General features: G+C 61.6%; 55 protein-coding genes (1 of these 55 only partly in view). 30 read left to right on the plus strand and 25 right to left on the minus strand.

Annotated features, from left to right (window positions below; translation table 11 throughout):
- Positions 1–114 (minus strand): CoA-transferase (locus tag PAF17_RS00005; protein WP_334223651.1); only part of this gene is annotated, 114 nt, incomplete at its 3' end.
- A gap of 282 nt (positions 115–396) precedes the next feature.
- Here PAF17_RS00005 and PAF17_RS00010 point away from each other — a divergent pair.
- Complete coding sequence (locus tag PAF17_RS00010) at positions 397–1,110, plus strand: prephenate dehydrogenase (protein WP_271887026.1); 714 nt, start codon at positions 397–399, stop codon at positions 1,108–1,110.
- On the opposite strand, the gene topA is transcribed toward PAF17_RS00010, so the two are convergent.
- The 3 genes from topA to tldD all read right to left on the minus strand — a co-directional run bounded on the left by topA (position 1,107) and on the right by tldD (position 6,607).
- Positions 1,107–3,809: a type I DNA topoisomerase gene (gene topA / locus PAF17_RS00015; RefSeq protein ID WP_271887027.1), complete on the minus strand. Its 2,703-nt coding sequence runs from the start codon at positions 3,807–3,809 to the stop codon at positions 1,107–1,109. The genes PAF17_RS00010 and topA overlap by 4 nt on opposite strands.
- Before the next feature lie 128 nt (positions 3,810–3,937).
- A complete protein-coding gene (gene dprA / locus PAF17_RS00020) occupies positions 3,938–5,119 on the minus strand; it encodes a DNA-processing protein DprA (RefSeq protein WP_271887028.1) in 1,182 nt (393 codons plus the stop codon).
- Between the two features lie 66 nt (positions 5,120–5,185).
- Entirely contained in the window at positions 5,186–6,607 is a 1,422-nt protein-coding gene (tldD, locus tag PAF17_RS00025; RefSeq protein ID WP_271887029.1) for a metalloprotease TldD, read from the minus strand.
- 195 nt (positions 6,608–6,802) lie between these two features.
- Here tldD and coxB point away from each other — a divergent pair, with 195 nt between their 5' ends.
- The 11 genes from coxB to PAF17_RS00080 all read left to right on the plus strand — a co-directional run bounded on the left by coxB (position 6,803) and on the right by PAF17_RS00080 (position 17,417).
- A complete protein-coding gene (gene coxB, locus PAF17_RS00030) occupies positions 6,803–7,708 on the plus strand; it encodes a cytochrome c oxidase subunit II (RefSeq protein ID WP_271887030.1) in 906 nt (301 codons plus the stop codon).
- A 25-nt stretch (positions 7,709–7,733) separates the two neighbouring features.
- Positions 7,734–8,651 carry a heme o synthase gene (gene cyoE, locus PAF17_RS00035; protein WP_271887031.1) on the plus strand — a complete coding sequence of 306 codons (918 nt, stop codon included), beginning with the start codon at positions 7,734–7,736 and terminating at the stop codon, positions 8,649–8,651.
- A complete protein-coding gene (locus PAF17_RS00040; protein WP_271887032.1) occupies positions 8,651–8,860 on the plus strand; it encodes a hypothetical protein in 210 nt (69 codons plus the stop codon). Before cyoE ends, PAF17_RS00040 begins: the two co-directional genes overlap by 1 nt.
- Positions 8,857–9,420: a cytochrome c oxidase assembly protein gene (locus PAF17_RS00045; RefSeq protein ID WP_271887033.1), complete on the plus strand. Its 564-nt coding sequence runs from the start codon at positions 8,857–8,859 to the stop codon at positions 9,418–9,420. Before PAF17_RS00040 ends, PAF17_RS00045 begins: the two co-directional genes overlap by 4 nt.
- A gap of 26 nt (positions 9,421–9,446) precedes the next feature.
- Positions 9,447–10,277: a cytochrome c oxidase subunit 3 gene (locus PAF17_RS00050; protein ID WP_271887034.1), complete on the plus strand. Its 831-nt coding sequence runs from the start codon at positions 9,447–9,449 to the stop codon at positions 10,275–10,277.
- 87 nt (positions 10,278–10,364) lie between these two features.
- Positions 10,365–11,036 (plus strand): SURF1 family protein, encoded by a 672-nt coding sequence (locus PAF17_RS00055; protein ID WP_271887035.1) that lies wholly within the window; start codon positions 10,365–10,367, stop codon positions 11,034–11,036.
- 10 nt (positions 11,037–11,046) lie between these two features.
- Positions 11,047–12,420 carry a threonine synthase gene (gene thrC, locus PAF17_RS00060; RefSeq protein ID WP_271887036.1) on the plus strand — a complete coding sequence of 458 codons (1,374 nt, stop codon included), beginning with the start codon at positions 11,047–11,049 and terminating at the stop codon, positions 12,418–12,420.
- Positions 12,421–13,695 (plus strand): M16 family metallopeptidase, encoded by a 1,275-nt coding sequence (locus PAF17_RS00065; RefSeq protein WP_271887037.1) that lies wholly within the window; start codon positions 12,421–12,423, stop codon positions 13,693–13,695.
- The gene (locus tag PAF17_RS00070; RefSeq protein WP_271887038.1) at positions 13,695–14,276 is read left to right on the plus strand and encodes a GNAT family N-acetyltransferase; all 582 of its coding nucleotides are present in this window, start codon (positions 13,695–13,697) and stop codon (positions 14,274–14,276) included. Before PAF17_RS00065 ends, PAF17_RS00070 begins: the two co-directional genes overlap by 1 nt.
- Positions 14,277–14,305: 29 nt before the next feature.
- Positions 14,306–15,709 (plus strand): FAD-binding oxidoreductase, encoded by a 1,404-nt coding sequence (locus tag PAF17_RS00075; RefSeq protein ID WP_271887039.1) that lies wholly within the window; start codon positions 14,306–14,308, stop codon positions 15,707–15,709.
- A gap of 46 nt (positions 15,710–15,755) precedes the next feature.
- Entirely contained in the window at positions 15,756–17,417 is a 1,662-nt protein-coding gene (locus PAF17_RS00080; RefSeq protein WP_271887040.1) for an FMN-binding glutamate synthase family protein, read from the plus strand.
- A 2-nt stretch (positions 17,418–17,419) separates the two neighbouring features.
- On the opposite strand, the gene PAF17_RS00085 is transcribed toward PAF17_RS00080, so the two are convergent.
- Together PAF17_RS00085 and PAF17_RS00090 are read right to left on the minus strand one after the other, a co-directional pair.
- The gene (locus PAF17_RS00085; RefSeq protein WP_271887305.1) at positions 17,420–17,950 is read right to left on the minus strand and encodes an adenine phosphoribosyltransferase; all 531 of its coding nucleotides are present in this window, start codon (positions 17,948–17,950) and stop codon (positions 17,420–17,422) included.
- On the minus strand, positions 17,950–18,552 hold the full coding sequence (locus PAF17_RS00090) for a flavin reductase family protein (RefSeq protein ID WP_271887041.1): 603 nt from the start codon (positions 18,550–18,552) through the stop codon (positions 17,950–17,952). Before PAF17_RS00090 ends, PAF17_RS00085 begins: the two co-directional genes overlap by 1 nt.
- 110 nt (positions 18,553–18,662) lie before the next feature.
- Between PAF17_RS00090 and PAF17_RS00095 the strand changes: the two genes are divergently transcribed.
- Both PAF17_RS00095 and PAF17_RS00100 read left to right on the plus strand, forming a co-directional pair.
- Positions 18,663–19,148 (plus strand): GNAT family N-acetyltransferase, encoded by a 486-nt coding sequence (locus PAF17_RS00095; protein WP_271887042.1) that lies wholly within the window; start codon positions 18,663–18,665, stop codon positions 19,146–19,148.
- 74 nt (positions 19,149–19,222) lie between these two features.
- Positions 19,223–20,017: an EcsC family protein gene (locus tag PAF17_RS00100; protein WP_271887043.1), complete on the plus strand. Its 795-nt coding sequence runs from the start codon at positions 19,223–19,225 to the stop codon at positions 20,015–20,017.
- A 4-nt stretch (positions 20,018–20,021) separates the two neighbouring features.
- Here PAF17_RS00100 and PAF17_RS00105 read toward each other — a convergent pair whose 3' ends face one another.
- Both PAF17_RS00105 and ccrA read right to left on the minus strand, forming a co-directional pair.
- The gene (locus tag PAF17_RS00105) at positions 20,022–21,569 is read right to left on the minus strand and encodes an ATP-dependent DNA helicase (RefSeq protein ID WP_271887044.1); all 1,548 of its coding nucleotides are present in this window, start codon (positions 21,567–21,569) and stop codon (positions 20,022–20,024) included.
- Between the two features lie 340 nt (positions 21,570–21,909).
- On the minus strand, positions 21,910–23,199 hold the full coding sequence (ccrA, locus tag PAF17_RS00110; protein ID WP_271887045.1) for a crotonyl-CoA carboxylase/reductase: 1,290 nt from the start codon (positions 23,197–23,199) through the stop codon (positions 21,910–21,912).
- A 207-nt stretch (positions 23,200–23,406) separates the two neighbouring features.
- On the opposite strand from ccrA, the gene PAF17_RS00115 reads away from it, so the two are divergent.
- Complete coding sequence (locus PAF17_RS00115; protein ID WP_271887046.1) at positions 23,407–25,365, plus strand: protein meaA; 1,959 nt, start codon at positions 23,407–23,409, stop codon at positions 25,363–25,365.
- 67 nt (positions 25,366–25,432) lie between these two features.
- Here the strand turns inward: PAF17_RS00115 and rpmE are convergent, their stop codons facing one another.
- From rpmE to PAF17_RS00165, 10 genes are all read right to left on the minus strand, one after another.
- Positions 25,433–25,654, minus strand: a complete 222-nt coding sequence (gene rpmE, locus PAF17_RS00120; protein WP_271887048.1) for a 50S ribosomal protein L31 — start codon at positions 25,652–25,654, stop codon at positions 25,433–25,435.
- A 14-nt stretch (positions 25,655–25,668) separates the two neighbouring features.
- Positions 25,669–26,052 (minus strand): 50S ribosomal protein L19, encoded by a 384-nt coding sequence (rplS, locus tag PAF17_RS00125; RefSeq protein WP_271887049.1) that lies wholly within the window; start codon positions 26,050–26,052, stop codon positions 25,669–25,671.
- Positions 26,049–26,924, minus strand: a complete 876-nt coding sequence (gene trmD, locus PAF17_RS00130) for a tRNA (guanosine(37)-N1)-methyltransferase TrmD (RefSeq protein ID WP_271887050.1) — start codon at positions 26,922–26,924, stop codon at positions 26,049–26,051. Before trmD ends, rplS begins: the two co-directional genes overlap by 4 nt.
- Positions 26,921–27,415 (minus strand): ribosome maturation factor RimM, encoded by a 495-nt coding sequence (gene rimM, locus PAF17_RS00135; protein WP_271887051.1) that lies wholly within the window; start codon positions 27,413–27,415, stop codon positions 26,921–26,923. The genes trmD and rimM overlap by 4 nt, the downstream gene beginning before the upstream one ends.
- Positions 27,416–27,606: 191 nt before the next feature.
- Positions 27,607–27,972 (minus strand): 30S ribosomal protein S16, encoded by a 366-nt coding sequence (gene rpsP / locus PAF17_RS00140; RefSeq protein WP_271887052.1) that lies wholly within the window; start codon positions 27,970–27,972, stop codon positions 27,607–27,609.
- A 48-nt stretch (positions 27,973–28,020) separates the two neighbouring features.
- Complete coding sequence (locus PAF17_RS00145; protein WP_090737819.1) at positions 28,021–28,317, minus strand: chorismate mutase; 297 nt, start codon at positions 28,315–28,317, stop codon at positions 28,021–28,023.
- Complete coding sequence (locus PAF17_RS00150) at positions 28,314–28,865, minus strand: GNAT family N-acetyltransferase (protein WP_271887053.1); 552 nt, start codon at positions 28,863–28,865, stop codon at positions 28,314–28,316. Before PAF17_RS00150 ends, PAF17_RS00145 begins: the two co-directional genes overlap by 4 nt.
- Positions 28,862–29,389: a GNAT family N-acetyltransferase gene (locus PAF17_RS00155; RefSeq protein WP_271887054.1), complete on the minus strand. Its 528-nt coding sequence runs from the start codon at positions 29,387–29,389 to the stop codon at positions 28,862–28,864. Before PAF17_RS00155 ends, PAF17_RS00150 begins: the two co-directional genes overlap by 4 nt.
- Positions 29,389–30,876: a signal recognition particle protein gene (gene ffh / locus PAF17_RS00160; protein ID WP_271887055.1), complete on the minus strand. Its 1,488-nt coding sequence runs from the start codon at positions 30,874–30,876 to the stop codon at positions 29,389–29,391. The genes PAF17_RS00155 and ffh overlap by 1 nt, the downstream gene beginning before the upstream one ends.
- Before the next feature lie 179 nt (positions 30,877–31,055).
- Positions 31,056–31,643, minus strand: coding sequence for an FMN-dependent NADH-azoreductase (locus PAF17_RS00165; RefSeq protein ID WP_271887056.1), 588 nt, complete (start codon positions 31,641–31,643; stop codon positions 31,056–31,058).
- A gap of 98 nt (positions 31,644–31,741) precedes the next feature.
- On the opposite strand from PAF17_RS00165, the gene PAF17_RS00170 reads away from it, so the two are divergent.
- From PAF17_RS00170 to PAF17_RS00195, 6 genes are all read left to right on the plus strand, one after another.
- Positions 31,742–32,581 (plus strand): LysR family transcriptional regulator, encoded by an 840-nt coding sequence (locus PAF17_RS00170; protein WP_271887057.1) that lies wholly within the window; start codon positions 31,742–31,744, stop codon positions 32,579–32,581.
- Between the two features lie 134 nt (positions 32,582–32,715).
- A complete protein-coding gene (locus PAF17_RS00175; RefSeq protein ID WP_271887058.1) occupies positions 32,716–33,291 on the plus strand; it encodes a peroxidase-related enzyme in 576 nt (191 codons plus the stop codon).
- 37 nt (positions 33,292–33,328) lie between these two features.
- Positions 33,329–34,216, plus strand: a complete 888-nt coding sequence (locus PAF17_RS00180; protein ID WP_271887059.1) for a DMT family transporter — start codon at positions 33,329–33,331, stop codon at positions 34,214–34,216.
- A gap of 106 nt (positions 34,217–34,322) precedes the next feature.
- Positions 34,323–35,093: a division plane positioning ATPase MipZ gene (locus PAF17_RS00185; protein ID WP_271887060.1), complete on the plus strand. Its 771-nt coding sequence runs from the start codon at positions 34,323–34,325 to the stop codon at positions 35,091–35,093.
- A 119-nt stretch (positions 35,094–35,212) separates the two neighbouring features.
- Positions 35,213–36,466, plus strand: coding sequence for an efflux RND transporter periplasmic adaptor subunit (locus tag PAF17_RS00190; RefSeq protein ID WP_271887061.1), 1,254 nt, complete (start codon positions 35,213–35,215; stop codon positions 36,464–36,466).
- Positions 36,463–39,519: an efflux RND transporter permease subunit gene (locus tag PAF17_RS00195; RefSeq protein ID WP_271887062.1), complete on the plus strand. Its 3,057-nt coding sequence runs from the start codon at positions 36,463–36,465 to the stop codon at positions 39,517–39,519. Before PAF17_RS00190 ends, PAF17_RS00195 begins: the two co-directional genes overlap by 4 nt.
- 70 nt (positions 39,520–39,589) lie before the next feature.
- On the opposite strand, the gene PAF17_RS00200 is transcribed toward PAF17_RS00195, so the two are convergent.
- The 6 genes from PAF17_RS00200 to PAF17_RS00225 form a co-directional block, all read right to left on the minus strand.
- The gene (locus PAF17_RS00200; RefSeq protein WP_271887063.1) at positions 39,590–40,903 is read right to left on the minus strand and encodes a pyruvate dehydrogenase complex dihydrolipoamide acetyltransferase; all 1,314 of its coding nucleotides are present in this window, start codon (positions 40,901–40,903) and stop codon (positions 39,590–39,592) included.
- Positions 40,904–40,916: 13 nt separating this feature from the next.
- Positions 40,917–42,281, minus strand: coding sequence for a pyruvate dehydrogenase complex E1 component subunit beta (locus PAF17_RS00205; RefSeq protein WP_271887064.1), 1,365 nt, complete (start codon positions 42,279–42,281; stop codon positions 40,917–40,919).
- 16 nt (positions 42,282–42,297) lie between these two features.
- Positions 42,298–43,332, minus strand: coding sequence for a pyruvate dehydrogenase (acetyl-transferring) E1 component subunit alpha (pdhA, locus tag PAF17_RS00210; RefSeq protein ID WP_271887065.1), 1,035 nt, complete (start codon positions 43,330–43,332; stop codon positions 42,298–42,300).
- Positions 43,333–43,436: 104 nt separating this feature from the next.
- Positions 43,437–43,730 (minus strand): FtsB family cell division protein, encoded by a 294-nt coding sequence (locus tag PAF17_RS00215; RefSeq protein ID WP_271887066.1) that lies wholly within the window; start codon positions 43,728–43,730, stop codon positions 43,437–43,439.
- Between the two features lie 64 nt (positions 43,731–43,794).
- Positions 43,795–44,574, minus strand: a complete 780-nt coding sequence (locus PAF17_RS00220; protein WP_271887306.1) for a 23S rRNA (adenine(2030)-N(6))-methyltransferase RlmJ — start codon at positions 44,572–44,574, stop codon at positions 43,795–43,797.
- A gap of 558 nt (positions 44,575–45,132) precedes the next feature.
- Positions 45,133–45,360, minus strand: coding sequence for a DUF1127 domain-containing protein (locus tag PAF17_RS00225; protein ID WP_271887067.1), 228 nt, complete (start codon positions 45,358–45,360; stop codon positions 45,133–45,135).
- Positions 45,361–45,698: 338 nt separating this feature from the next.
- Between PAF17_RS00225 and PAF17_RS00230 the strand changes: the two genes are divergently transcribed.
- The 9 genes from PAF17_RS00230 to murD all read left to right on the plus strand — a co-directional run bounded on the left by PAF17_RS00230 (position 45,699) and on the right by murD (position 56,450).
- The gene (locus PAF17_RS00230) at positions 45,699–46,778 is read left to right on the plus strand and encodes an Mrp/NBP35 family ATP-binding protein (RefSeq protein ID WP_271887068.1); all 1,080 of its coding nucleotides are present in this window, start codon (positions 45,699–45,701) and stop codon (positions 46,776–46,778) included.
- A gap of 609 nt (positions 46,779–47,387) precedes the next feature.
- Positions 47,388–47,903, plus strand: coding sequence for a division/cell wall cluster transcriptional repressor MraZ (locus tag PAF17_RS00235; RefSeq protein ID WP_271887069.1), 516 nt, complete (start codon positions 47,388–47,390; stop codon positions 47,901–47,903).
- A gap of 3 nt (positions 47,904–47,906) precedes the next feature.
- Entirely contained in the window at positions 47,907–48,875 is a 969-nt protein-coding gene (gene rsmH / locus PAF17_RS00240) for a 16S rRNA (cytosine(1402)-N(4))-methyltransferase RsmH (protein WP_271887070.1), read from the plus strand.
- Positions 48,875–49,225: a cell division protein FtsL gene (gene ftsL, locus PAF17_RS00245; RefSeq protein WP_271887071.1), complete on the plus strand. Its 351-nt coding sequence runs from the start codon at positions 48,875–48,877 to the stop codon at positions 49,223–49,225. The genes rsmH and ftsL overlap by 1 nt, the downstream gene beginning before the upstream one ends.
- Entirely contained in the window at positions 49,222–51,054 is a 1,833-nt protein-coding gene (locus tag PAF17_RS00250) for a peptidoglycan D,D-transpeptidase FtsI family protein (RefSeq protein ID WP_271887072.1), read from the plus strand. The genes ftsL and PAF17_RS00250 overlap by 4 nt, the downstream gene beginning before the upstream one ends.
- Before the next feature lie 11 nt (positions 51,055–51,065).
- Complete coding sequence (locus PAF17_RS00255; RefSeq protein WP_271887073.1) at positions 51,066–52,550, plus strand: UDP-N-acetylmuramoyl-L-alanyl-D-glutamate--2,6-diaminopimelate ligase; 1,485 nt, start codon at positions 51,066–51,068, stop codon at positions 52,548–52,550.
- On the plus strand, positions 52,547–53,947 hold the full coding sequence (locus tag PAF17_RS00260; protein ID WP_271887074.1) for a UDP-N-acetylmuramoyl-tripeptide--D-alanyl-D-alanine ligase: 1,401 nt from the start codon (positions 52,547–52,549) through the stop codon (positions 53,945–53,947). The genes PAF17_RS00255 and PAF17_RS00260 overlap by 4 nt, the downstream gene beginning before the upstream one ends.
- Positions 53,932–55,014 (plus strand): phospho-N-acetylmuramoyl-pentapeptide-transferase, encoded by a 1,083-nt coding sequence (mraY, locus tag PAF17_RS00265; protein WP_271887075.1) that lies wholly within the window; start codon positions 53,932–53,934, stop codon positions 55,012–55,014. Before PAF17_RS00260 ends, mraY begins: the two co-directional genes overlap by 16 nt.
- 32 nt (positions 55,015–55,046) lie before the next feature.
- Positions 55,047–56,450, plus strand: coding sequence for a UDP-N-acetylmuramoyl-L-alanine--D-glutamate ligase (gene murD, locus PAF17_RS00270; RefSeq protein ID WP_271887076.1), 1,404 nt, complete (start codon positions 55,047–55,049; stop codon positions 56,448–56,450).
- On the opposite strand, the gene PAF17_RS00275 is transcribed toward murD, so the two are convergent.
- Positions 56,447–56,511, minus strand: partial view of a hybrid-cluster NAD(P)-dependent oxidoreductase gene (locus tag PAF17_RS00275; protein WP_271887077.1) — the end only. The gene runs 1,027 nt beyond the window's last position; the window shows 65 of its 1,092 coding nt (coding positions 1,028–1,092); its start codon lies off the right edge, out of view; its stop codon occupies positions 56,447–56,449. The two genes, murD and PAF17_RS00275, sit on opposite strands and share 4 nt — an antisense overlap.

Genomic DNA, 56,511 nt, shown 5'->3' on the forward strand with positions numbered 1-56,511 from the left:
ATCGATCAGCAGCTCGGGTATCCCGCAAAGACCGAACCCCCCGGCCGAGATCGTCATCCCGTCCTGCAAGAGACCGTCCAAAGCCTCGCTCGCGCTGGCATAGACCTTCTTCATCAGCCGTCCCCCTCGTGACATCCGTTATCGGCGCAAGTTGTGGCCTGACAGCCCTGCAGTGTCAATCTCGGGCACGGCCATCCGCCTCAGGGTCCGACCTTGCATGAGGGCTTGACTTTGCACGGCTGGGGCGGTCTTTATGCTTCGATGAACAACAGCTTTTCGATCTTTGTCACCTATTATCGCCCGCTGACATAGCGGGGGCAAAGTGATGTCAACCGCGCGGGCACGGCGGTTGACACGACAATGGACCACGGGCTTGCGCCAGTTTCGGGTCTTGTCATGAAGTTTCAACCACGTCTGGCCATCATCGGGTTCGGGGCCTTTGGGCAGTTGATTGCGCGTCATTTGCGGCCGCATCTTCCGGTTTTTGTCTGCGATCCGCGGCATCGCGCCAATGATTTGCCGCACATAAGCCTGACCGAGGCGGCGGCATGCGACATCATCGTGTTGGCCGTTCCTTTGCCGCAATTCGAGCCGGTTCTGCGCCAGATCGCGCCACATTTGCGGCCGGGTGCAACCGTGATGGATGTCGCCTCGGTCAAGATAGGTCCGGCCGAAGCGATGGAACGGATACTGCCCGGACATGTCGAGATCATCGCGACCCATCCGCTGTTCGGCCCGGAAAGTGCCCGGGATGGTATTGCCGGGCATCGTATCGCGTGGTGCCCGTTGCGCGGCGCGGGGCATCGCCGGATCGGTGCGTTGCTACGGGTGATGGGGCTGGATCTGGTGCGCACGACGCCGGATCAGCATGACCGTGACATGGCCGTGGTGCAGGGATTGACACATCTGATTGCGCGCAGCCTTGATCGGTTGGAGCCGCAAACGACCCGCCTGACCACCGCCAGCTTTCGCCGCCTCAGCGAGGCCGTCGCAATGGTGCGTGCGGATTCGCCAGAGTTGCTGCATACGATACTGGCGGAAAATCCCCATGCGGGTCCGGTGCGGCAACAATTTCTGGCTGCCGCAATCCATCTGGACAAGGCTGGTTAAGATGAACCGCCTTCCTCATCTGTCGCGGCCGAAGCCTTCTTGGTGGCTGCTTTCTTGGCCGCAGGTTTCTTTGCCGCGGTTTTTTTGGCTGCAGTTTTTTTGGCAGCGGGTTTTCTGGTTGCCTTCTTCGGCGATTTGGCTGCCTTCGCGGCAATCAGCTCCAGCGCCTGCTCGACCGTGATGTCTTCGGGCGTGACATCGCGGGGCAGGGTGGCGTTGATTTTTTCCCATTTGACATAGGGGCCATAGCGGCCATTCATCACCTGGATCGCGCCGCCGTCCGGGTGATCGCCCAGTTCCTTCAGTGGCGCGGCAGCCGTGCGACCGCGCGTCTGCTTCGCCGCCAAAACCTCGACCGCGCGATTCATGCCGATGGTGAAGACTTCGTCGACATCTGGCAGGTTCGCGTATTTACGATCATGTTTGACATAGGGGCCATAGCGGCCGATTCCCGCCTCGATCATGACGCCGTCATCGGGGTGTGGCCCCACGGGACGGGGCAGTGACAGCAATTGCAGTGCCTGTTCCAATTCGATCGTGGCGGCATCCCAGCCTTTCGGAATCGAGGCGCGGGGCGGTTTGGGTTGATCTTCGGTGGGTTCGCCACGCTGGACATAGGGGCCGAACCGGCCGGTTTTCAGGCTGATCTCGTCCCCGTCATCATGGCCCAGGACGCGATCGCCCACCGGCGCCTCGCCATCGGGCACGGACAGGGGGCGTGTATAGCGGCATTCGGGATAATTGGTGCATCCGATGAACGCGCCACCAGAGCGCGCGGTCTTGAGGTTCAGCCGGCCCTTGCCGCAAAGCGGACAGACGCGCGGATCGCCCCCGTCAGCCCGGGGCGGATAGAGATGCGGCGCAAGTACATCGTCAATCGCGTCCAGAACCTCGGTGATGCGCAGCTCGGACGTGCCTTCCAATGCTTTTGAAAAATCTTTCCAGAATCGTCCCAGAACGTCACGCCAGACCAGATCGCCCGCGCTGATTTCATCCAGTTCGTTTTCCAGGTTCGCCGTAAAGTCATGGCTGACATAGCGCGGGAAATACTTGACCAGAAAGATCGTGACCAACCGGCCCTTGTCCTCGGGGATCAGACGGTTCTTGTCCTTGCGGACATAGTCGCGATCCTGAATCGTCGTGACGATGCTGGCATAGGTGGATGGGCGTCCGATGCCCAGTTCTTCCATGCGCTTGACCAGCGTCGCCTCGGTATAGCGGGGCGGGGGCTGGGTGAAATGCTGGCGGGCCGCGGTCGAGGCAGCGTCGTTCATCAGAAGGCCGTGCGCGGCGCGCTGACCTGCCGGGGCGGCGGGCGCATCATCACCCTTGTCACGGGCCTTGGTGAATTCACCCTCGAACGAGGTGGCGACCAATGCGGCGGTTTCGCCCTGCGTGATGGCGGGCAGCCGGGCGCTGTCTTCGCCTTCGTCATCGTCGCGGCCTTGATCATAGACCTTCAGGAACCCGTCAAACAGCATAACCTGACCGGTGGCGCGCAGCCCGACCTGAGCGTCTTCGCTGCCGATTTCGACGGTTGTACGCTCCATCCGGGCGGCTTCCATCTGGCTGGCGATGGTCCGCTTCCAGATCAGATCATACAGCTTGCGCTGTTCCTCGGCCGTGACCTTCAGCTTGTCGGGTGACAGCATCATTTCGGTCGGGCGAATACATTCGTGGGCTTCCTGCGCGTTCTTGGCCTTGTTCTTGTACATGCGCGGGCTTTTCGGCAGGTATTTTTCGCCGAATTTCGACTTGATCGCATCGCGCGCGGCCATCACGGCCTCGGGGGCCATGTCGATGCCGTCGGTTCGCATATAGGTGATCAGCCCGGCTTCATACAGGCGCTGCGCCGCCGACATGCAGGCCTTGGCGCCCATGCCCATCTTGCGGCTGGCTTCCTGTTGCAGGGTCGATGTCATGAACGGGGGCCAGGGATTGCGGCTTGCAGGCTTGGCGGCGACCGAGGTCACGGCAAGGTTGCGGCTGGTCACGGCGCTGATGGCCATGGCCGCCTTTTCCGTATCGCTCAGATCGAACCGGTCCAGCTTGGAGCCCGCCAAAGAAACCAGTTGTGCGTCGTATTGCGCCCCCGAAGGTGTGGCAAGACGTGCATGGATGGACCAGTATTCGCGCGGCTTGAAGGCCTCGATCTCCATCTCGCGGTCAACGATCAGGCGCAGACAGACCGATTGCACGCGACCAGCGGATTTCGCGCCCGGCAACTTGCGCCACAACACCGGCGACAGGTTGAACCCGACCAGATAGTCCAGCGCACGACGGGCCAGATAGGCATCCACCAGCGCCTGGTCGATGTCGCGGGGCTGTTGCATCGCCTCGGTGACGGCGGCCTTGGTGATGGCGTTAAAGGTGACGCGGTTGACCTCGCTTCCTTTTTTCAAGGATGTGCGCAGCGCTTCCAGCAAGTGCCAGCTGATTGCTTCGCCTTCGCGATCGGGGTCGGTGGCCAGAATCAGGTTCTGATCATCCTTGAGGGCGTCCTTGATCGCCTTCAGGTGTTTCTTGCTGTCGCTGGCGACCTCCCATTTCATGTCGAAGTCATGTTCCGGATCGACACTGCCATCCTTGGGCGGCAGGTCGCGAACATGGCCGAAACTGGCCAGCACACGGTAATCAGCACCGAGATATTTCTCGATGGTTTTGGCCTTGGCCGGAGATTCGACGACAACGACGGGCATATTCACCTCGGGGGACCGCTCAATGGGGCGGCAACATGGGTCGGTGCAGGGGCGCTGTCAACGGGCTGCGGATCAACTTGATGCGCAGACACGGTTCGTTGCGGGTTCCGGCGACCCGTTTTCCGGTCTTAGGTCAGCGCGATTCGTCCCCCCGCCAGCCGGGTCAGCCGGCCTTGCAGCTCAAGCGACAGGATCGCTGCGTTTGCGCTGGCGGCGGGGATGCCCAGCTCTCGGATCAGGTCGTTTTCCTCGGTCGGGCTGGGAGACAGACGAGAGAGGATTCGCGTCTCAAGCTGAACTGCCCCATCGGTATCCGATGTCGATTTCCGTGTCGGCGCCGGGGTGTTGATCGAAACAGCGGAGAGTTCCGACCGGTCGGGGGCAACCGGCGCCAGAGGCCGGGAGGCGCTGGCCGTATCGGGGCCGATCGCCTCGACGACATCTGCCGCCCCGCGCACCAGTAACGCCCCGTCACGGATCAGGATATTGCACCCGGCGGCGCGGGCATCCATTGGATGCCCCGGCACTGCCATCACCTCACGCCCTTGATCCAGCGCATTTTTTGCTGTGATCAGGCTGCCAGAGCGATGAGCGGCCTCGATCACGACCACCGCGCGCGACAATCCGGAAATGATTCGGTTGCGAGTCGGAAAATGCCGGGCAGCTGGTTCGGTGCCGGGAGGTTGTTCTGAAACCAGTGCGCCCCGCTCGGCGATCTGCGCGGCCAGGACCGCGTTTTCCGGCGGGTAGATGACATCGACACCACCCGCCATCACTGCAACGGTGCCGGTCGGCAATGCGGCGTTATGCGCGGCGGTATCGACCCCGCGGGCCAGCCCGGCCACGACCGTGCAGCCCGCCTCGCCCAGCCCCGCCGCCATCGCACGCGCCATGCGCAACCCCAACGAGGATGAATTGCGCGCCCCGATCACCGCCACCGGGTTCTGGGCCAGCCATCGCGGGTCGCCCCGAACCCACAAGACCGGCGGGGCACCGTCAATGTCACGCAGTGCTGGCGGATATTCGGGCGAATCAAAGCGGATCAGCCGCGCACCGGCCTTGCGCCCGGCATTCAGCTCGGCCGCTGCGATTGATTCGGGGCAGGCTTGATAATCCTTTACCCCCGCCGCAGCGGCGATTTCGGGCAGGGCGAGCAGGGCCTGCTGGATGCTGCCATGCTCGCGGTGCAGCCTGTAGAACGTGGCGGGGCCAACGCGGCGGGACCTGATCAGCCGCAGCACGTTCAGGTCGCTGTCCGACACGTCATGCGCATGCGTCTTTGCGCCAAGGGGGAAATGCCCGGTATCCATGCTGCCTCCGCAATCCATGCCATCAGGCATAGCGCGAAAGGGGTTAATGCAAGGTTACCGCAGGACTCATGCCGCCGAACCGCCGACGGTCAGGCCGCCAATCATCAAAGTCGGCTGCCCGACACCAACCGGCACCCATTGCCCCTGTTTGCCACAGTTTCCGATGCCCGGATCCAGCGCCATGTCGTTTCCGATCGCGCGAATATGTTGCAAGGCCGTGGCACCATCGCCGATCAGGGTCGCGCCGCGGATCGGATCGGTGACCTTGCCGTTTTTGACGCGATAGGCCTCCGTACATGAAAACACGAACTTGCCGTTGGTGATATCCACCTGCCCGCCGCCAAAACCCACCGCGTAAATACCATCATCCAGATCGGCCAGGATTTCCGTAGGATCTGCATTGCCGCCGGGCATGTAGGTATTGGTCATGCGGGGCATGGGCGCATGGGCAAATCCTTCGCGCCTGCCATTTCCGGTCGGTTCCACACCCATCAGGCGTGCGTTCTGACGATCTTGCATGTAGCCGACCAGAATTCCGTCCTCGATCAGCACGTTCCGGGCAGGAGGGGTGCCTTCGTCATCAACGGTAATGCTGCCACGGCGATCGGGGATCGTGCCGTCATCGACAACCGTGACTCCGGGTGCGGCGACGCGCTGCCCCATCAGCCCGGCGAAGGCGCTGGCCTTCTTGCGGTTGAAATCGCCCTCCAGCCCGTGCCCGACGGCCTCGTGCAGCAGAATGCCGGGCCACCCAGCGCCCAGAACCACATCCATCACCCCCGCCGGGGCTGCGACCGAACGCAGGTTGACCAACGCGATTCGCAGTGCCTCGTCGACCGCCGCGCGCCAGTGGTCAGGGTGCATCAGCCCGTCGAGCGACACCCGGCCACCGCCGCCATGGCTGCCGGATTCACGCCGGTCATTGTTTTCGACGATCACCGCGACATTCAGGCGGGCCATCGGTCGGATATCGGTGGCCAGTCCGCCTTCGGGGCGCAGGATCGCGACCTCTTGCAGAGAGGACGCGATCGATGCCGTCACCTGCACGACGCGGGGGTCGAGGCTGCGCGCATAATCATCGATCTGGCGCAGCAAATCGATCCGCCGGGCAATCGGAATCCCTGCGGCGGGGTCGGCAGCACCGTAAAGGGGAACGCCCTGCATCGCCGGCGGGGTGGCAAGTTTGCCACCCCCGGCACCAACTGCCAGGCGGGCGGTTTCCGCCGCACGTTTTAGCGATTCTTCGCTGATTTCGGTCGAATGGGCATAGCCGGTGACCTCGCCACGCACCGCACGAAGCCCGAATCCCTGTTCGGCGGTATAGCCCGAATTGCGCAGACGCCCGTCATCGAACACCAGCGTTTCCGCAACCGAACGTTCCAGAAACAGCTCACCATCATCGGCACCGGCCACCGCCTGTTGCAGGATTGCCAATGCCCGGTCGCGGTCAAGGAAACGTTCGAAAGGGTCGAAACGGTCACTGCTCATAAGTTAAATCTCCTTGTTTGCGACCCGATCCGGCGCTTGATCTGTGTGGCAAGGCCCGAAAAAACGCGTCTTGTTCCGATGTATGACTTGCCCGACCGGACGAGATATGGTCATAGAACGGGCCATGTGAAAGGGAAAGGGGCGGCCTCGGCGGCCCCTACGGCCATTGCGGCCGTGCCAACGCAACGGGATGGAATGATGGCAAAAGCGATGATTCGCCGTGCAGTCGCGGCAGCAATGGGGTTCGCTACGGCGGGCATGGTTGCTGGCACTGTGATGGCGCAGGATGTTCTGGGTGATCTGCCGGCAATCGGTAAACCCCATGCAAAAGGAACGGGCTTTCAGCCAGCCGCCACCGAATTGGCGCGCGACCAGCAATGGCTCGATCATTTTGTTCTGATCATCATCGCTGTGGTGACGGTGGTGGTGTGCCTGCTGCTGCTGACGGTGATTTTCCGTTTTAACAGCCGTTCCAATCCTGTTCCCGCGAAATTCACCCACAACACCCCGCTCGAGGTCGCGTGGACGCTTGTGCCGGTGCTGATTCTGGTCGCTATCGGCGCGTTCTCGTTGCCCGCATTGTTCCGCAGTCAGGAAATGCCCGCAAACCCCGATGTCGTCATCAAGGCGATCGGCAACCAGTGGTACTGGTCTTACGAATATCCCGACAATGATCTGAGCTTTGATTCGATCATGTTGGCCAAGGACGAGCTGGCCGAATACGGCTATAGCGAGGACGAGCATCTGCTGGCGACCGACACGGCTGTTGTCGTGCCGGTGGGCAAGACCGTCCTGCTGCAGGTGACCGCCAATGACGTGATCCACAGCTGGACCATCCCCGCCTTCGCCGTGAAGCAGGACGCCGTTCCCGGCCGTATCGCGCAAGCCTGGTTCAACGTCGAACAGGAAGGCGTCTATTTCGGCCAGTGCAGTGAATTGTGTGGTATCAACCACGCCTACATGCCGATCGTGGTCAAGGCGGTCAGCCCTGAAACCTATGCGGCATGGGTCGAAGACCAGGGCGGCGTGATCGGCGAAGAACAGCAGGCCGCGCTTGATCTGCCGGCCGAAAACCGGATCCAGTTGGCCAAGGCCGACTGATTTTTCCAGGCAGACCGGACACAGAATGGCAGAGACCCAGATATATGAAGGCGCCCCCGAGGCCGAGTTTCGCGACTATGTTGCGTTGCTCAAGCCGCGGGTGATGTCTCTGGTCGTGTTTACGGCCTTTGTCGGGCTGTTTGTCGCGCCGGTCGATGTGCATCCGTTCATCGCATTCTGTGCGGTGCTGTTCATTGCCCTTGGCGGCGGTGCGTCGGGTGCGTTGAACATGTGGTATGACGCCGATATCGACGCGGTGATGAAACGCACCCAGAGTCGGCCAATTCCGGCTGGGCGCGTTCAGGGCAACGAAGCGTTGGCCGTGGGACTGACGCTTTCGGGTTTTGCCGTCATGATGCTGGGGCTTGCCGCGAACTGGTTCGCGGCGGGTTTCCTGGCCTTCACGATCTTTTTCTACGCTGTCGTTTACACGATGTGGCTCAAACGCTGGACGCCGCAAAACATCGTCATCGGCGGGGCTGCGGGTGCCTTTCCTCCGATGATCGGCTGGGCCTGCGCCACTGGCGGCATCAGCATTGAATCGCTGCTGATGTTTGCGGTCATCTTCTTTTGGACTCCGCCGCATTTCTGGGCGCTGGCCCTGTTCATGAAGGAAGATTACCACAAGGCTGGTGTGCCGATGCTGACGGTGACGCATGGACGTGCGGCGACACGCCGCCATATCTTTGCTTATACGCTGGTTCTTGCGCCGTTTTCGATCTGGCTGGGGCTGACATCGATCGGTGGGCCGATCTATCTTGCTGTTTCCGTCGTGTTGAACCTGCTTTTCATCATGGGCGGCTGGAATGTGCTGCGCCGTGATGAGGACGTGGCCGTTGCGGATGGGTACGCAGTTGAGCGGCGCGTCTTCAAGCTGTCTCTCTATTACCTGTTCCTGCATTTCATGGCGCTTTTGGTGCAGCATTGGGCGGGCGCGTGGTAATGCCGATGCGGACCGAACATGAACTGCATGGACGCCGCCGTTCGCGCAATGTGGGCCTGGGGCTGGTGCTGATCGGTTTTGTCGCATTGGTTTTCGGCCTGACGGTCGTCAAGGTGCGACAGGGGGACCTGATGGAAGCTTTCGACCATCAGCCGCGCATCTCGGAAACCCCGCTGACACCCGCCCAGCCAGAGGAGGCCGCCGAATGAACCGCGATACCCGTACCGTAGCCGCTCTTCTCGGTGTCGTTGTCACGATGGGGGCGCTGGCCTGGGCCGCCGTGCCGTTCTATAACTGGTTTTGCCGCGTCACGGGATTTGCCGGAACGACGCAGATCGCCGAACAGGCCTCGGATGTTGTTCTGGACGAAGAGATCAGGGTTCGTTTCGACGCCAATGTGGACAAGGATCTGGAATGGACCTTCCGTCCGATGCAGACCAAGATGGACATCAAGATCGGTGAAACCGGTTTGGCCTTTTATGAGGCCGTGAACAATTCGGACCATCCCATCACTGGGACCGCCAGCTATAATGTTGCGCCTGATGTTTCGGGCTATTACTTCGACAAGATCGAATGTTTCTGCTTTACCGAACAGACCCTGCAACCGGGCGAGCGTGTCGAGATGCCGGTGACGTTCTATGTGGACCCCGATCTGGTCAATGATCGTGACGCAAGCTGGGTTCGCGATATCACGCTGTCTTACACTTTCCATCTGACCGAGCCGAAACAGGCGGCGCTTGACGCCCCCTCGGTCACCAATATCAACTGATCTGAAGAGCCGACGGGGACTCGCACATGGCGCACGCAAAGAACCACGACTATCATATTCTTCCGCCGTCGATCTGGCCCTTTATTGCCGCGATCGCTGCCTTCCTGATGCTGTTTGGTGCCGTCGGCTGGATGCATGCGGAAGAAGTGCATCTGCTGTGGATCCCGGTGTCGGGGCCGTGGCTGTTCCTGATCGGTTTCGTCGGAGTGCTGTATGTCATGTATAGCTGGTGGGCCGATGTCATCCGCGAGGGTGAGGAAGGCGATCACACGCCCGTCGTGCGGATCGGCCTGCAATACGGCTTCATCCTGTTCATCATTTCGGAAGTGATGTTCTTCGTTGCCTGGTTCTGGAACTGGTTCAAGAACGTGATGTATCCGATGGGGCCCGAAAGCCCGATCAAGGATGGCGTCTGGCCACCGGAAGGTATCGTCACCTTCGATCCCTGGCATCTGCCGCTGATCAATACGCTGATCCTGTTGCTGTCGGGCGTCGCCGTGACTTGGGCGCACCATGCCTTCGTGCACGAAGGTGATCGCAAGACCACCATCAACGGCCTGATCGTCGCGATTATCCTGGGTGTCGCGTTCTCGATCCTGCAAGCCTATGAATACAGCCACGCCGCCTTTGGTCTGGCCGATACCTCTTATGCCAGCGCCTTCTATCTGGCGACGGGTTTCCACGGCTTTCACGTCATCGTTGGAACCATCTTCCTGGCGGTCTGTCTGATCCGTTTCATGCGCGGGCAGATGTCTCAGGAACAGCATGTCGGGTTCGAGGCCGCAGCCTGGTATTGGCACTTTGTCGATGTCGTCTGGCTGTTCCTGTTCGCTGCCGTATATATCTGGGGGCGGTAACGCGCCAGACCACCACGATTTGCGCGCGGAGCCTGCTCCGCGCGTTTTCTTTGAGGGCGTTGATCGCCCACCCAAGTGAACCGAACCATGCGCCGCATCCTGTTTCCCGCAATCCTCGGCATTGTCGGCTGTACGATCCTGATCAGTCTTGGCCTCTGGCAGCTGCGGCGGCTGGAATGGAAGGAAAGCATGCTGGCTGAAATCCAGGCCAGTATCGATGCGCCTGCCGTGCCGCTGCCGGAAAATATCGACCCGTCGATGAAATATATGCGCGTTACCGTCAGCGGGACGACGACCGGCGCCGAAATCGATGTGCTGTCCGGCAGCAAGGAACAGGGTGGCGGTTATCAGATTGTGTCGCGTTTCGTGACCGATTCAGGCCGCGTCATCCTGGTGGATCGCGGATTTGTTCCCCAGGAACTGCGTCACGAGAAGCGTGGCCCCACACGGCTGGTCGTTCGTGGCAACCTGCATTGGCCTGCCGAGATCAGCAGTTCGACGCCAAAGCCGAACCTTGACGAGAATATCTGGTTCGCGCGCGATGTCCCCGCGATGGCGGAACTGCTGGATACCGAACCGGTGCTGGTCGTTGCCAGCTTCGTTCAGGGGGACGCGCAGGGCGTTCAACCAATTCCGGTTGCCATAGATGGCATCCCCAACAACCATCTGTCATATGCATTGCAATGGTTCATGATTGCGGCCACCTGGGCAGGGATGACAGTTGCCCTGATCTGGCGTATCAGGCAGTCGAAATACTGAAGGAACACCTATGCGTTACGTGTCAACGCGGGGACAGGCCCCGGTTCTGAATTTCGAACAGGCGATGCTTTCCGGGCTGGCCCGTGATGGCGGGTTGTATCTGCCTGAAACCGTGCCTGCATTTTCGGGGCTTGGGGAACTGGACGGGCTGTCCTATCAAGACGTCGCCTTTCGTGTCGTGCGCCCGTTTACCGGTGACAGTTTCACCGATGACGAATTGCGGGGCGCGATCGACCGCGCCTATGACCGTATCAGCCACGCTGCCAAGGCCCCGCTGGTTCAACTGGCGCCCGGACATCACCTGCTAGAGCTTTTTCACGGGCCGACGCTGGCGTTCAAGGATTTCGCGATGCAGCTGATCGCGCAGCTGTTCGAAATCGCGCTGAAGCGCAGCGGCCAGCGGATCACCATTGTCGGCGCGACGTCGGGTGATACGGGCAGCGCCGCGATCGAGGCGTTTCGCGGCATCGACAATGTCGATGTGTTCATCATGTTCCCCCATGGTCGTGTGTCCGAGGTTCAGCGCCGCCAGATGACCACCCCTGACGCCGAAAACGTTCACGCTCTGGCCGTGACCGGGCATTTCGACGATTGTCAGGCGCGCCTGAAGGATCTGTTCAACGATCACGTATTCCGCGACCAGGTCGGGCTTGCAGGGGTGAACAGCATCAATTGGGCACGCGTCGTGGCCCAGATCGTCTATTACTTCACCGCTGCCGCCAGCCTTGGCATGCGCCCGATGGATTTCACCGTGCCGACCGGGAATTTCGGCGATATTTTTGCCGGAAGCATCGCGCGGGCGATGGGGGTGCCCATCCGGCGCCTGATCGTCGCCACCAACCAGAACGACATCCTGCATCGCGCGCTGAGCAGCGGTGAATATCGCGTTGGAACGGTCGAACCCTCGATCAGCCCGTCGATGGATATTCAGGTCAGCTCGAACTTCGAACGTGCCCTCTACTGGGCCTATGGCGGGGACGCCGCGGCCATCACGCAGCTGATGGATGAACTGAAAGCCGGTGGGTTCTCGATAAGCCAAGGGGCGCTGGAAGCGCTGCGGGAACAATATCTTTCGGGTCGGGTCAGCGAAGAGGAAACCATCGCGATGATCCGTACCGTCCGCGAGGAAACCGGGCAGGTCCTTTGCCCCCATAGCGCCGTCGGGGTGGCTGTGGCGCGCAAGCATCTTGAACCCGGCATTCCGATGGTGACACTGGCCACCGCACATGCCGCGAAATTTCCTGACGCGGTTGAACGGGCCGTCGGCCTGCGCCCCGCATTGCCGCCGCATATGGACGGGCTGTTCGATCTGCCCGAGCGTGTCACGCGGGTTGAAAACGATGCCGAGGCACTTAAATCGCTGATCCTTGAACGGAGAACATAATTGACGACTGATCCTCATCTGCGCCTGACAACCCTGCCCAATGGCCTGCGTATCGCAACGCGGAACATGCCGGGGCTGCATTCCGCCTCGCTTGGGGTCTGGGTCAGTGCTGGCGGGCGCAACGAGCGGGTCGATCAGAACGGCATTGCGCATTTTCTTGAGCATATGGCGTTCAAGGGCACGACGACACGCACCGCCCTGCAGATCGCAGAATCGATCGAGGATGTCGGGGGTTTCATCAACGCCTATACCTCGCGGGATGCGACGGCCTATTATGTGCGGGTGCTGGAAAACGATGTCGATCTTGCCTTTGACGTGATTTCCGACATCGTGCTGAACCCGATCTTCGATCCCCGCGAAATCGAGGTTGAACGTGGCGTGATCCTGCAGGAAATCGGGCAGTCGCTGGACACGCCGGACGACATCATTTTCGACTGGCTGCAAGAAGCCGCCTATCCCGATCAGGCCATCGGCCGGCCGATTCTGGGCCCCGCAGAGCGCGTCGGCAGCTTTGGGCGCGCGGATCTCGCCGGATTTGTGTCCGAAAATTACGGTCCCGGTCAGATGATTGTCGCCGCCGCAGGGGCGGTGGATCACGACCGTATCGTCAGGCTGGCGCAACAGGCTTTCGGACAGATGCGCCCGGTTGTCCAGCAGCCGCGCGAAGCTGCGGTCTGGCAGGGCCGCGAGGTGCGTAATGTCAAGAAACTGGAACAAGCGCATTTTGCGCTGGCGCTGGAGGGGCCGGGCTATCTGTCCGAAGATTTCTACGCCGCCCAGATTTTTTCGGCCGCACTGGGTGGGGGGATGTCGTCCCGTCTGTTTCAGAAGATCCGCGAAGAACGCGGTTTGTGCTATACGATCTTTGCCCAGTCCGGTTTCCATGACGATACCGGCATGTTGACGATCTATGCCGGAACCGGGGGTGACGATGTCGCGGGGCTGGCTGATCTGACCGTGGATGAAATCAAGCGCGCCGCCGAGGATCTGACAGGGGTCGAGGTCGAACGCGCCAAGGCCCAGCTGCGCGCCGGCTTGTTGATGGGGCTGGAAAGCCCTTCTGCGCAAGCGGAACGGATCGCGCGGGTTCTGGCGATATGGGGCAGGGTTCTCGACCCCGCCGAGGTCGCCGAGCGGATTGCCGCGGTGAACCTGACCGAAGTTCGCGCTCATGCCGAACGGCTGATCGCGCAGGCGCGCCCCGCCTTGGCGCTATACGGTCCAGTGGCAGGTGCACCGTCGCGTGATCGCCTTGCCGAAAGGCTTGCCGCCTGATGTTTCCGATACGGCGCCCCGTCCGGCTGGAAACCGAGCGGATCGTCCTGCGTCTGCCGGCGCATTCGGATTACAACGCCTGGACCGCGCTGCGAATCGAAAGCCGAGAGTTTCTGACGCCTTGGGAACCGGTCTGGTCGCCGGACCACCTGTCGCGAAAAAGCTTTACGAACCGTGTCTATTGGGCCGCCCGGGCCAGCAAGGGCGGCACCGCCTTTCCGTTGTTTCTGTTGCGCCGCGATGGCGTGCTGGTCGGTGCGATCACGCTGGACAATATCCGGCGTGGTCCGGCGGAAACGGGCACGATCGGCTATTGGATCGGCAAGCCCTTTGCCCGTCATGGATATATGGGCGAAGCGATCGGAGCGCTTGTCCATCATGCCTTTACCACGCTTGACCTGTCGCGGATCGAGGCTGCCTGCTTGCCCGAGAACGCCGCGTCGCGTGGGGTGCTGGAAAAATCCGGCTTCAAATATGAAGGTGTTGCGCAAAGTTATCTGCAGATCAACGGGCGGTGGCGCAACCATGTGCTCTATGCCAATTTGCGCAACGACCGGCGCGGCAAGGCGGATGCGCGCTAGGGATATATCCGCAACGAGGGAGCAGGAACATGGGTTTGAACGCGGCAGATGCGGCTTTGGCGTCGAAATTGCCTCAGGGGGTGCTGCGCGAAGTCACGCCTGCATATCTCGAAGAACCTCGTGGCCGCTATCAAGGGCATGCCGGCCTGATCGCAGCGCCCCGCGATCTTGAAGAGGCGGCTGCAATCGTTCGGGCCTGTTCGGCCGCCCATGTGGCCATTGTTCCGCATGGTGGCGGCACCGGGCTGGTTGGTGGGCAATTGATGCCGGACGGCCCAGCCCCGCTTGTGCTGTCGCTGGAACGGATGAATGCCGTGCGTCGTGTCTACGATGACGAAAGCGTCATGGTTGCCGAAAGCGGTGTCACGCTGCAACAGGCCCGTGATGCCGCGTCCGAGGCGGGGCGACAGTTTCCCTTGTCGCTGGCCTCGCAGGGGACGGCGCAGATCGGCGGGATACTGTCGACCAATGCCGGTGGGGTCAATGTGCTGCGCTATGGCAATGCGCGGGCGTTGTGTCTGGGAATCGAGGCGGTGCTGCCCTCGGGGGAAATCCTGCGTGACCTCAAACGACTGCGCAAGGACAATACCGGCTATGATCTGCGTGATCTGCTGATCGGTGCCGAGGGTACGCTTGGGGTGATCACCGCCGCGTCGCTGGCGCTGGCGCCGATACCGGCTGAAACCGGGGTTGCGATGATGGTGGTCGAAGATCCCGCAGCGGCACTGCGTCTGCTGGCAATGGCACAGTCGCGGATGGCCGGCAGCGTGACGGCCTTTGAGTTGATCGCGGGGCAGGGGCTGGAATTTCTGGCCGAACATTTCCCGCAAATGCGTCAGCCGTTCGACCCCATTCCCCAATGGCAGGTGCTGATCGAGGTCGGGCTGCCGGCGGGATTGGGGGCGCAGGATGCGCTTGAAGGGTTGTTCGTGGCAGGTGCCGAGGCCGGTCTTGTCAGTGATGGCGTGATCGCGCAATCGGGTCAGCAGGTCACGGATTTCTGGAATCTGCGCGAACATATCCCGCTTGCAAACCGCGCGGTTGGTGCGATCGCCAGCCATGACATCAGCCTGCCGCTGTCAGAGATCCCGGCGTTTATCAATGATTCCCGCGCCATGCTGGCCGAACAGGGCGACATGCGGATCAACTGTTTCGGGCATCTTGGGGATGGCAACCTGCACTACAATCTGTATCCCGCCGCCGGGCGCCAGCGTGGGGATTATGACGATCAACGTCATGCCCTGTCGCGGATGGTGCATGAGATGGTCGTTGAACGGGGCGGGTCGTTTTCCGCCGAACATGGTGTTGGACGGCTCAAGGTCGAGGATCTGGCCCGTTGGGGGGATCCCGGACGCCTGTCTGCGATCCGCTCCATCAAGGCCGCGCTGGACCCGAAAGGGATCATGAATCCCGGGGTCATTCTGCCGCGCTAGGTCCTGCCGGCTATGTTTTTCCTTAATGTTTCGATGATACCAAGGCATGATCGTCGAAACACGGGAGGAGACGATGCGGTTGCGCTTTACCCGCGCCAAGGAACGCGCGCGCTATTATGAACGCTATGTGCCCTTTGCGCTTGCGGTGCTGTTTGTGCCGGCGGGGGCGTTGTTGTTCGGGTCCATGCCGGTGCTGGGCTCTATCATGGTGGTCCTTGGTCTGGCCGGTACGCTGACTGGCTTGCATGACCTGACACAAACGCAACATGCGCTGATGCGCAACTATCCGTTATCGTCGCGTATGCGATACCTGCTGGAGCATTTTCGCCCCGAGATCCGGCAATATTTCGTCGAGAATGATCACGACGAGACACCGTTTTCGCGTGAACAGCGGGCCGTTGTCTATCGTCGGGCCAAGGGTATCGAAGGGGTCCGTCCGTTCGGAACCCTGCTGAACGTGTATAGCGATGGCTATGAATGGCTCAATCATTCATTGGCGACGACGCATCTGCCTGATTCGGATTTCCGGATCACGATTGGTGGGCCGGATTGCACGCAACCGTATAAAAGTTCGGTCGTGAATATCTCGGGCATGTCCTATGGGGCGCTTTCGCCCAATGCGATCGAGGCGCTGAACAAGGCCGCCAAGTCCGGCGGATTTGCGCATACAACCGGCGAAGGCTCTATTTCGCGCTATCATCGCATGGGGGGCGATCTGGTCTGGCAGATCGGATCGGGTTACTTCGGGTGCCGCAACGACGATGGCAGTTTCAGCGCCGAACGTTTTGCCGATAACGCGGCCGGTGATGCCGTCAAGATGATCGAGATCAAGCTGAGTCAGGGCGCCAAGCCCGGTCATGGCGGTATTCTGCCCGGCCCAAAGGTGACCGAAGCCATCGCCGAGGCGCGCGGTGTCAAGGAAGGTGTTGCCTGTGTCAGCCCATCATCGCATTCCGCGTTCTCTACGCCGCGCGAGTTATGCGATTTCATCAAGAGGTTGCGGGAACTTTCCAACGGGAAACCTGTCGGAATAAAGATGTGCGTGGGGCATCCGTGGGAATGGTTCGCGATGGCCAAGGCGTTTCACGCGACCGGAACTGCCCCGGATTTCATCGTCGTTGATGGCGGCGAGGGCGGGACCGGCGCTGCGCCGGTGGAATTCGCCGATCACAAGGGTGCGCCGCTGCGCGATGGGCTGATGTTGGTTCACAACACATTGGTGGGGCTGGGGCTGCGCGACCAGATCAAGCTGATCGCGTCGGCCAAGATTATCACGGCCTTTGATATCTGCCGCATTTCCGCCCTGGGGGCGGATGGCGTGAACATGGCGCGTGGGTTCATGTTCGCTATCGGCTGCATTCAGGCGCAGGCCTGCCATACCGGCAAATGCCCGACCGGCATTACCACTCAGGACGCCGATCGGTATCGTGCGCTGGTCGTTCCCGACAAGGCGGTGCGGGCCGCGCGTTTTCACGAAGCGACGATGTTTGCGTTGAAAGAGGCCTGCGAAAGTTCGGGATTGGATCATCCGGATGCGTTTACCCCGCATCACTTGATGATCCGCACCAGTCCGCGCGAGGTTCGCTCGGCGGCCAGCCTGTATGACTGGCTGGCGCCAGGTGAATTGCTGACCGAGAAGGTGTCCCATCCTGCGTTCAGGAAGTACTGGGATCACGCGCGACCAGACAGCTTCGCCCTGACCGCCTAGCGTCAGGTTCCGTCGAAACTGGTCAGGGCATGGACGGGCATTTCCATCTGTTCCAGCTTGGTCCGGCCGCCCAGTTCCGGCAGGTCGATGACGAACGCGCAGCCAATGACCTGTGCGCCCAACCGCCGGCACAGCTTGATACCTGCCTCGGCCGTGCCTCCGGTGGCCAGCAGGTCATCGATGATCAACACCCGTTCACCCGGTTTCAGCGCGTCGTCATGCACCTCCATGACGGCTTCGCCATATTCCAGCTGATAAGCTTCCGAAATGACGGTTCCTGGCAGCTTGCCCTTTTTGCGGATCGGGACGAAGCCGGTCGACAATTGATGGGCCAATGCGCCACCAAGGATAAAACCGCGCGCTTCCAGCCCGACAACCTTGTCGATGGGGATCCCCGCATAGGGGTGCAGCAACTGATCGATCGCCATGCGAAACCCGCGGGCATCGGCAAACAGCGTCGTGACATCGCGGAACATGATGCCTTCATGGGGAAAATCCGCGATGGTGCGGATGTAATCTCGGACGTTATTCATCATTCGGGCCGTTCCATTTCAAACAGATCGCTGACGGCGGCGTAATCCTTGTATCCCATGCGTGCAATCCAGCCGCCTGCGGCACGTGGGTCGAAGCGGCCGTCGACGATACAATCATCGCGGATATGCACCCCGGTCACGACGCCGAGGACGACGAAATTCGCCTGACCGGCAAGCGGCACGATCTGTGTCATGCGGCATTCAAGCGCGGCCGCCGCATTCGCGACCCGCGGGCAATCGATGCTGTGACATTCCTCGGCGGCGATGCCTGTGGCGTCGAATTCATTCCGACCCGCCGCCAGCGGTGCCGAGCTGGCGTTTATCTGGTCGCGCAGGTCGCCGGTGCCGATATTGACGCAGAAGGTTCCGCTTTCGATGATCTGCGAGACACTGTCCTTGGTGCCGTGTCGGTCGGGCTTGGTGCCTGTCGATGCAAACATCACCTGTGGCGGCACATAGGCGACGGCATTGAAGAATGAATAGGGCGCCAGATTGTCCCCTTGCGCGCCGCGGGTCGATATCCAGCCGATCGGTCGTGGTGCAATCAGCGCGTTAAAGGGGTTGTGTGGCAGGCCGTGACCGGCTTCGGGGCGGTAGAACATGATCGGCCTCTTTTCCAGGAAGCTTACAACCTGCCACCGCTTTTTGCCGGCTGCAATGTTCCGCATGGCGCAAGGCCATGATAATGGGCCGCCTGAGACGAGGAGGGCCGATGTATTCGATCAGCACCGAGACGCCTGCGGACGAATATGAAGTCGAGGCGCTATATGACCTTTGCTTTGCTCCGGGACGAACGGCGCTGTCGTCATATCGTTTGCGCGATGGTGTCCCGCGCGTTGCGGATCTGTGTCTGTCCCTGCGGGACGAACACCGGATTTTGCTGGCGGCGATTCGCTATTGGCCGGTGCGCATCCAAGAACATCAGGCGCTGCTTCTGGGGCCGATCGCGGTTCACCCGACGGCACAGGGCGAAGGTTTCGGCGCGATGCTGATGCGCGACAGCCTGGCGCGCGCAAGGGATTCAGGTTGGTCGCGGGTGCTGCTTGTCGGGGATGCCCCATATTATTCGCGGTTCGGCTTCTTTCGGCTGCAAGGGGTCGACATGCCGCCACCCACGAATCCGGACCGCATTCTGGGCTTGGAACTTGGCGAAGATTCATGGGTTGGGATCACAGGAACTGTATGTCGGGCCGCGTGATCTGGCGAAACCGGGCCGGGTCTCCCATATTCTGAACATGTGCCGGCAGGGTTGAAAACCGAAAGATGGATATGATGGATCGAAAGCCGCAGGTCGTTCTTCCGCCGATCACGGATGATGCAGTGCATCAACAGATCAACCGTCTTGCCCGACGTTACGTCGATGCGGGGGGGCTGGGGATGGAGTTGCTGTCCATCGTGGGAACCAGCGCCGAAACCCTGATCGAGCGGCTGCCCGGCTTTGTCCGTTCACGCATGGACGGGTTGACGCGGATGGCATTGCGGCGCGCCTTCAGCGTGGCCTGTTCGTCGCGCCGGGTGCTGCGCGACCGGGGTGACTGGTTCAACCGTATGACCTCGACCGTCAGTGGCGCTGCCGGGGGCGCCGGCGGGATCGCCGGTGCAATGGTCGAGCTGCCGGTTACCGTGACACTGCTGCTGCGCTCGATGCTGGACATTGCGGCGGAACACGGTCTGGATCCCGACAGCGAAGAGGTGCAGCTTGAATGCCTGCGCATATTCGCGTCCGCCGGTCCGATGGAAGATGACGATGACGTGGATCTTGGTCTGTTGGCGGCACGCCTTTCGATCACCGGTCAGACCGTGCAGGGCGTTATTGCACGTGTAGCGCCCCGTCTGTCGGTGTCGCTGGCGCAAAAGCTTGCGGCGCAGGCCGCGCCGATATTCGGTGCCGTCGCTGGGGCGTCGATCAACTATACCTTTGCCAGATACTATCAAGAGGTGGCGCGGGTTCACTTCGGGCTGCTGCGATTGGGCCGGGAAACAGGAATCCCGCCCGAGGCCCTGACCGAGGCGCTGCGCTTGGCAATCGGACGTATCGAACATCGACAGCCCCTGCGGTCCGCATAACCGGTTATTGTGATTGCTGTTCCAGCGTCAGCGGTGCGGCGGGCAGGTCCAGATCGGCGGTTGACAGCGGCCCTGATGGGCGTGCCAGTCGCGGGCGCGTTACCCAGTGCAACCGTTCCTGTGCGCGGGTGATCGCCACATAGGCCAGCCGCTTCCACAGCGGGATTCCCGCTTCGCTGCGGTTTGACCAGGCGGCGGCCGAGATGTCCGGTCCAAAGACCTGTACATCTGGCCATTGGCTGCCTTGTGATTTGTGGATCGTAACGGCGGCACCATGCAGGAACGCCGCGCCCATGCCGGCGGCGAAGGGGATGAAAGGCTCTTCCTGATCGGGCATCTCGATCTTGACGATGCTGGCGGCCGACAGCCGGGGATCCTCGGCCCCGATTACATGCAGCCGCGAAAATCCCGGTTTGCGCCCCGGCCCAAGATAGACGACCTGTGCCCCCTTGATCAGCCCCCGCGCTTCCAGATCGATGCGTTTCTTGCGGTATTTCAGCGGCAGTTCCAACCCGTCGCAGATCAGCGGTTCACCCGGCAGCAGGGCGTCACCCGGCGCGCCGAAGGCGGCGCGAAAAGCATGGATCAGCCGGATCCGCGTCGCATTGCGCCAGACCAGCACCGGGCTGCGCGACATCAGGTCCGATTCGACCCGTTCCGACCAGATCACGCGATCATCGCGGCGGGCCGCAGCGCGGATCATGCTTTCGAAATCCTCAAACAGTAATTTGTCATCCGCCAGTGCATGAGCCAGATCGAGGATGGGGCTGTCATCGGCCTGTCGGTGGATGCGGCTCAGGATCAGGCGTTGGCTTTCGGCAAGGCGATCGAACACCATCTCACCGGACAGGCCAACCGGTGCCAGCTGCGCCGGATCGCCAAACAGCACCAGCAAGGGAAAAATTTCCCGCAGATCTTCGAATTGACGTTCATCCAGCATCGAGGCTTCGTCGATCAGGCCGATATCGAGGCCATCTTCCCGACGCTTCCAGCCAGTGATGAAATCCGATCCCCGCAACCCCGCAGCGGCCAATGCCCCCGGAATCGATGCCTGTTGATCGTAGAACGCCTTTGCGCGGTCCAATGCCTCATCGCCAAGCCCTTCGATCTTGGGGCGCTCTGCCTCGCCAGTCAGCCATTCGGCGATTTTCTCGTATTCCGGATCATAGACCGGGGTATACAGGATGCGGTGGATCGTGGTGGCCGGCACCCCTCGGGTTCGCAGGACGAAGGCGGCCTTGTTGGTGGGCGCCAGAATGGCCACCGTGCGGCGATCTTTGCGGCGGCGGCCTTCGTAATCGGCACTGATCAGGTCAACGCCGGCCTCGCGCAATGCGCGGGTCATTTCCGACAGCAACAGCGTCTTGCCCGAGCCGGCTTTGCCGATCACGGCCATCACCCGGCCCTTTCCGGGCTTGGGGGGGCTGATCTCTTCGGCGACAAGATCGATTCCCGCCGTCAGAAAGGTCTCGGTCAGCGAATCCCACGCCGATGCCTGATCCGGCGACAGGGTAGGGGCGGCAGCTACTGGCGTGGGCGATGGTTCAGTCATGAGGAAAGGCATAGTCACTGCGCAAGGAAAAGCGAAGTGCCCGGTAACGTTTTTCGTCTACATATCCCAGTGCGGTTGTCATCCATCTCTGCGAAAGACCGGGCCATCAGGTCAGGATGACCGAAGCAGGACGGTACGCTTGGGGATGGGGTGGGTTTGCCGACCTGCATGTTCGGCGGGCAAGGCGAACTGGCCCGTTGTGCCGAAACGCATTTGCATCATGCCATTCCCGAAGGGAAATGTCACAGCGCTCGGGACATGGAAAAGCAGGTATGATTGCTTCTTCGGTGATCGTCACCCGCGCCACCATATGCGGCGGCGCAGGTGTTTTCATGGAAGATCAGTTGCGGCCCGCTTCGAGCGCGTCTTCGAATGTGCGCAACCCGGTGGTCGGGGCCTGCACCAGAACCGACATGTTTCCGGGCTTATGTTCGTTGCGGAACATTTTCATATGCGCTTCGGGGATTTCGGCCCAAGGGAACACTTCGGACATGCAGGGATCAAGCCGGCGCTCGATCATCAGCTTGTTCGCCGCACTTGCCTGTTTCAGATGCGCGAAATGGCTGCCCTGAACGCGTTTTTGATGCATCCACAGATAGCGCACGTCAAAGGTGCAGTTGAACCCCGTCGTGCCGGCGCAGATCACGACCATACCACCCTTTTTGCAGACCAGTGTCGACACCGGGAACGTGGCTTCGCCAGGATGTTCGAACACGATATCGACATTGTTGCCCTTGCCGGTGATGTCCCAGATCGCCTTGCCGAATTTGCGCGCCTCGGCGAACCATTCCTTGTATTCAGGTGTGTTGACCTTGGGCAGTTGCCCCCAGCAATTGAATTCCTTGCGGTTTATGACACCTTTGGCACCCAGCGACATGACGAAGTCGCGCTTGTCCTCTTCGCTGATGACACCGATCGCGTTGCCACCGGCTGCGTTGATCAGCTGGATCGCATATGATCCCAGCCCGCCCGAGGCCCCCCAGACCAGCACATTCATGCCGGGTTTAAGTTCATGCGGTTCATGGCCGAACAACATACGATAGGCGGTCGCCAGCGTCAGCGTGTAGCAGGCTGATTCTTCCCATGTCAGATGGCGTGGGCGCGGCATGAGCTGCTGGGCCTGAACGCGGGTGAACTGGGCGAAACTGCCGTCGGGGGTTTCATATCCCCAGATTCGTTGGGTCGGGGAATACATCGGATCGCCGCCATTGCATTCCTCGTCGTCCCCGTCGTCCTGATTGCAATGGATGACGACCTCATCGCCGACTTTCCATCGCTTGACCTTGTCGCCAACCGCCCAGACGATGCCGGACGCATCCGAACCTGCGATGTGATAATCGGCCCCGTGTCCATCAAACGGGCTGATCGGCTGGCCGAGACCGGCCCAGATCCCGTTGTAATTGACCCCCGCGGCCATCACCAGAACCAGCACTTCGTGGCTGTCGATGGCAGGGGTGTCAACCACCTCCAGCTGCATCGCGCTATCGGGTTCGCCGTGGCGTTCGCGACGTATCGCCCAGGCATGCATCTGCGCGGGAACATGGCCCAAGGGGGGCATTTCGCCCACCGCATAAAGATCTTTCACAGGCGCATCATAGGGTGCGATCGGGGTCGGGGAATCCAAAGCCATGAGCATCTCCTTGTTCGTGCCGCAGTGCAGAATCGTCGCGGGGTTTTTAGCAGTCCTAGATGTCACGTTGAAACAATGCAACAAAGAATATCAAGTTTAGGTAATTATATGTCGCAAAACTTTGCCGTATGCCGCGATGCGGCGAATTGACTGCGCAGTTTTATTTCGATAGCAATCTCTCAACCGTTATTTTGTTGCGAGGATATGATGTCCGAGAAAGACAAGCCCTGGCTGTTCCGCACCTATGCCGGTCATTCGACGGCGCAAAAGTCGAACGCTCTTTATCGCAGCAATCTGGCCAAGGGGCAGACGGGTCTGTCGGTGGCCTTCGATCTGCCGACGCAAACCGGGTATGACAGCGATCATATCCTGGCGCGCGGCGAGGTCGGGAAGGTCGGGGTGCCGGTCTGCCATCTGGGCGATATGCGGGCGCTGTTCGACCAGATCCCGCTGGAGCAGATGAACACATCGATGACGATCAACGCGACCGCGCCGTGGTTGCTGTCGTTGTATATCGCCGTCGCGGAAGAGCAGGGGGCGGATATCGCCGCGTTGCAGGGGACGGTGCAGAACGATCTGATCAAGGAATACCTGTCGCGGGGCACCTATATCTGCCCGCCAAAGCCCAGCCTTGCGATGATCACCGATGTCGCGGCCTATACGCGTGAATATCTGCCCAAATGGAACCCGATGAATGTCTGTTCCTATCATCTGCAAGAGGCCGGGGCGACGCCGCAGCAGGAACTGGCCTATGCATTGGCCACGGCGATCGCGGTTCTGGATGATCTGAAGACCAAGGTCCCTGATGACAAGTTTCCCGCGATGGTGGGGCGTATATCGTTTTTTGTGAACGCGGGGATCCGTTTCGTGACCGAGATGTGCAAGATGCGCGCATTTACCGAATTATGGGACGAGATCACGCGCGAACGCTATGGGATCGAAGAGCCCAAGTTTCGCCGTTTTCGCTATGGGGTGCAGGTCAACAGCCTTGGCCTGACCGAGCAGCAGCCCGAAAACAACGTCTATCGCATCCTGCTGGAGATGCTGGCCGTGACCCTGTCGAAGAACGCGCGGGCGCGGGCGGTGCAGTTGCCGGCTTGGAACGAGGCGCTTGGTTTGCCGCGTCCCTGGGATCAGCAATGGTCGCTGAGGATGCAGCAGATCCTGGCCTATGAAACCGACCTTCTGGAATATGGCGATCTGTTCGACGGCAACCCTGCCATCGCGGCCAAGGTCGATGATCTTAAACAGGGCGCGCGGGACGAACTGCGTTTGCTGGATGAGATGGGCGGAGCGATCTCGGCCATCGATTACATGAAATCACGGTTGGTCGAGGCAAATGCCGAACGCCTGAACCGGATCGAGGCGAATGAAACCGTGGTGGTAGGCGTCAACCGCTGGGAGCAGGGTGAGGCCTCGCCATTGACGGCGGGAGACGGCGGAATCATGGTGGTCGATCCGGCGGTTGAGCAGGATCAGATCGAACGTCTGCGCGCGTGGAAAGGGGCGCGCGACGAGGGGGCCGTCGAGGCCGCCCTCGCCGCGCTGCGCGATGCCGCGCAGAGTGGCGCGAATGTCATGCCGGCCTCTGTTCAAGCGGCGAAAGCCGGGGTGACGACCGGGGAATGGGCTGGCGTCATGCGTCAGGTGCATGGAGAATATCGTGGTCCGACCGGGGTGGCACCCAGCCCGTCGAACCGGACCGAGGGGCTGGACGACATTCGCGAAGCGGTCGATGCCGTCAGCGCCCGCCTGGGCCGCAGGTTGAAATTCGTGGTCGGCAAGCCGGGGCTGGACGGGCATTCGAACGGCGCCGAACAGATCGCGTTTCGTGCCCGTGATTGCGGCATGGACATCACCTATGAGGGCATTCGCCTGACGCCCGAACAGATCGTGACCCGCGCCGCCGAGCAAGATGCCCATGTCGTCGGGCTGTCGATCCTGTCGGGCAGCCATTTGCCGCTGATCGAGGATCTGATGCAGAGGATGCGCGAGGCCGGTTTGGGGGATGTGCCTGTGATCGTGGGGGGGATCATTCCCGACGAGGATGCGCAACGGCTGTTGGGCATGGGCGTGACCCGGGTCTATACGCCCAAGGATTTCCAGCTGAACCGGATCATGATGGATATTGTCGCCCTGGCGGATCCGGCCGCGGCCGCAGCGTAAGCCGGTTCCGATATGAAAAACGCCGCCCGTAGGGGCGGCGTCTTGTCGATCATGCGTTCTGAATGGATCAGAAGCCCAGACCGGCATATTTGTTTTTGAACTTGGATACGCGACCGCCCGCATCCATCAGGCGCGCCGAGCCGCCAGTCCATGCGGGATGCACGCTCGGGTCGATGTCGAGGGTCATGGAATCGCCTTCGGCACCCCAGGTCGAACGGGTCTGATAGGTCGTCCCGTCGGTCATCTTGACTTCGATCATGTGATAGTCGGGATGGATATCTTTTTTCATCGTGACAACCTTCCTCAGGCTTTCGCGTCGGATTTGGGACGGTAGTTGGTTTTCTCGGCGATACGTGCGGATTTGCCGCGGCGATCGCGCAGATAGTACAGCTTGGCGCGACGCACCTTGCCGCGGCGCACGACCGTGATCGATTCGACATTGGTCGAATACAGCGGGAACACACGTTCCACGCCTTCGCCAAAGCTGATCTTGCGCACGGTGAAGCTTGCACCGATACCTTCGCCGCCTTTGCGCGAAATGCAGACGCCTTCATAGTTCTGCACCCGCGTGCGCGTGCCTTCGGTCACTTTGTAGCCGACGCGAATGGTGTCGCCGGCCTTGAAGTCCGGAATTTCCTTGCCGAGCGAGGCGATTTGCTCGGCTTCGAGTTCTGCGATCAGGTTCATCGCTTGGGTTCCTTGTCATGCTCGCGGTGATTCCGCGATTGGTCTGATGCGCCCGAGAGCTGTTGGTCCTTTGCCGGGTCCACCTGCGTTTCCGCATGTGCCCGCCACAGGTCGGGGCGGCGTTCCTTGGTCAGCCTTTCGGCCTCACTTTTCCGCCAAGCAGCAATGGCCGCGTGATGCCCCGAAAGCAGAACATCCGGGATCTCGCGACCTTCCCACAAGGCAGGCTTCGTGTACTGGGGGGCCTCAAGCAGGCCCCGATTGCCGATGGAAAAGGATTCCTCGGCCAAGGACTCCTGATTCCCCAGCACGCGCGGTATAAGGCGAACCGTCGCGTCGATCAAGACCTGAGCGGCGATCTCTCCTCCGGTCAGGACATAATCGCCGATGCTGATTTCCTGAACCTCATGGGCGTCCAGAACCCGCTGGTCGACCCCCTCGAACCGGCCGCAGATCAGCGTGATGCCGGGCCCTTCGGCCAGGGCGCGGGCGCGGGCCTGGGTCAGTTGCGGGCCGCGCGGCGACATGTAGACGACGGGCCCGGGATTGCCGCGCTGTGCCTCGCGCAGCGCCGCATCCATGACATCGGCGCGGATCACCATGCCGGCACCACCGCCCGCGGGCGTGTCATCGACATTGCGATGCTTGCCGACGCCGAAATCGCGCAACGGCACGGTGTTCAGGTTCCACAACCCACGTTGCAAAGCCTTGCCGGTCAGTGACAGGCCAAGAATGCCGGGAAACGCTTCGGGGAACAGGGTCACGACGCTGGCGGTCCAGACGTCCCTGACGCGCGGTTCGGCCATCAGGTCGCGCGGGCGCAGACTGGGCTTGACCGAAAGACGGCCATGGGATTTCGGGGCGTCGTTCATTCGTCGCTGCCGGGGGGATCGGCGATGATGCGTCCCGCTGTCAGGTCGACCGTGGGCACGACCGCGCGGGTAAAGGGCAGCAGAAGCTGTTCCTTGCCAATCACTTCCAGAATATCGCCTGCGCCGTGATCAAAGATCGCGCGGACCCGACCCAGAGGCACGCCGCCGGTGTCAAAGACCTCGAGTCCGATCAGATCGGCATGATAGAATTCGTCATCGGGCAGCGAAGGCAAGGCATTGCGTGGTGCCCAAAGCGTGGCGCCTTTCAGGGCCTCGGCGTCCTCGCGGGTGGCCACGCCCGAAAGCCGCGCACCAAGCCCGCCGGTCACCGGACGGGTCAGCTTGACGGTGAAGCTGCGCTTGCCGTCTTCGGTGGTCAGTTCGCCATAGCTGGCGATGTCGCGGGGTTCGCTGCAAAAGCTTTTCAGCCGGACTTCGCCCCGGACGCCGAACGCTCCGGCGATGGCGCCGACACAGATTTTATCGGACATGGTTCACCTTACCCCGCAAACGCCCGCGCGCAGCCAGTCGCCGCCAGAGGCGTGGCATAGATCGCGCTGATGGGCGCGTTCAAACATGATTCCGCCGACGAATGCCAGCATCATCATGAAGCAGAATCGAAACAGACGCAGCATGGATCACAAACGGAAGCGGGCCCGGAAATCCGGGCCCGTCGATCCGCTTATTCCGCGGCTGCGTCCTCGGCCGGAGCAGCTGCCTTTTCGGCTTTCTCTTCGGCGCGTTGCTTGGCTTTTGCGCCCGGCTCGGCCTTTTTCATGTTCTGGCGGGTGGCCTTTTCGCGAACGCCCGCAGCTTCCAGAAAGCGCGCGATACGGTCGGTCGGCTGTGCGCCCTGGCTCAGCCAGTACTGAACGCGCTCCATGTCCATCTTGATGCGCTCTTCGCTGTCCTTGGGAAGCAGCGGGTTATAGGTGCCCAGCTTTTCCAGGAAGCGGCCGTCGCGCGGCATGCGCGAGTCCGAGGCGACGATGGCGTAATGCGGGCGTTTTTTCGAACCACCACGGGCCAGACGGATTTTCATAGCCATTTGTTTTCTCCTTTGAAATGGCGGTGTAACGATGCGACTTTGCGCATCCTACGATTGGTATTGCTCGTGATGGCGTATGACTTCCGCGATCACGAAGTTCAGGAATTTGCGCGCGAATTCCGGGTCCAGGTCGGCCTCGCGCGCGAGGCGTTCCAGCCGCTCGATCTGTTGCGCCTCGCGGGCGGGATCGGACGGAGGAAGGTCGTGTTCGGCCTTGAGGCGGCCGACGGATTGGGTGTGCTTGAACCGTTCGGCAAGCGTGTAGACAAGGATCGCGTCCAGCCGGTCGATACTGGCGCGGTGGCCTTTCAGCAATTCGGCCGCACGGGTTACGGGGTCGGTCATGCGGGCTCTCCTTGGCGGCGGGCTGGCGAGGGGTGGCGATAGACAAGGCAGGCGATCTCGTCCGAGGCCGGAGCCTTTGCGCCCGTGTCCAATGTCGCGCCCAACCGTTCCGCCAATGCGATCGAACGGGCGTTTCGCGGATCGATATAGCTGACGGCGGTATCCCAGCCCAGCTTGTCGAACGCATAGGCGCGGGCGGCCAGCGCGGCTTCACGGGCATAGCCCTTGCCCTCGGCATCGGGTGACCAGACGGTCCAGCCGATCTCGTGTTCGGGCCAACCCTCGGGATACCACGGTCCGGTCAGTCCCAGCGGGGTGTCGTTATCCTGCCGAGTGAACACGAACATGCCGTAGCCGCGCATCACCCAATGGCCGATCACATGACCGAAGGCCCGCCATGATTTGCCGTCGTCGAATTCGGCGGGGCGGATAAAGCGCGCGCGTTCGGTGGCGGCGAAATCGCGCCAGAACGGCCAATCGCCCGCGACGGGCGCACGCAGGCGCAGGCGCTGGGTCGTCAGGGTCGGGGTGGAGGACAACAGGATCATGGGGCTACCTGCGCTGTCGGGATGCCATAGACGTCGCGGTCGATCCCGTCGGGGAATTGGTCGCGGCGCAGCCGGACGCCGCCCAGACCTTCGGTCAGGCGACGGGCGGCTAGGTTTTCGTCGCGAAAATGCGTCTCGATCGTGTCGTGGCCAAGCGATCGACCGGCCCAGCCCAGCACCGCGCGCGAAGCCTCTTGCGCGATCCCCTTGCCGCGCGCCTCGGGCAGCAGCCACCAGGTCAGTTCATGTCCGGGCCAGCCATCCACATCCAGAATGCCGCAGCCGCCGATGGTCTGGTCGTCCAGCGTCACCACGAAACGGCCAAAGCCGCGCAGCGCGAAATGCCCGATATCCGCCGCCAGACGGTCCCATGCCTGATGCGGCGCCAAGGGGCCGCCATAGAAATGCGACGCCTCGGCATCCGCGAAAAAGCGGGCATAGGCCGCGTGATCCCGGGATTCGGGCATCCGCAGCACCAGCCGCCTGGTCGTCAGGACCGGAATATCGGACAGGAATGCCGACATTATTTCTTGCCGAACATGCCCGAAAGACCGCCGGGCAGCCCGGCCTTGGACAGATCGCCGCCCAGACCCTTGGGGTCCTGCAGCATCTTGGTCGCCTCGGCCATTTTTGTCGGATCCATGTTTTCCATGTCGGGCAGTCCGCCGCCCTTGCCGGTCATCGCGCGCATGGCCTGTTTCAGCATGCCGCCCTTGCCCAGCTTTTTCATCGTGTCGGCCATCTGCTTTTGCATCTTCAGCAGGCGGTTCAGTTCCTGAACTTCCATCCCGGCACCGGCGGCGATACGTTTCTTGCGGCTGGCCTGCAGGATCGCGGGGTTGGCGCGTTCCTTCTTGGTCATGGAATTGATCAGCGCGATCTGACGGCGGATCGCACCGTCATCCATGCCCGCGGCTTCGGCCTGCTTGGCCATTTTCTGCATGCCGGGCATCATGCCCATGATGGACTGCATCCCGCCCATCTTCTGCATCTGTTCCAGCTGGCCTTTCAGGTCGTTCATGTTGAACAGACCTTTCTGGAAACGCTTCATCATGCGTTCGGCCTGTTCGACCTCCAGCACTTCCTGCGCCTTTTCGACCAGTGCGACGATATCGCCCATGCCAAGGATGCGGCCGGCGATTCGCTGAGCGTCGAAGCCTTCCAGCGCGTCCATCTTTTCGCCCAGACCGACAAAGCGGATCGGCTTGCCGGTGACGGCGCGCATCGACAGGGCGGCACCGCCGCGTCCGTCGCCATCCATCCGGGTCAGCACCACGCCCGAAACTCCGACCTTGCCGTCGAATTCGGTGGCGACATTCACCGCGTCCTGACCGGTCAAGCCATCGACCACCAGCAGCGTTTCACGCGGGGTGGCGATGTCGCGGACGGCCTGCACCTCGTCCATCAGCACCTGATCGATATGCAGGCGACCGGCGGTGTCCAGCATATAGACGTCATAGCCGCCAAGGCTGGCCTGCTGCTTGGCGCGCTTGGCGATCTGCACGGCGCTTTCGCCCGGCACGATTGGCAGCGTATCGACGCCGATCTGCTGGCCCAGGATCGCAAGCTGTTCCATTGCGGCGGGGCGGTTTGTGTCCAGGCTGGCCATCAGGACGCGCTTTTTCTCGCGGTCCTTCAGGCGCTTGGCCAGTTTCGCGGTGGTCGTCGTCTTGCCCGAACCCTGCAGACCAACCATCAGGATCGGCGCGGGCGGGTTGTCGATGCGCAGCGCCTCGGGGGCGTCTTCGCCTTGCAGCACCTTGATCAGTTCGTCATGGACGATCTTGACCACCTGCTGACCCGGCGTGACCGATTTTGTGACGGCCGAACCGGTCGCCTTGGCCGTGACCGATTTGACAAAGCCGCGCGCGACCGGCAGCGAGACGTCGGCCTCTAGCAAAGCGACGCGCACCTCGCGCATGGCGGCGGTGACGTCATCCTCGGATAGGGCACCCTGTTTGGTCAGCCGGTCGAAGACGCCGCCCAAACGGTCGGATAGGTTCTCGAACATGGGCCAGGCCTCCTGCGGTCCAATGCGGTTTTGCCCCCGTGGGCGCAACGCGCTGACGGGGGGCGATCCCCGCACCAAACGGGGACCGGAAGGGTCATCCTTCCGGGAATTCCCGGCGCTGATACGCAAAAACGGCCCCCGAGTCAACGAGGGCCGTCCATATCATGCGGCGGGCGGGATCATGCGGCGATCTGGTCGATCACATCCTGTGCGCGGGCCAGACCGGCATCGCGATCCATGGCCAGCCTGTCTGCGGCGACGAAGGTCACGTCGGTGATGCCCAAAAAGGCCAACATATGACGCAAATAGCCCGAAGCGTGGTCGATTTCCGACCCGATCGGCGTTCCGGCCGAGGCATAGCCCACGATCGCGCGCTTGCCCTTCAGCAGCCCTTCGGGGCCGGCCTCGGTATAGCGGAAGGTCACGCCGGCGCGGGCGATCTGGTCCAGCCAGTTTTTCAGCTGCGCGGGCAGGTTGAAGTTATAGACCGGCAGGCCGATGACCAGCACATCTGCGTCCTGCACCTCTTGCAGATAGGCGTCGGCGCGGTCGATCAGCTGTTGCTGGTCGGGCGAGGGGTTTTCCGGCACCACGCGGACGGCGTGAAACCATGCGTTGTCGATGGCGGCAACGCCTTCGTTCAGATCGCGATAGGCGACGGTCGCCGTGGGGGCGCCTGCCTTCAGCTTGGCGACGATATCCGCCGTCAGTTTGCGCGACACCGAGGCATCTCCGGTAATGGCGCTGTCGATATGCAGGATGTTCATTTCGGAACCTCTTTGGTTTGTCTGTCGAAAGAACAGATATTGATTTGCACTGGTGAACAAAACACCCATACTCGCGCAGTATCTGTGCAGGAGCGCACATGTTCGAAAGCTGGGATGATATCAGGGTGGCGCTGGCCGTTGCGCGCGAAGGCACCGTCAGCGGGGCCGCGTTGGTGCTGGGTGTGCATCATGCAACGGTGATCCGACGTATCGATGCACTGGAGACGCAATTGGGCGCGCGGCTGTTCCAGCGACACCCCAGGGGATATGCGTTGACGGATGCCGGGCGCACCATGTTGCAAACCGCCGGTGAGGTCGAAGAGCATTTCGGCCAGATGGCGTCGCGGATTTCCGGTGCTGGCGACCGGATCGAAGGCGAACTGGTGGTCACCTCCTTGCCGGAACTTGCACCGGTTGTGATGCCGCGCCTGCTGCCCTTGCTTGATCGGCATCCGGGGCTGCGTTTGCGATATTTGACTGATGCACGCCTGTTCAGGCTGGATGCGGGCGAGGCGCAGCTGGCAATTCGCGCCGGCGCACGCCCTACGCAGCCGGATTATGTTGCGCGCGAGTTGGCGGTGTCATCGCAGGCGCTATATGCCGCGCAATCCTATCTGGACCGGCAGGGCACGGTCGAGGATCTGGCCCGCCATTATTTCGCGGTGCCGCCAACCGATGGCCCCTTGTCGCCGGTCATGCGGTGGATCGTGGCGCATGTCCCCGCCGCGAATTTCGTGATGGTCAGCAATGATGCCCAGGCCCGCGCCGCGGTGATCCGTGCCGGTTTGGCAATCGGCAGCGTGCCGCGCGATGAATCCGACGGGCTGGTCGAGGTGATGTGTCTGCCAGAGTGGGAATCGCGCCTGTGGCTGGTAACGCATGTGGACCTGCATCGGACGCCGAAGGTTCAGGCCGCACTTGCGGCGTTGCGGGGCTGATCACAGGCGACGGTCTTGCGCCCGCCGGCCCGTAGCGGTTCGCGCGCTGCGGCTGTGCCAAAGATTGCGTATCCTGCAACTTGCTGCTTCCCCCCATGGGCGCGCTGGGTCAAGATACCGGCAAGGAGGACCCCATGACAGCGACAGCACCGATCAGCAGATTCAATATTCCCGATCTGGACAGCCTGCCTCAGGACATGCGCGATGCAATTCTGGAGGTTGAGGAAAAGTCGGGCTTCATTCCCAATATCTTTCTGGCGCTTACCCACCGCCCGGCCGAGTTCCGGGCGTTCTTTGCCTATCATGATGCCTTGATGGACAAGGATGTCGGGCTGAGCAAGGCCGAGCGGGAATTGATCGTCGTGGCCACCAGCGGCATGAACCGCTGCCAATATTGTGTCGTGGCGCATGGGGCCATTCTGCGCATCCGCGCCAAGAATGCCCATATCGCGGATCAGGTTGCCGTCAACTGGCGAAAGGCCGATCTGAGTCCGCGCCAAAAGGCGATGCTGACCTATGCCGAAAAGGTCGCGCTAGAGGCAGAGCATATCGAGGATGCTGATCACGAAACGCTTCGCGACCACGGCTTCGGGGCGGATGAAATCTGGGATATCGGTGCCATTGCCGCATTCTTTGCGATGTCGAACCGCCTTGTGAATGCGGGTGATATTCGCCCCAACGATGAATTCTATATGTTGGGCCGGGTCTGATGTCTTGAATCGCGGGGGTGTTGCCGGATTGGCGGGCATGGCGCGGCGCGAGGTGATTCTGGGTCACGGCGCGATGCTGCTGTTCTCGGCCCTTGTGGCGGGATCTTTTTCGCTTGGCTCGCGTGCAGCGAATCTGATCGACCCAACCGCACTGACGGCGCTGCGCTTTGTGATCGCAGCCGGTGTGATTGCCGGCGTCGCGATGGCCGGTCGCGGCATTCCGGTCCGGGCCTTTTCGGCGCCATGGCGATATATGCTGCTGGGTGGCGTGTTCTCGGTGTATTTCGTGCTGATGTTCGAGGGCCTGAAGACCGCGCCACCGGTATCGGCCAGCGCGGTCTTTACACTGACGCCGCTGATGGCGGCCGGGTTTGGCTGGTTCTTATTGCGCCAGAAACTGACGCTGCGGATGTTTTCGGCCCTGCTGTTGGGCGGCATGGGGGCGCTGTGGGTTATTTTTCGCGGCGATGTTCAGGCCATGGCCAGACTTGAATTTGGTCGGGGCGAGGCGATCTATCTGGCGGGATGCGTGGCGCATGCCTTGTATACGCCCCTGGTGCGGCGGCTCAATCGCGGCGAAAGCGCAGTGGTCTTCACGCTTGGCACCCTGATCGCGGGGGCGGTGATCCTGATTGTCTGGGGGCGGGACGCGCTGGTGGCGACGGATTGGGCCAATCTGCCGGCGATTGTCTGGATAACCCTGATCTATGTCGCCCTGTTCGCCACGGCTGCGTCATTCGTGCTGGTACAGTTCGCGGCCTTGCGCCTGCCCGCAGCCAAGGTGATGGCTTATACGTATCTGACACCGATCTGGGTCGTCCTGCTTGAGGTTCTGTTGGGGCAGGGAATGCCCGGCGCGGCGGTATTGCCGGGCATTGTGGTGACGCTTGCGGCGTTGCTGATGTTGTTGAAGGATGACGGTTAGGGGCGGCAAGGCGGACACAGGGGCCAAGCCTTTGCATCGCGCTACTTTTCATCGGCTCACGCACTCGTTAGGGTCCGCGAAACAGCAGGCAGCAGCGGGGCATTCGGTGGCGCATATCATCGTTGTGGGCAACGAAAAGGGTGGTTCGGGCAAGTCCACGACCTCGATGCATGTGGCAACTGCGCTTGCGCGGATGGGCCATCGTGTCGGGGGATTGGATCTGGATGTGCGCCAGCGCAGTTTCGGCCGCTATCTTGAAAACCGTGCCGCGTTTGCCGCGCGCGAACAGATAGATCTGCCCATGCCCCTTCTGGGCGTGATGGGTGACGGGGGCGATCCGCTGACCCCCGCCCTGACCGAACTTGAAAAGAGCTGCGATTTCATTCTGCTCGATTGCCCCGGTTCGCATACCAAGCTGAGCCAGATGGCGCATACGGTGGCGGATACCTTGCTGACGCCGATGAACGACAGTTTCGTCGATTTCGACTTGCTGGCCCGCATGTCACCCGAGGGTGAGATCAAGGGCCCGTCGATTTATGCGGAAATGGTTTGGGCCGCGCGCCAGATGCGCGCCGAGGCAGGTGCCGGGCCGATCGATTGGCTGGTTCTGCGCAACCGTCTTGGCACGCAAGCCATGCACAACAAACGCAAGGTCGGCGGGGCGCTGACCAAATTGTCCCGGCGGATCGGTTTTCGTGTTGCGCCCGGTTTTTCCGAGCGCGTCATCTTTCGGGAACTGTTTCCACGCGGGCTGACGCTGCTGGATCTCAAGGATATCGGAACCGAGCAATTGTCGATGTCCAATGTTGCCGCGCGTCAGGAGCTGCGCGACCTGATCGCCGAACTGAATTTGCCGGGGGTCGAGATCAAGTTCTGAGACCGTTGCCGGGCCGGATATTCACATCTGCGGTTCAACTGCGGGGTGCAATAGACTTAAATGTGACCGAACTGATCATTGACGGGCACCGCATTGTCCGGATGATCGGATAGGCATCCATGATCGGAACAGAGGCCATGCAACGCGTTTTCCTCAGCCTGATGGCAGTCGTTGTCCTGTCCGTTGCGGCGCGTGCCGATGATGCCCCTGAGGCGGCGACCGAGCAGGCTGCCCCATCGGTGACTGTGGCACCGGCCATCCGGTCCGAGGTTGTGGCGCGGGTGCCGGTGTCGGGCACGCTGGTGGCGCGCCGGCAGGTGCAGGTCTTTTCCAAGGTGTCCGGCTTTGAAATCACCGAATTGCTGGCCGAAACCGGTGATCGCGTCGAACAAGGCCAGGTTCTTGCCCGGTTGGATGACGAAACCCTGACCGCCCAGCTTGCGCAGGCCGAGGCCGAGTACAAGCGCGCATCCGCAGGTGTCGGACAGGCGAAAAGCAATATCGACAGCACCCGCGCATCATTGACCCAGGCGGAAACGGCACTGGAGCGTGCGCGCCGTCTGCAGAGTGGGGGCAATACCTCGCAGGCGGCACTGGATCAGGCCATCGCCGCCGAGGCCAACGCCCGCGCAAATGCGGCATCCGCGTCCGATGGTCTTGCCGTCGCCCAAGCCGCCTTGGCCCAGGCCGACGCCGCGCGGCGCATCGCGTGGCTGAATCTGGAACGTGCCGATATCAAGGCGCCGGTGGCGGGTCTGGTTGTCGCACGCAATGCCGAATTGGGCGCGCTTTCGGGGGGATCCACCTCGCCTTTGTTCATGCTGATCGACAAAGGGGAAATCGAGCTGGAGGCCGAGGTTATCGAAACCGCCCTGCAACAATTGTCGCAAGGGGATCCCGTAGATGTCGACATTGCCGGGCTGGGCCCTGTCGAGGGGCATGTGCGGCTGGTGCCGGCCTCGGTCGATCCGATCACACGACTTGGGTTGATGCGCATTTCACTGGGGGACAAGCCCGGTTTGCGCACCGGGTTGTTCGCGAATGGCTGGGTGACCACGGACAGGCGCGAGGCCATCACCGTTCCCGCGACGGCGGTGCTTTCGGATGCCTCGGGTGATCGCGTTCAGATCGTGGCGGATGGCACGATCGAGACCCGGGCGGTGTCCGCAGGTTTGCTGTGGAAGGGCCGACGCGAAATTCGCACGGGCCTGGATGTGGCGGAAACCGTCGTTGCGCGATCCGGCGCGTTTTTTCGCGACGGCGACAAGGTGCGAACCGTCATGCCGGAAACCCGTTCCGATGATCAGGGGACGGCCATGGGTATTCTGGGGCAGGCCACCGCCAAGGCGATGGATGGGACCGAACTGCCATGAACATGTCCACCTGGTCGATCCGCCATCCCGTTCCGCCCATCGCCTTGTTTCTGGTCTTGCTGGTGGTCGGGCTGTTCAGCTTTGGGCGATTGCCGGTCACGGCGATGCCCAATATCGATCTGCCCATCGTCAGCGTCAGCATCGGGCAATCGGGCGCCGCCCCCTCTGAGTTGATCACACAGGTGGTGCAGCCGGTCGAAGACAGTATCGCGTCCGTGACCGGCGTGCGCCACATCACCTCGACCGCCATGGACAGCAGCGCCAGCATCACCGTCGAATTCGAGCTGGAAACCGACAGTGATCGCGCCGTGAACGATGTCAAGGACGCGGTGTCCAATGTGCGCGCCGAACTGCCCGAAAGCATCGAGGAACCGATCGTGCAGCGCGTCGATGTGACAGGGTTTCCGATCCTGACCTATGCGGTCAGCGACCCGACGCAAAGCATCGAAGGGCTGTCGAAATTCGTCGATGACGTGATCGGACGCGAGCTGTCCAACGTGGCAGGTGTTGCCAAGACCACCCGGATTGGCGGGGCCGAACGTCAGATCAAGGTTGATCTCGATCCTGCCAGATTGCTGGCGCATGGCCTGACGGCTGCCGATGTCTCGTCGCAGCTGCGCAACAAGAATATCGACATGGGGGGCGGGCGCGGCGATCTCGCGGGAACGGAATATTCTATTCGGACATTGGGCTCGGCCGACACGGTGCAGCAACTGGCGGCGACCCCGATTGCGATTGCAAGTGGGCGCACCATCCGGTTGGACCAGATCGGTACGGTTGTGGATGGCGCTAGCGATGAACGCACCTTTGCCCTGCTTGACGGACAGCCGGTCGTGGCGTTCGGGGTATATCGTGGAACGGGGGAATCGGATCTGGCCGCAGGTGATGCCACCAAGCAACGTTTGCAAGAGCTGCGTCAGGAATATCCCAATACCCGTATCACATTGATTGATGACAGCACGACCTATACCGCCGCCAGCTATCACAGCGCGATGGAGACCTTGTATGAGGGCGCTGCGCTTGCGGTTGTCGTGGTGTTTCTGTTCTTGCGCAACTGGCGCGCCACCCTGATTGCCGCGGTTGCACTGCCGCTTTCCATCATTCCGACATTCTTCGTGATGCAATGGCTGGGCTTTACGCTGAACGGGATCAGCCTTCTGGGGATAACGCTGGTGACCGGTATTCTGGTCGATGACGCCATCGTCGAGATCGAGAATATCGTCCGTCATATCGGAATGGGATCGCCCCCCTACGAAGCCAGCGAAGAGGCCGCCAACGAGATCGGCCTGACGGTTATCGCGATCAGTTTCTCGATCGTTGCGGTGTTCGCGCCGGTCAGCTTCATGGGCGGAATTCCGGGACAGTATTTCAAGCAATTTGGCCTGACTGTGGCGGTCTCGGTGCTGTTCTCGCTGTTGGTTGCGCGCATCATCACACCCATGCTGTCGGCCTATTTCATGCGCGGCGTGGCCCATGCCGACGACCTCCGGGACGGGTTCATCATGCGCGGGCTGATGGCGGTATGTCGTTGGACCATGCGTCACCGGGGCCTGACCTTGTTGGGCGGATTGGGGATTTTTGCCGGATCGATCTATTCCGCGACGTTGTTGCCGACAGAGTTCATTCCGGCCTCGGATGTGGGGCGCAGCCAGATCGAGGTCGAGCTGCCCCCCGGATCGACCATTTCCGAAACCCAGGACGCGACGCGCCATCTGACCCAACAGATCGAGGAAACGCCCGAAGTCCGTTCGGTATTCGCCTATGGCGACGGGCGCGACGTGACCACGGCACGCGTCATGATCAACTATGGCAAGAAGGAAACGCGCGACCGATCACAATTCGCACTCGAGGCCGAGTTGAAGGAACGCCTGTCTCATACGGCCGATATGCGGATCAATTTCCAGAACGAGAACGGTGAGAACGATTTTACCATCAGCGTTCTTGGTGAAACCGAAGAAGGGGCGGCGCTTGCGGCCGAACGTCTGGCAGCGCGGATGGGCCGTTTGCCCACGCTGGAGGGCGTCACATCGTCCGCCAGTCTGCAGCGTCCCGAAATCCAGATCTATCCACGTGCGGATGTGGCCGCCCAGCTTGGGGTCAGCGCTGCCGCCATGGCCACGACACTGCGGATCGCCACGCTTGGCGATACCGAGGCAAACCTGGCCAAGTTCAATACCGGCGACGAGCAATTGCCGATCGTGGTGCGCCTGAATGAAGCAGCGCGCACCGATCTGGCTCAGGTGCAGAACCTGCGGGTGCCCAGCACGTCCGGGCAGATCCCGCTGGGTGCGGTGGCTGATGTCACGTTGTCGGCGGGTGCGACCGAGATCGGTCGCTATGACCGCCAATATCAGACCACGGTCAGCGCGAATCTGGCGGATGGGGCGTTGCTTGGTCCCGTCAGCGCCGAGGTCACCCGGTTGCAGGATCAGATCGAGATGCCGGCGGGCACCCGAATTCAGGCCGCGGGCGATGCCGAGATCATGGCCGAGGTGTTCGGCGCATTCGGCACGGCGATGGGGGCCGGGGTGATGCTGGTCTATGTCGTGCTGGTGCTGCTGTTTCACAATTTCGTCACGCCCGTGACCATCCTGCTATCCCTGCCACTGGCGATTGGTGGCGCGATCCTGGCGTTGTTCATCACCGGCAATTCGATCAGCATGGCAGTGGTTATCGGGTTCCTGATGCTGATGGGCATCGTGACCAAGAACTCGATCATGCTGGTCGAATTTGCACTGACCTCGATGGGGCAAGGCACGCCAAAGCGTGAGGCAATCCTTGACGCGGTGCACAAGCGCGCGCGCCCGATCGTGATGACCACCATCGCGATGAGCGCGGGCATGGTGCCATCGGCCATGGCCACCGGCGAAGGAGGAGAGTTTCGTGCACCGATGGCGATCGCGGTCATTGGCGGGCTAGTCTTGTCGACGGTGCTGTCACTGCTGTTCGTGCCATCGCTGTTTTCCGTCATTCACGGGGCGCAGGACGGGGTGTTTGGCTGGATCGGCAAACGTATGGGTCTGAACCGGGCGCGGGATCTGCCCGCGGAATAAGTCGCCCGCGCGGGTCAGGCATGAAAAAGGGGGCCGATTGGCCCCCTTCGTCTTTGATCGTGAATGCCGATCAGGCCAGCATGCCCATCGGGTTTTCCAGATGCGCCACGATCGCCTCTAGCAACTGAGCCCCCAACGCGCCGTCGATCACGCGGTGATCGACCGACAGGGTCATCGACATCACGTTGCGGATCACGACCTGATCATCCTCGACCACCGGGGTCTTGATGCCGGCACCAACGGCCAGGATCGCGCCATGCGGCGGGTTGATCACGGCGTCGAAATTCTCGATGCCGAACATGCCCAGATTGCTGATCGCGAAGCTGCCGCCCTGATATTCATGCGGGGCCAGCTTCTTGTTCTTGGCGCGATTGGCCAGGTCCTTCATCTCGGTCGACAGCTTCGACAGGGTCTTGGCGTCGGCGTCCTTCAGAACCGGTGTGAACAGCCCGCCTTCGATCGCGACCGCGACGGCCACGTCCGAGGGTTTCAGCTTGATGATCCGGTCGCCCGCCCAGACGGCATTGGCATCGGGCACCTGTTGCAGGGCCAGCGCGCAGGCCTTGATGATGAAGTCATTGACCGACAGCTTGACGCCGCGATCTGCCAGCTGCTGGTTCAGCGTGGCGCGGAACTTCATCAGCTCGTCCAGCTTGGCCGAGCGGCGCAGGTAGAAATGCGGGATCGTTGATTTGGCTTCGCCCAGGCGCTGCGCGATGGTGCGGCGCATGCCGTCCAGTTGGACCTCTTCGGTCTCGCGGTCGGCATAGATCTTGGCGATGGCATCGGCGGACGGGCCTTTGGGCGCTTCGGCGGCGGGTGCTGCCGCAGGTGCGGCGGCCTTGGCCGGTGCCGCGCCGGCTTTGGCACCCTCGACATCGGCCTTGACGATCCGGCCGCGCGGGCCCGATCCGGTCAGGGTTGTCAGATCAATGCCTTTGTCAGCCGCGATGCGACGGGCAAGGGGTGAGGCAAAGACACGGTCGCCCTTGTCGGTGACGGGGGCGGGCGGTGCCTTGGCAGCATCGCCGCCGCTGTCGGCGCGGGTGACCGTCTGGCCGGTGTCGTTCGGGTGGGCCTTGTCGTCGCCCGATGCCGCAGCAGGCTTGGCGGCGCTACTGTCGATATCATCGGCGCTTTCGCCCTCTTCCAGCAGCACGGCGATGGGGGTGTTCACGGCCACCCCTGCGCTGCCTTCCTCGACAAGGATTTTGCCGATCTTGCCTTCGTCCACGGCCTCGAATTCCATCGTGGCCTTGTCGGTTTCGATCTCAGCGAGGATATCGCCGGATTTTACCTCGTCACCTTCCTTGACCAGCCATTTGGCCAAGGTGCCCTCTTCCATCGTGGGAGACAGCGCAGGCATCAGGATTTCTGTAGGCATCTTGCGTATCCCCTTATTTATAGGTGACTTTTTTGACCGCCTCGACAACCTCGTCCGAGGTGATCAGCGCGTGCTTTTCAAGATTGGCGGCATAGGGCATGGGCACGTCCTTGCCGGTGCAGTTGATCACCGGCGCGTCCAGATAATCAAAGGCGTTTTCCATGATATGCGCCGAGATATGGTTCCCGATCGAGGCGACGGGGAAACCTTCTTCCACGGTGACGCAGCGATTGGTCTTCTTGACCGATTCAAGGATTGTCGCATAATCCAGCGGGCGCAGCGTCCGCAGGTCGATCACCTCGGCATCGATGCCTTGTTCGGCCAGCTTGTCCGCCGCTTCGAGCGCATGGGTCATGCCGATACCGAAGCTGACAATCGTCACGTCCTTGCCGGCGCGCGCGATACGGGCCTTGCCGAAGGGGATGGTGAAATCCTCCAGATCCGGGACTTCGAAGCTGCGCCCGTAAAGGATCTCGTTTTCAAGGAAGATGACCGGATTGGGATCGCGGATCGCCTGCTTCAGCAGACCTTTGGCATCAGCTGCGCTGTAAGGCATCACGACCTTCAGGCCGGGGATCTGCGCATACCAGGCGGCGTAATCATGGCTGTGCTGCGCGCCTACGCGGGCAGCGGCGCCGTTGGGACCACGGAACACGATCGGACAGCCCATCTGGCCACCCGACATATACAGCGTCTTGGCGGCCGAGTTGATGATATGGTCGATCGCCTGCATGGCGAAGTTGAAGGTCATGAATTCGACGATCGGGCGCAGGCCGGCCAGCGCAGCACCGGTGCCGATGCCGGTAAAGCCGATTTCGCTGATCGGCGTATCGACGACGCGGCGGGGGCCGAACTTGTCCAGAAGCCCCTGGCTGATCTTGTAGGCGCCCTGATATTCGCCGACCTCTTCGCCCATCAGGAAGACCGTTTCGTCGCGGCCCATTTCTTCTTCCATGGCCTCGCGCAGGGCTTCGCGCACGGTCATGGTCTTCATTTCCGTGCCCTCGGGCCAGTCGGGGCTTATGTCGCGTTCAGGGGCCGGGGCTTCGGCCTCGGCGGGGGCTGGCTCGGCGGATTTCTCAGCGGCGGGTTGTTGCGCGGGGGGCGCGGAAACCTGCACGTCATCAACGCTTTCGTCGTCTTCGACCAGAACCGCGATGGGCGTGTTGACGGCAACGCCCTGCGTGCCTTCCTCGATCAGGATCTTGCCGATCTTGCCTTCGTCGACGGCTTCGAATTCCATCGTGGCCTTGTCGGTTTCGATTTCGGCAAGGATGTCGCCGGATTTTACTTCGTCGCCCTCTTTGACCAGCCATTTGGCCAGTGTGCCTTCCTCCATGGTCGGCGACAGGGCGGGCATCAGAATTTCGGTAGCCATTCTAGATCACTCTCCCTCAGGCGTTTTCTTCGGCGCTGCCCTGAGGCAGATCGCTGGCGTAGATGTCGGTCCACAATTCTTCGAGCGCCGGTTCGGGGCTTTCCTTGGCGAACTCGGCCGAATCGTTGACGATGTCCTTGATTTCCTTGTCGACGGCTTTCAGCTCGTCTTCGGTGGCATGTTTGCCCTGCAGCAGAAGGTCGCGGACGTTTTCGATGGAATCGCGTTCGTCGCGCATCTTCTGAACCTCTTCGCGGGTCCGGTATTTCGCGGGGTCGGACATGGAATGCCCGCGATAGCGATAAGTCATCACCTCGAGAATGTAGGGGCCCTTGCCCGCACGGCAATGCGCAACGGCTTTTTCACCCGCAGCCTTGACGGCCAGAACGTCCATGCCGTCGACCTGTTCACCGGGGATGCCAAAGGCTTCGCCGCGACCGAACAAGCTGGTCGATTTGGTCGAGCGTTTGACCGATGTGCCCATGGCATACTGGTTGTTCTCGATCACGAAGACGACCGGCAGATCCCAAAGCTCTGCCATGTTGTAGGATTCATAAACTTGGCCCTGGTTGGCCGCGCCATCACCGAAATAGGTGAAGGTCACATTGTCATTGCCCAGATACTTGTCGGCAAATGCCAGTCCGGCCCCCAGCGGAACCTGTGCGGCGACGATGCCGTGGCCGCCATAGAAGTGCTTTTCGCGGCTGAACATGTGCATGCTGCCGCCCTTGCCCTTGGAATAGCCGCCTTCGCGGCCGGTCAGTTCGGCCATGACGCCGCGCGGGTCCATGCCGCAGGCCAGCATATGGCCGTGGTCACGATAGGATGTGATGCGCTTGTCGCCTTCTTTCGCGGCTGCTTCCAGCCCGACGACAACGGCTTCCTGGCCGATATACAGGTGGCAGAATCCACCAATCAGCCCCATGCCGTAAAGCTGACCGGCTTTTTCTTCAAAGCGCCGGATCAACAGCATGTCGCGATAATATTTTAGCAGTTCGTCCTTTGACGTGTTGGACGGCGCTGCCGTGCCGCCTGCGGGTTTCCTGGCCATGCGGGCATTCCTCCTGGATGCTACGGAGTAGTTCAGCGTTAAACTATCCGTATCCCATCGCATCGGGGGGTGCAATGCCGTGCGTTTGCAACCGCGCTTTGCGTTCAGCGCAGGATGATTTCATCTGGCCGCAAAAGGCCCAGAACCTCGCGCGCCCTTTCATCCAGAAGATCCAGGTCAAGATACTCATCCGACAGGCGGTGGGTCAGGTTTTCCATCTGCTCGACCTGATCTTTCAGCCTGTCGCGTTCTTTGGCCAGCTCTGCTGTTTCCGCCTCGATCTGGATGCGGCGCAGGATGCCCGAGGGGCCCTGAACCGCAGCAAAGGCGAAATACAGGCCAAGGCAAAGCGTCAGCACAAAGAAAACAGTGGCGCTGATCGAAAGGCGCTGTGTCATGCCCGAAACCATTCGTTGTTTTCCGCAATCATGCCATATCCGGTCCCGCAGGGGAATCCCGCCCTTAGCAGTTCCGGGAAAAGACGGTTTGCAGACGTTGCGCTTCTTCGGCCAGCCCATAGGGCGGGTTCAACACCCACATGCCGGAACCGATCATGGAATGCCCCCTGCGTGCAGGCGGGAATCCGACCTCGGATCGCAAGGCATTGGGATGGGCCTGCTCAAGCGCGGCCAGCATGGGGCGGTGCCGGTTGTCGGTCAGGATCGGATACCACAGCGCAATCACGCCGACATTCCATTTGCGCGCGATCAGCCCGATGCTGCGGGGAATCGCGCCATATTCGGATTTGACCTCGTAGCTGGGGTCGATCAACAGCATGCCGCGCCGCGGAGTGGGGGGGCACACAGCCTGTGCCATCTCAAATCCATCTTGGTGATGCAGTGAGGCGAACCATGACAATTGCTGCAATTCGGCGAACTCGGTGGGGTGCAGCTCGGCCAAATGGGCGCGATCGTCCGGGCGAAGGAACTGAGCCGCAATCAACGGCGATCCGGCATAAGTGTTTTCGCCATGCAGTTTTCTGACCGCATCCAGCGCGGTCATCAGCGGGTGATCCAGCGGCAGCCAGCCATTCTTGGCGGCGCGCTGGATTCCGGCCGCGGCCTCGCCTGTCTTGATGGATTGCGCCGAATCGAGGTGGTAAAGCCCGCGCCCCGCATGCGTTTCCAGATAGCTGAGGGGCTTATCCTTGCGTGTCATATAGGCCAATGCACTGGCAAGCAGGGCGTGCTTGTGCAGATCAGCGAGGTTCCCGGCGTGATAGGCGTGTTGATAGCTAAGCATCATCTTGCCTTATCCGTGAACCCCGCAGGGGGAAAGGGCCGAAGCGGCGTTCCGCCGAACGTGCTGCGAATATCCGCGCGCATTCTTTGTATCAGGGAAGGGGGATTGCGGCGGCACCCAGGGAGGAGGAGGAGGGGTGCCGCCGCGCAACGCTGGCCCAGGGAGGAGGAGAGGGCCGCGTATAGGGTGCGACGCTGGCCAGGGAGGAGGAGAGGCCGACGCCGCATGCCGCGAACCCAGGGAGGAGGAGAGGGGTCGCCGCATCGGGTTGCCGCAGATTGGGGCGGCTATGGGGTGCGGCCTGCCCAGGGAGGAGGAGGGCGTGCCGCAAACGATCGGCTCGGAGGGAGGAGGAGAGCCGTCGTAACGAAATGCCGCGAATAAGGCGGCTATATTTGCGGTAACTCCTGGGAGGAGGAGTGGAGCCACCGCTTGGCACAGACCCGGGGAGGAGGATCGGGTCTTGTGCTAACTAGGGGCGACACTCTCCAGGGAGGAGGAGGGGAGAGTGTCGCCAATCCCGGCCCAGGGAGGAGGAAGGGCGGGAATTCGAATTCCTTACTTCGACGAGCCCCAGGCGGCTTCACGAGCCAGGCGGGTGATCATCGAGCGGCTGATTCCCAGATCGTTCAGATCGCGGGTGGTCAGCGCATTCAGTTCGCGAACGGTCTGACGATAGACGGCGTTGCGAGCGCGATTTTCCTGATAGCGCTGAACCGCAGCCATCAAACGTCCGCGAAGGCCGGAAACAGCCGTTGCGTTCTGAGCTTGGGCGAGTACGGTCATTGCTTTATTCCTTTCACATCTTCGGTTCGGCGCCCGGCCCGGATAGCCCGGCGCTTCGTTGTGTTTAAGATGGCGCTAATGCTGCGTTTGCACAATGGCTTCTTTCCGAATGCTGCCATGCAGCAATCGCATGGCTCGGATGGCCGGGGTTTGCTTTGAGGCATCGGGATTGTTCTTTAAGATCAACTGAAATCACGTGTTAGCGATCACGCTGCACAGCGGAAATCCGTTGAATCATTGCATCTTACGGCAGGCGGTTGACAGCTTGTCGCAGGGGGTGGATGCCGGTGCCTGGGATGTGCAAGATGCGCCCTGAACGACCATGAAGGAATTATGACATGTCTGTCAGCAAGGAAGTTGCCCTTAGGGAAATCGCAGATATTGCGCTTTCGGACGGCAGGACGTTGTCCGAGGCGGATATTCTGCGGGCCTTTTCGGTCGAATCCGGAATTATCCGTTTCGTGCTGGAGGTGGGCGATGCCGATGCTGCGCGCGCGATGGCCCCGGTCGAGGCCGAGGCAAAGCGCCGCTTATTGGCGCTGGACGGGGTGAGCGATGTCCAGATCGTAACGACCGCGCCTGCGGGAAAGCCCGCGCAGGCCCAGCAGGCGGCGCCATCGCTGAAGATCGGCCGACACCCGACAGGTCAGTCCGGCCCGCAGCAGGTTCCCGGTGTGCGCAACATTATCGCCATTGGTTCAGGAAAGGGCGGCGTGGGCAAGTCGACCGTGACCTCTAACCTGGCGGTGGCCTTGGCGCGGGCCGGGCGGCGCGTCGGATTGCTGGATGCAGATATATACGGCCCCTCGCAGCCGCGCATGATGGGGGTGTCGGGGCGTCCCGCCAGTCCCGACGGGCAACGGATCGAGCCGCTGCGCGCGCATGGTGTCACGGTCATGTCGATCGGACTGATGCTGAAAGAGGGCGAAGCCGTCGTCTGGCGCGGTCCGATGTTGATGGGGGCCTTGCAGCAATTGTTGCAGCAGGTGAATTGGGGCGAGCTGGACGTTTTGCTGATCGATTTGCCTCCGGGCACCGGCGATGTGCAGCTGTCCTTGTGTCAGAAGGCGGCTGTTACGGGTGCGATTATCGTTTCAACTCCGCAGGATGTGGCGTTGCTGGATGCGCGTCGGGCGATTGACATGTTCAACAAGCTGAAGACCCCGGTTCTGGGCCTGGTCGAGAACATGTCCAGCTATGTCTGCCCCAAATGTGGCCATGAGGCGCATCTTTTCGGGCATGGCGGCGTGGCCGAGGATGCGCGCCAGCTGGATCTTCCGTTCCTTGGGGAAATCCCCCTGCAACTCGAGGTGCGCCTTGCCGGCGATTCGGGTCGGCCCGTTGCGCTGGGAGATGGTGAGGTGTCGACCGCTTATGCCCGGTTGGCGGACCGGCTTGTGCAAGGTGGCATGGCCTGAAGCGAGCGGTGGCTGGGCGCAGCTGGGAATTTCCGGCACGGATGGGAATGCGGGGCACTGCTGCCTCTCCTTGCCGTGATTCGGTGTGATCAGGGGCAGGGTTTCCGTGATTGGTTGATGCCGATTGGCCGCGGTCGCGAAAAAAAATCCGCGGCTGGGAAAACGGGGCACAGTTCGCCCGGATCTTCGATATGTCTATATATAGCGTAGCTGGCCTGACGTGCGTCTATCCATAGGGTAAATTCGTCAACATTCCCAACAATGCTTGGTGATGTGTGATGCCTTCACACCCTGTTTGCCCGGCTGATCCCGAAAAAATCCGTTGCTTCCCATGAATTCCCATGTCACAACTTAATCACGAAGACGGGCAGTGAAGGGGCATCAAGACCCCGCTAGGCGAAGCAGGTTTCATGCAGGCACCCGTTTTCCAAACAGACCCGCCCGCGCGTGCGAGCAGCACCTCCCCCAGGTGGCGCGTGACAGGGTGGGCGAACCCCGAATGGGGCCCATTTTTGGGAACGAGGGCGGCGGATTGGGCAGTGGCAGCGGCCCGATCCGCCTTTCTCTTTTGGGCGGGCGAAAGAGACAGGACAGTGAGGGCGGGCTGGCGTGGCGCGAAAGTTCAGAGGCACAGAGACCGTAAAGGTCGATGGAAAGGGCCGGATGACGGTCCCCGCCCGCTTGCGCAAGGTCTTTGATGCCTGTGATCCCGCATTTGCCACATCCAACACCGGACGCACGCAGCTTGTCGCGGTTTACGGACCCGAATGGTGGAACTGGATCGAGCTTTACAGCATCGACGCCATCGAGGAAATCGACGATCAGATCGACAAGCTGACACGCGGCAGCCGCAAACGCCGCTGGTTGGAGCAATTGATGAATGCGCAGTCGGTCGATCTGGAAATCGACCGGGAGGGGCGGTTGGTATTGCCGCTGAAACTGCGCGAGAAGCTGGCCTTCGACAATGGTGTCGAGACGACATTCGAATCGCATGGCGACTACGTAAAGGTCTACCTGCCGGATTCGCGGCCCAAGGATGTCGAAGAGCTGGAAGAATATGCCGAATCCAAGGGGCCGGGCTTTGATCCGCGTGTGTTCCTCAGCGAAGATGAAGACGAGGAATAGGCGATGGGTGATCCGCATATCCCGGTATTGCTGAACCCGCTGCTTCGCGCCGTTGCGCCGCTGTCGGGGACATGGCTGGACGGCACCTTTGGTGCGGGCGGCTACACGCGCGGCTTGCTGGCCGAAGGGGCCGACAAGGTGATCGGAGTCGATCGCGATCCGTCGGTTTTTGATATGGCGCAGCGATGGGCGGGCGAATACGGCGACAGGTTGCGTCTTGTCGAGGGCACGTTTTCCCAGTTGGACCAGCTGGCGGGTGAGCCGCTTGACGGGGTGGTGCTGGATTTGGGCGTCAGCTCGATGCAGCTTGATCAGGCCGAGCGCGGGTTTTCCTTTCTGCGTGACGGCCCGCTGGACATGCGGATGGAACAGGACGGGCCGTCCGCCGCCGAGTTGTTGAACACGGCGGATGAGGCGTTGATTGCCGATGTGCTGTATCATTACGGAGAAGAGCGCGCGTCGCGCAGGATTGCCCGCGCCATTGTTGCGGCGCGGCCCCTGTCCACGACCGCCCAGCTTGCCGAAGTGGTCTCTGGCTGCCTGCCGCGCCCCAAGCCCGGGCAAAGCCATCCTGCCACCCGCAGTTTTCAGGCGATCCGCATCTGGGTGAATGATGAATTCCGCCAGCTTGTCGATGGCCTTTCCGCTGCCGAGCGCGCCTTGAAGCCCGGTGGCCAGTTGGCCGTGGTGACGTTCCATTCGCTGGAAGACCGGATCGTCAAACGCTTTATGCAGGCGCGATCGAATTCGGGCGGGGGGGGCAGCCGCTATGCCCCTGTGCAACAGATGGCGCCTGCGGCGTTCAAGATGCCGTTTCGCCGTCCCATTGGCCCTGACCCCGAGGAAACCGACCAGAACCCAAGGGCGCGTTCGGCGCTGTTGCGGGTGGCGGTGCGGACCGATGCACCCGCAGGAAGCGCCGATGAATCCGCGTTGGCGATGCCCCGGTTGCCCGGCAAAAGGGGGGCGTGATGCGGTCGCTGACCTATCTGGCCGTTACCTTGTTGGTCATGGGGCTGGCGTTCTGGGCCTATCGCGAAAACTATCGAACGCAGGCGGCTATCAGTTCCATGTCGCAGGTTCAGCGTGAAATTGCACGCCTGCGCGAGGATCTGGGCGTGCTGCGTGCCGAATGGGCCTATCTGAATCGTCCCGAACGCCTGGCCGAGCTGGTCGATCTGAATTTCGAACGCTTGCAGCTGGTGCCTGTGGATTCCGACCAGTTCATGGGGCTTGAGCATATCGATTACCCCAGGCCGCCAGCAGCAACACCGACCGACAACACGGGCGATGACGCCAATCCTGAGGAGCAGAAGCCATGATCCGCACACCTTTGCGCCCGTTGGCCCGTATTCTGCGTGCCCGTGACCGTGGTGAAAACCCGGATGAAATCGAGGCCGAAAACCGCCGCTTGCGCCACGAAGCCATTCAGGACAAGGCACGCCGTCGTGCCGAAGGGCGGCTGGTGTTGATGTCGGCCTGTTTCGTCATGGCTTTCGTGACCGTTGGTGTCCGGATGGGCGCGCTGGCTTCCAGCGAACCAAGTGAGCCACGCGCGCAGGTATTGTCTGCGCAGATCATCTCGCAACGCGCGGATATCACCGATCGTCGCGGGCGGGTTCTGGCGACCAATCTGCTGACGCATTCCGTTTACGCCCACCCACACCAGATGGTTGATCCGGTTGGTGCCGCGCGCGGTCTGGCAGCGATCTTTCCCGATCTCGATCAAGATCGCCTGATCCGCGACTTTACCGGCAGTCGGAAATTCATGTGGATCAAGCGCAAGGTCAGCCCCGAGCAGATGCAGGCCGTGCATGACATAGGCGAGCCGGGTCTGCTGTTCGGCCCGCGTGAGATGCGCATCTATCCCAATGGCCGTATCGCCAGCCATATCCTGGGCGGTTCCGGTTTTGGCCAGGAAGGTGTCAGCAGCGCCGAGGTGCTGGGCATTGCCGGCGTGGAAAAGGCGTTCGACAACTGGCTTCGTGACCCGTCGAATGACGGAGCTCCGTTGGCATTGTCCATCGACCTGACCGCGCAATCCGCGATGGAGGAGGTGCTGGATTCCGGCATGAAGCTGATGAATGCCAAGGGCGCGGCAGGAATCCTGCTGGAAATCGAAACCGGAGAAGTGGTCGCGATGGCCAGCCTGCCCGATTTCGACCCCAATAATCGTCCGCGCCCGTTGCTGAAGGGGGATCCCTCGGACAGCCCGTTGTTCAATCGCGCGGTGCAGGGGCAATACGAACTGGGGTCGACCTTCAAGATCTTTCCGGTCGCGCAGGCCATGGACCTGAAGCTGATCAACCCGAATACCGGTATCAATTCGGCCAGCCCGATGAAGATCGGCAAGTATCTGATCCATGACTTCCACAATTACGGCAAGCAACTCAGCGCGACCGATGTGATCGTGAAATCCTCGAATGTCGGGACGGTCCGCATCGCGCAGATGCTGGGCGTCGAACGTCAGAAAGATTTTCTGGAAAAGCTGGGCCTGTTCAAGCCGACGACGATTGAGATGGTCGAGGCGCCGACCGGCAAACCACTTGTCCCGTCGCGATGGCCTGCGGTTACCTCGGCGACCGTGTCCTTCGGGCACGGTTTGGCGGCCAGCCCGCTGCATCTGGCGGCGGCATATGCAACGATCGGGAACAAGGGCAAGACCGTCACCCCGACGTTGATTCACGGGCGCAAGCGCGCCGAAGGCGAACAGATCCTGTCCCCGCGCGCCGCTGAACTGTCCATCGGGATGCTGCGCCAGGTTGTCACCCGCGGCACGGCGCGGCAGGCCGAGGTCGAAGGCTATGAGATTGCCGGCAAGACCGGGACCGCTGACAAGCCCCGCCCGGCGGGTGGCTATTACAAGGATAAGGTTGTCGCGACCTTTGCCTCGCTGTTTCCTGCCAGCGATCCTAAATACGTCCTGATCGTGACGTTGGATGAGCCTTCGGTCGTGAATGCGCGCGGTCGGGAAAGCCGGACGGCGGGCGCAACGGCCGTGCCCGTCGCTGCCGAACTGGTGCGCCGTCTGGCGCCGCTGTTGGGGCTTGAGGCCAGAACCGACGAAAAACTGCCGAAGATTGCAGCGCGCTTTCAGCCGCGTGTTGAACCCGCGCCCGGCGATGCGATAAAGCTCGTCTCGAACAAATAACGGGTGACAGGGTGAAGCAGGCCACGAAATCGCTGTCGCAGCTTGGGCTGCGCGCAAGGGACGGACGCGACCCCGTCATAACCGGGCTGTCGATCGATAGCAGAACCGTCAAGCCCGGACATTTGTTCGCAGCATTGCCCGGTTCCAGCATCCACGGAGCCGAATTTATCAGCTATGCGTTGCGAATGGACGCCGGGGCCATCCTGACCGATCGCGAAGGTGCCGCGATGGCGGCTGATCTGCTGGGGGATTGGCAGGGGGCGTTGGTCGTGGTCGAAGACCCCCGCGCCGCCCTGGCGGGGGCGGCTGCCTTGTGGTTCGAGGCCCAGCCCGAACATGTCGTGGCGGTGACGGGCACATCGGGTAAAACCTCGGTTGCCAGCTTTACGCGCCAGATCTGGCAAGCGCTTGGACATAAGGCGATCAGCCTTGGGACGATGGGGGTCGAGGGTGATCACCAGGCGAAACTTGCGCATACGACACCCGAGCCGGTGACGTTGCATCGTGTTCTGTCCGAGGCCGCCGAGGCAGGCGTGACCCATGCCGCGATGGAGGCGTCAAGCCACGGTCTGGATCAGCGACGGCTGGACGGTGTTCGCGTCGAGGCCGGGGCATTTACCAATTTCAGTCAGGACCATCTGGATTACCACGCCGGGTTTGACGAATATTTTGCCGCCAAGGCGCTGTTGTTCAATCATATTCTGGAAGATGGCGAAGCCGCGGTCATCAATATCGATGGCGAGCGGGGCCGCCAGATGGCCGAAATCGCACGGGATCGCGGTCTGGCGGTCACGACGGTCGGGTATGGCCCGGATGCGATGCTGCGAATTCTTGGCCAGCGTTTCGACGCCACCGGTCAGGATTTGCGCTTTTCGATCATGGGCCAGACACAACTTGTCCGGCTGCCGTTGATCGGCGGGTTCCAGGCCGAAAACGTGCTGGCCGCCGCCGGGCTGGCGCTGGCCTGCGGAGAAAGCGCCGAACATGTCCTGTCGGTCCTGCCGCAATTGCAGACGGTTCGCGGTCGCATGCAACTGGTCGCACAACGCGAAAATGGTGCGGCGGTCTTTGTCGATTACGCGCACAAGCCCGGCGCGGTGGTTGCGGCTTTGCAATCCTTGCGGCCCCATGTGATGGGGCGGATCGTGATCGTTCTGGGCGCCGGGGGCGATCGTGATCGGGGCAAGCGTCCGCTGATGGGGCAGGCCGCGCGTGAATTTGCGGATGTGGTCATCATCACCGATGACAATCCCCGCACCGAAGACCCGGCCGGCATTCGTGCCGCGGTCATGGAGGGGGCCGGACCTGAAGCAACCGAGATCGGTGATCGCGCCGAGGCGATCCTGCGTGGCGTCGATGCCTTGCAACCGGGCGATGCGTTGCTGATTGCGGGCAAGGGCCATGAAACCGGCCAGCTCGTGGGTCAGGATCTCTATCCGTTTGACGATGCCGAACAGGCCTCGGTGGCCGTCGCGGCGCTGGATGGCAAGATATGAGCTTGTGGAGCGCCGCCGAAGCCGCCGCCGCAACACATGGGACCGCGCAGGGGGACTGGACCGCCACAGGCGTGTCGATCGACACGCGCAGCCTCCAACCCGGCGATCTGTTCGTTGCATTGAAAGATCAGCGGGATGGGCATGATTTCGTCGCCCAGGCCCTGCAAAAAGGCGCGGCCGCGGCACTGGTCAGTCATGTGCCAGATGATGTGCCGGCTGATGCGCCGCTTCTGGTCGTGCCCGATGTCCTTCATGCGCTGGCAGATCTGGGCCGGGCCGGGCGCAAACGCATGGCGGGCCGCGTGATCGCGATTACCGGTTCTGTCGGCAAGACATCGACCAAGGACATGGCGCGCGTCGCATTGAACGGGCAGGGGCGTATTCATGCCGCCGAGGCCAGCTACAACAATCACTGGGGTGTTCCCCTGACACTGGCGCGGATGCCCGCCGATACGGATTTCGCCATTGTCGAGATCGGGATGAATCATCCCGGTGAAATCGAACCGCTGGCCCGGTTGGCCCGCCCTCATGTCGCGATGATCACCACCGTTGCCGCGGCCCATCTTGAGGCTTTTGGCGCGATAGAAGGTATCGCCCGCGAAAAGGGTGCCATATTTCAGGGTCTTGAACCGATTGGCACCGCCATCCTGCCCGAAGATTTGCCGGTCACGGGCCTGCTGCGCGATTGTGCCGATGCGGCGGGGGCGATTGTCGTCGGCTTTGGCCGGGACGGCATGGCTCGGCTGATCATGGCGCGGCCAGTCGACGACTGGCTGAAATGTCGTGCCCGCGTGTCCGGCGAAATGCTTGACTTTACACTTGCGACAACCGGGGCGCATTTCGCGATGAATGCGGTCGGGGTTCTGGCTGCACTGGCTGCCGCAGGGGCCGATATCCGTCGGGCCGGGGCCGCGCTTGCCGCCTGGCAGCCGCCGAAAGGGCGCGGCGCCGTCGAGGATCTGGGCACGATTCGCCTGATTGATGACGCGTTCAACGCCAATCCCGCCTCGCTGGCCGCGGGGCTTGCCACGCTTGCCGGGCTGGAAGGGCAGCGCCGCGTTGCTATTCTGGGCGATATGCTTGAACTGGGTGAAGATGAAATCGAGATGCACCGCGCCATTGCCGGGGATCCGGCGATTGCCGCGGTTGACCTGATTCATTTGGCCGGTCCACGCATGCAGCATCTTTTCGATGCATTGCCTGCGGAAAAACGCGGGGTATGGGCCGAAAATTCTGCCGAGCTTGCCGCGCAGGCGGGCTCGCTGGTTCAGGATGGCGATATCGTATTGGTAAAAGGGTCGAAATCCTCGCGGATTTCCACCGTGGTTGACGCGCTGCGTAAATCTGGGCAGACGGCGGACCTCAAACGAGGGGATGATGAATGCTCTATTGGCTGAGCAGCTTTTCGGAAGGGGGCGACCTCTTCAATTTGTTTCGATATATCACTTTCCGGGCCGGCGCCGCATTTTTCACGGCACTTATATTCGGGTTCATCTTTGGCCGGCCGCTGATCAATTACCTGCGCAAATCCCAGAAGAAGGGGCAGCCGATCCGCGATGACGGACCCGAAAGCCATTTCGTCAAGGCGGGAACGCCGACGATGGGCGGGCTGCTGATTCTGTCAGCATTGTTCGTTTCGACCCTGCTGTGGGCGCGATTGGACAACGGCTATGTCTGGATCGTGCTGACCGTGACTGCGGGTTATGCGGCGATCGGTTTTGCCGACGATTACGCCAAGGTCAGCAAGAACAATACCAAGGGTGTGCCCGGCCGGGTTCGCATGGGACTGGGCCTTGCGCTGGCCTTTCTGGCCTCGGGCTGGGCCATGTGGCTGCATCCCAGCGACCTGAGCGGGCAGCTGGCATTGCCGGTCTTCAAGAATGCGCTGATCAATCTGGGCGTGTTCTTCATCCCTTTCGCGATGATCGTGATCGTCGGCGCGGCCAATGCGGTCAACCTGACCGATGGTCTGGACGGCTTGGCTGTGATGCCGGTGATGATCGCCGCCGGAACGCTGGGTGTGATTGCCTACACGGTCGGGCGCGTCGATTTCACCGAATATCTCGGGGTGCATCATGTGCCGGGATCGGGCGAGATCCTGATATTCGTGGCGGCGCTGATCGGCGGCGGGTTGGGCTTTTTGTGGTATAATGCGCCCCCCGCTGCCGTCTTCATGGGGGATACCGGATCACTGGCCCTGGGCGGGGCGCTGGGGGCAATCGCGGTGGTCACCAAGCACGAGATCGTCCTGGCGATCGTGGGCGGGTTGTTCGTTGTCGAGGCGCTTAGCGTCATCATTCAGGTGCTGTATTTCAAACGCACGGGCAAACGCGTGTTCCTGATGGCGCCCATCCACCATCATTTCGAAAAGAAGGGTTGGGCGGAACCGCAGATTGTCATCCGCTTCTGGATCATTGCCTTGATTCTGGCCCTGATAGGGCTGGCCACGTTGAAACTGCGCTAGGTTTATCCTCGCGTATCCATGGAGAAGCCGTCATGATTCCGGTCGAGGGCGTCGAAAACCAGACCATTGCCGTTCTTGGCCTGGGCCGTTCGGGCAAGGCAACCGTGGCGGCGCTGACCGCCGGGGGGGCGAATGTCGTCGCCTGGGACGATGGCAATGACACCCGAGAGGCTGCCGCGGCCGAGGGAATCCAGATTCTCGATCTGACGCGCGAGCAATCCTGGCAAGGGGTCACCGCGCTGATCGCTTCGCCGGGGATAGCGCATCTTTATCCGCAGCCACATCCGGTCATCGCGATGGCCTATGCACTGGGTGTGCCGGTCGACAATGATATCGGCCTGTTTTTCCGCAGCTATGCAACGACGGACTGGTCCTATTTCGACCGATCTCCGCGCGTGATCGCCGTGACGGGGTCGAACGGGAAATCCACGACAACTGCGCTGATCCACCATATTCTGCGTGAATGCGGCAGGCCGACCCAGATGGGTGGCAATATCGGCACCGGCGTTCTGTCGCTGGAACCGGCCGTCGACGGAGAGGTCGTGGTGCTGGAGCTGTCAAGCTATCAGACCGATCTGGCGCGGGCCCTGACCCCGGATGTGGCGGTGTTCACCAATCTGTCACCGGATCACCTCGATCGTCATGGTGGCCCCGGCGGGTATTTTGCAGCCAAGCGGCGCTTGTTTGCCGAAGGTGGTCCTGATCGCGCCATCGTTGGCGTGGATGAAAGCGAGGGTCGGTATCTGGCCAATCAATTGTCCATGGGACCATCCGATGACCGGGTGATCCGTGTGTCTTCGGGGCAAAAGCTGGATCGAGCCGCCTGGTCGGTCTTTGCCCGCAAGGGCTTTCTGTCGGAATATCGCAAGGGTCGTCAGGCAGCCTCGATTGATCTGCGCAACGTCCCGGGTTTGCCCGGCGCGCATAATCATCAGAACGCCTGTGCGGCCTATGCGGCCTGTCGCGCGGTCGGGCTGGCACCGCGCCAGATAGAAGCCGCGTTCCATAGCTTTGCGGGGCTTCCCCATCGCAGCCAACTGGTCGCCGAAATTGGCGGCGTCAAATTTGTCAACGATTCCAAGGCCACGAATGTCGATGCCGCGGCCAAGGCGTTGCAGGCATTTTCGGGGATTCGCTGGATCGGTGGTGGCTTGGGCAAGGATGGTGGTATCGCGGCGCTGTTGCCCTATTTGGGCAATGTCACGAAAGCCTATCTGATCGGACATTCGGCGCGCGATTTCGCATTGGAGATCGCCCAGACGCCCCATGAAATATCCGAGACGATGGAGCAGGCCGTCCGACATGCCGCCGCCGAGGCCCAGCCGGGCGAAACGGTTCTGCTGGCACCCGCGGCTGCCAGCTTTGACCAATACCCGAACTTTGAAAAGCGCGGCGAAGATTTTACGCGTCTGGTGCGGGCTTTGCGGGACGCCTAGACCTCGACAGCAATCTTGCCCATCGGGTTGGAACAACAGGCCAGAATCCATCCATCTTCGA

The sequence above is a fragment of the Paracoccus onchidii genome (assembly GCF_028294535.1).
Classification (GTDB): Bacteria; Pseudomonadota; Alphaproteobacteria; order Rhodobacterales; family Rhodobacteraceae; genus Paracoccus; species Paracoccus onchidii.

Excerpts from the sequence above, each read along its gene's own strand:
- PAF17_RS00010 (WP_271887026.1), top strand. The coding sequence starts at position 397 with ATGAAGTTTCAACCACGTCTGGCCATCATCGGGTTCGGGGCCTTTGGG.
- topA (WP_271887027.1), bottom strand. The coding sequence starts at position 3,809 with ATGCCCGTCGTTGTCGTCGAATCTCCGGCCAAGGCCAAAACCATCGAG.
- dprA (WP_271887028.1), bottom strand. The coding sequence starts at position 5,119 with ATGGATACCGGGCATTTCCCCCTTGGCGCAAAGACGCATGCGCATGAC.
- tldD (WP_271887029.1), bottom strand. The coding sequence starts at position 6,607 with ATGAGCAGTGACCGTTTCGACCCTTTCGAACGTTTCCTTGACCGCGAC.
- coxB (WP_271887030.1), top strand. The coding sequence starts at position 6,803 with ATGATGGCAAAAGCGATGATTCGCCGTGCAGTCGCGGCAGCAATGGGG.
- cyoE (WP_271887031.1), top strand. The coding sequence starts at position 7,734 with ATGGCAGAGACCCAGATATATGAAGGCGCCCCCGAGGCCGAGTTTCGC.
- PAF17_RS00040 (WP_271887032.1), top strand. The coding sequence starts at position 8,651 with ATGCCGATGCGGACCGAACATGAACTGCATGGACGCCGCCGTTCGCGC.
- PAF17_RS00045 (WP_271887033.1), top strand. The coding sequence starts at position 8,857 with ATGAACCGCGATACCCGTACCGTAGCCGCTCTTCTCGGTGTCGTTGTC.
- PAF17_RS00050 (WP_271887034.1), top strand. The coding sequence starts at position 9,447 with ATGGCGCACGCAAAGAACCACGACTATCATATTCTTCCGCCGTCGATC.
- PAF17_RS00055 (WP_271887035.1), top strand. The coding sequence starts at position 10,365 with ATGCGCCGCATCCTGTTTCCCGCAATCCTCGGCATTGTCGGCTGTACG.
- thrC (WP_271887036.1), top strand. The coding sequence starts at position 11,047 with ATGCGTTACGTGTCAACGCGGGGACAGGCCCCGGTTCTGAATTTCGAA.
- PAF17_RS00070 (WP_271887038.1), top strand. The coding sequence starts at position 13,695 with ATGTTTCCGATACGGCGCCCCGTCCGGCTGGAAACCGAGCGGATCGTC.
- PAF17_RS00075 (WP_271887039.1), top strand. The coding sequence starts at position 14,306 with ATGGGTTTGAACGCGGCAGATGCGGCTTTGGCGTCGAAATTGCCTCAG.
- PAF17_RS00080 (WP_271887040.1), top strand. The coding sequence starts at position 15,756 with ATGATCGTCGAAACACGGGAGGAGACGATGCGGTTGCGCTTTACCCGC.
- PAF17_RS00085 (WP_271887305.1), bottom strand. The coding sequence starts at position 17,950 with ATGAATAACGTCCGAGATTACATCCGCACCATCGCGGATTTTCCCCAT.
- PAF17_RS00090 (WP_271887041.1), bottom strand. The coding sequence starts at position 18,552 with ATGTTCTACCGCCCCGAAGCCGGTCACGGCCTGCCACACAACCCCTTT.
- PAF17_RS00095 (WP_271887042.1), top strand. The coding sequence starts at position 18,663 with ATGTATTCGATCAGCACCGAGACGCCTGCGGACGAATATGAAGTCGAG.
- PAF17_RS00100 (WP_271887043.1), top strand. The coding sequence starts at position 19,223 with ATGGATCGAAAGCCGCAGGTCGTTCTTCCGCCGATCACGGATGATGCA.
- PAF17_RS00105 (WP_271887044.1), bottom strand. The coding sequence starts at position 21,569 with ATGACTGAACCATCGCCCACGCCAGTAGCTGCCGCCCCTACCCTGTCG.
- ccrA (WP_271887045.1), bottom strand. The coding sequence starts at position 23,199 with ATGGCTTTGGATTCCCCGACCCCGATCGCACCCTATGATGCGCCTGTG.
- PAF17_RS00115 (WP_271887046.1), top strand. The coding sequence starts at position 23,407 with ATGTCCGAGAAAGACAAGCCCTGGCTGTTCCGCACCTATGCCGGTCAT.
- rpmE (WP_271887048.1), bottom strand. The coding sequence starts at position 25,654 with ATGAAAAAAGATATCCATCCCGACTATCACATGATCGAAGTCAAGATG.
- rplS (WP_271887049.1), bottom strand. The coding sequence starts at position 26,052 with ATGAACCTGATCGCAGAACTCGAAGCCGAGCAAATCGCCTCGCTCGGC.
- trmD (WP_271887050.1), bottom strand. The coding sequence starts at position 26,924 with ATGAACGACGCCCCGAAATCCCATGGCCGTCTTTCGGTCAAGCCCAGT.
- rimM (WP_271887051.1), bottom strand. The coding sequence starts at position 27,415 with ATGTCCGATAAAATCTGTGTCGGCGCCATCGCCGGAGCGTTCGGCGTC.
- rpsP (WP_271887052.1), bottom strand. The coding sequence starts at position 27,972 with ATGGCTATGAAAATCCGTCTGGCCCGTGGTGGTTCGAAAAAACGCCCG.
- PAF17_RS00145 (WP_090737819.1), bottom strand. The coding sequence starts at position 28,317 with ATGACCGACCCCGTAACCCGTGCGGCCGAATTGCTGAAAGGCCACCGC.
- PAF17_RS00150 (WP_271887053.1), bottom strand. The coding sequence starts at position 28,865 with ATGATCCTGTTGTCCTCCACCCCGACCCTGACGACCCAGCGCCTGCGC.
- PAF17_RS00155 (WP_271887054.1), bottom strand. The coding sequence starts at position 29,389 with ATGTCGGCATTCCTGTCCGATATTCCGGTCCTGACGACCAGGCGGCTG.
- ffh (WP_271887055.1), bottom strand. The coding sequence starts at position 30,876 with ATGTTCGAGAACCTATCCGACCGTTTGGGCGGCGTCTTCGACCGGCTG.
- PAF17_RS00165 (WP_271887056.1), bottom strand. The coding sequence starts at position 31,643 with ATGAACATCCTGCATATCGACAGCGCCATTACCGGAGATGCCTCGGTG.
- PAF17_RS00170 (WP_271887057.1), top strand. The coding sequence starts at position 31,742 with ATGTTCGAAAGCTGGGATGATATCAGGGTGGCGCTGGCCGTTGCGCGC.
- PAF17_RS00175 (WP_271887058.1), top strand. The coding sequence starts at position 32,716 with ATGACAGCGACAGCACCGATCAGCAGATTCAATATTCCCGATCTGGAC.
- PAF17_RS00180 (WP_271887059.1), top strand. The coding sequence starts at position 33,329 with ATGGCGCGGCGCGAGGTGATTCTGGGTCACGGCGCGATGCTGCTGTTC.
- PAF17_RS00190 (WP_271887061.1), top strand. The coding sequence starts at position 35,213 with ATGATCGGAACAGAGGCCATGCAACGCGTTTTCCTCAGCCTGATGGCA.
- PAF17_RS00195 (WP_271887062.1), top strand. The coding sequence starts at position 36,463 with ATGAACATGTCCACCTGGTCGATCCGCCATCCCGTTCCGCCCATCGCC.
- PAF17_RS00200 (WP_271887063.1), bottom strand. The coding sequence starts at position 40,903 with ATGCCTACAGAAATCCTGATGCCTGCGCTGTCTCCCACGATGGAAGAG.
- PAF17_RS00205 (WP_271887064.1), bottom strand. The coding sequence starts at position 42,281 with ATGGCTACCGAAATTCTGATGCCCGCCCTGTCGCCGACCATGGAGGAA.
- pdhA (WP_271887065.1), bottom strand. The coding sequence starts at position 43,332 with ATGGCCAGGAAACCCGCAGGCGGCACGGCAGCGCCGTCCAACACGTCA.
- PAF17_RS00215 (WP_271887066.1), bottom strand. The coding sequence starts at position 43,730 with ATGACACAGCGCCTTTCGATCAGCGCCACTGTTTTCTTTGTGCTGACG.
- PAF17_RS00220 (WP_271887306.1), bottom strand. The coding sequence starts at position 44,574 with ATGCTTAGCTATCAACACGCCTATCACGCCGGGAACCTCGCTGATCTG.
- PAF17_RS00225 (WP_271887067.1), bottom strand. The coding sequence starts at position 45,360 with ATGACCGTACTCGCCCAAGCTCAGAACGCAACGGCTGTTTCCGGCCTT.
- PAF17_RS00230 (WP_271887068.1), top strand. The coding sequence starts at position 45,699 with ATGTCTGTCAGCAAGGAAGTTGCCCTTAGGGAAATCGCAGATATTGCG.
- rsmH (WP_271887070.1), top strand. The coding sequence starts at position 47,907 with ATGGGTGATCCGCATATCCCGGTATTGCTGAACCCGCTGCTTCGCGCC.
- ftsL (WP_271887071.1), top strand. The coding sequence starts at position 48,875 with ATGCGGTCGCTGACCTATCTGGCCGTTACCTTGTTGGTCATGGGGCTG.
- PAF17_RS00250 (WP_271887072.1), top strand. The coding sequence starts at position 49,222 with ATGATCCGCACACCTTTGCGCCCGTTGGCCCGTATTCTGCGTGCCCGT.
- PAF17_RS00260 (WP_271887074.1), top strand. The coding sequence starts at position 52,547 with ATGAGCTTGTGGAGCGCCGCCGAAGCCGCCGCCGCAACACATGGGACC.
- mraY (WP_271887075.1), top strand. The coding sequence starts at position 53,932 with ATGCTCTATTGGCTGAGCAGCTTTTCGGAAGGGGGCGACCTCTTCAAT.
- murD (WP_271887076.1), top strand. The coding sequence starts at position 55,047 with ATGATTCCGGTCGAGGGCGTCGAAAACCAGACCATTGCCGTTCTTGGC.